This is a genomic window from Oceanobacillus sp. E9, from assembly GCF_001741975.1.
Classification (GTDB): Bacteria; Bacillota; Bacilli; order Bacillales; family Amphibacillaceae; genus Oceanobacillus; species Oceanobacillus kimchii.
This window is the reverse complement of the sequence record NZ_LSNA01000007.1, coordinates 749,729-807,399: the sequence shown is the minus strand read 5'-3', so window position 1 is coordinate 807,399 and position 57,671 is coordinate 749,729. Positions and strand designations below refer to the sequence as shown.

Sequence of the window (57,671 nt, the reverse complement as noted above, 5' to 3'; positions counted from 1 at the left end):
TGTAATGTACAATCTTGTTCTGCTTGTTCCATAAGTAACTCCATCATGATGACTATTTCTCCTCTACAAAACGATTCAAAGGATGGTTATATCGAACAAATCCTTGTACAACATATTGTTCCTTTTCCTCATTAAATTCTCTATGTGTTATCAGTGTCTCTGTTTTTAGTCGATAAAGTAAATCTCCTTCTTCCGGATGTACATGCGTAGTGTAAAAACCCCATTCTTCTTTTAAAATAGATTCTATCTGTAACATCATATGATAAAGATCATTTTCATCATAAGCGCTAATTAATACGTTCGGAAATTGATTAGCAATAAAATCTTCCCCATGTACTAAATCTTTTTTATTATAAACCGTAAGTATCGGAATATGATTTGCATTAAGTTCTTCTAATAATTTTTGCACTGTCTTTTGCTGCTGGTTCAAATCAGAGTCAGACGCATCAACCACATGCAATAAGAAGTCTGCCTCAGCAACTTCTTCTAATGTAGATTTAAATGCTGCAATTAACGCTGTGGGTAAATCTTGAATAAATCCAACCGTATCTGTTATTAAACAAATCATATCCGACGGTAACTTTACTCTTCTTGTTAACGGATCTAGTGTAGCGAATAATTGATCTTCTTCTAATGAACTACTTTTGGTTAATCGGTTGAAAAGTGTTGATTTTCCAGCATTGGTATATCCAACAACTGCGATTTGAAATACGTCATTTTCTTTCCTACGTTTCCTATATTGACTACGCTGTTTAACCACTAACTGAAGGCGACGTTTTATATCATAAATCCTTCGTTCAATGTGGCGTCGATCTGTCTCTAATTTGGTTTCACCAGGCCCCCTTGTACCAATACCTGCTCCAAGCCGAGATAATTGTGTGCCCTGTCCATGCAAGCGAGGAAGCAAATACTCCAACTGCGCTAGTTCTACTTGGAGTTTCCCTTCCTTGGTTTGCGCACGCATTGCAAATATATCAAGAATCAGCTGGCTACGATCAAGCACTCGAACACCAAAAACATCTGATAAGTTTCGAATTTGACCCGCAGATAATTCATTATTGGCAACAACGATATCTATCTCTTTAGTTTCTATAATTTCATGAATTTCATGTAGCTTCCCTTCCCCCATATATGTAGCAGGGTGAATACGGTCGCGCTTTTGAGTGATTATTTCTTCGACCGTACCACCAGCTGTTTTACATAACGAGACAAGTTCATGTAAAGAAGATTGAAATCGGTGATCTTCTTGTTTTGTTTGATTTACGGCAATTACTAATACTTTCTCTTGCGTCATGTATGAACCTCTTTCTTGTGTTTTTCACTATTATTAGTATACCCTTATTCTATATCTAACAACATATCTTCTCCAGTCAATAACATTAAGTCGTTTGAACTATAATTATCCTCGGATAATAAACGGACCGCATGAAGGCGTATCGCACGTTCAATCACATTTCGAACGTAACGAGCATTTGAAAAATTCGCACTACAGGCGCGAACTTTTCTCGCTAAATGATTTCTCAGCTTCCATTCTGCTTCTCTAGAAAATTTATATTCTCGTTCATCTACCATACGCTTTGCAATTTCCATTAATTCTTCCACACCATAATCATCAAATTCTAGTATAAATGGAAATCGTGATTCCAATCCAGGATTAAACGTTAAAAATCGTTCCATCTCATATGGATATCCAGCTAAAATAAGCACTAAATCTTGATGTTGATCCTCCATATGTTTGACAAGCGTATCAATTGCTTCTTTACCGAAATCTTTTTCTCCTCCACGGGAAAGCGAATACGCTTCATCAATAAATAAGACACCTCCCATAGCACGCTGAATAATCGCTCGTGTTTTTTGTGCTGTCTGCCCAATATATTCTCCTACTAAATCTGCACGTTCCGCTTCAATAAAATGACCTTTGGATAGAATGTTCATTTCATGATAAATCTTTGCAAGCTTACGAGCTACCGTTGTCTTTCCCGTGCCAGGATTTCCTTTAAACAACATATGAAGCACTTGCTTTGAATCCTTTAACCCTGATTCTTTTCGTTTCTCATTAATGAGTATACTCGCATATATTTCTTTAATCGATGTTTTTAAATCCTTTAACCCAACAAAAGAGGAAAATTCTCTGTCGACTAATTGTAAAGGACTATTCGTCCGTTTCGCTACTGCAGTACGTGATTCTGCTTTTGGCTGCTCCATCACCTTTTGGTCTTGCAAGATGATATTTATTCTTCCGTTTTTATATCCTTGAACTTGTGCCAATCAACCATCACCCCTTACTCCTTAACAGTATACGCAAACGCCCTAAAGGGGTGACAAATGCCTAGAAATTCTTATGTATTTTGTGTCTAAATGATAAATTTATTTATATTAGCATATCATTAATCCACTTTAGAAATTTATTTTCAAATATAACCAATCCCAGTTAACTATGAAGAAAACCTTCTGAAATTATTGCTCAGGGAGAATATCTAAATTGACATACGATTACAGCAGTATTTTCGTTTTTACTTATGCTCTTAATTAGATACATTGTATCTTTTCTATATAGGCATAATTTTAAAAAAAGATTCGTTAATTAAGCAAGAAATATCAAACTTATTTTTGTCCTTCTCCATATCATCAGTAACTTTTTAGAAATTGGCCTTATATTCAGTTATCGATTTTGTAAAGATTCATCTCCATTAAAATTCCGTTCTAACCTTTTATAACTATCATTAAGAAAGGATTACATATGATAAAAATAGTCCCTCTCAACTTTACAAACTCGAACGTTGTAATGTTTATACCACTCTTTTTCCCCTCTCTCTTGAGCTACTTTATGAGATGAATTTTCTTTCCAATTATCAATGACCAATGTCCTCTAGTGATTCCCAATATGAAATAGTAATACCTATCTTATTATCCCTAACACTTTCAATACCTAGAAATCCTTTTCGCTTCGAAGCTAACTGTTCCATTGCTTGTGCCATTTTTCCATATCCATTATCACTTCCTGTCCTTAGTGAAGTAAATATCACTGCATAATACGGTATTTGTTGTTTTATTTTCGCATTCATCAATTAAACCTCCAAATAGAAATTAAATTATAAATCATTATTTTCCCTTCCCTTCAAATGAACATGATAAAAATTTTATTGCTTAAATTACATTCTATATATAAAGATGCGTAAAATGATATTTTCAGTTTGTCATTCAGTAATGGTAGCAAGATTCTCTTGTATTAATGTTAAGTCCACAGTGTGATTCTCTGTAGATATAAAAATGCATGACAAATAGTAGGTGCTGATGCAAGAATAACGATTGAAGCTGAGTCTATTCTCTATTAACCGAACTATTCTTCATCATAAAACTCTTCTTTTCAACTATACATTGCTTAAATATTTTCTTTTATTACGGTTTACAGTTCACACTTTAAGCCTTTTTACTCCTTATCTAATTTCTATTAAAAATAATTGCTCCTTAATAAATAGTTACTATAGAATTATTCACTTAGACAAATAAAATTTTCTCGTTTCTTTATCAAATTTTTCTATGGCATATCTTAGTGTAATCCTAGACATAGTGGATACGTGTTTGTTCAAAAAACGTTTTAAAGCTTTTTCATTCTGTTTACCTGCTTCTCGAATCCAACTACCTATAGCTTTTTGAATGAGTTCCTCAGGGTCATCAAGCAGTATTTCAGCGATACGGAAAGTATGATCAATTTCACCTTTTTTTAAAAATGCATGTGTGCTAACGATTGCCGTTCTACGTTCCCACATATTGTTTGAACGAGCTAAATCATATAATATGTTTTTTGGTTTATCTATTAAATATATGCCAATTACAGAAGGTGCCGATCGGTCTACAAGATCCCAATTATTGATACGATCATGTCTACGAAGATAGAAATCGAACAAGCTTTTTCTTTGACTTTCAGTAATCTGCTTTTTTTTAGCCTGGTAATCCATGATACTAACAGCGCCCATTCTCACTTCATAATAGGAGCTATCTAGCAACTTTTCGACCTCAGTCAAAGGCGTTTCCATAAATCGCTTTGCAATCTGAAAAACTGTACGCATATGTAACCCCATACATAATGTGCTAGAATCAGAATTCTTTATGAATCGTTTCATTTTTTCTACATCTTCCTCATTTCGATGCTTTTCTAATTCTATTATAAATTCTTTAGCATTTGTATCCTTCAATGTTTTCACCTCTAATTAAATGTATTCCTTAAGATTATAATGCAAATATAAATCGAAAATTTCTTTCATATTGCTCTAGTTTTATTGGTAATTCAAACTTTATATGCTAATTAAAAAATACATAATTAACATCTAAAGTATTTCTTTCTAAATTTCCTCAGATACTTCGAACAATCTATCCTCATAGTTCGCTTTGTGAACATAACCCTTAAAATAAAAAGATTACACTTATAGAAAACCATTCATAACGAATATAATTTCTAAAAAAAGACATCACATCTAATTTATTGCAGTAAGTTACATGGATCGTTATTCATAATTAGACAAGTATTCTCCCTCTTCAAAGACTTCTTTGGCATCAATTCCCAACCACTCTTCAGGAGTTAAATCTGGGTGTTTTTCTAAAAAAGAACCTACCATCTTATATCCTTCTGAATACCCTAACTTGCAGGAAAAGGTTGGTATCCTTGCATCACTTGAAATATTCTATCTTCATCTGTTTTGAATAATTCATCTTCTATTGCTTCCCACATACTAAGATTAAAATTTGGATATATAGGAATGTCTGAATTTTCTGGATACAACATTTTTTCAAACATAACCGCTTTTCCTTCAAAAACCATATTATTTAATAAAGTCATTTCTTTTTGATCATCGTAATATCTCTCCGTCCACACACTATGATGGTATTCATGTGCGATTACATTTTTAATACTGTCTTTTCTGGACTCATCATATAATAATGTTAATTTGTTCGAACCTTGTGAGTATCCGGTGGTCATGTTGGGATCAACATTTGGGAAAATGCATATGGTGGTTTCTTTATCTGTTGGCAATATAGTACTAGATTCATTAAGTGACGTAGTTATTTGATCATGAATATCATCTTGATTGGTTTGTTGTACAAGATTGAGTAGAATCTTTTCATCAGATTCATTGGGAGGGTTATTGATTATAAATTCCGTACTAAACTCCACACTGTTAAAACAATCTTCATATATTGGATTAATTACTACCTCTTTATAAATATCCTTTTTTCTTGAGTCAGAATAACCTTCTTCTATCACTTTTTCTAAATAGAGTTCAAATAGATTAAATGCATTTATTAGTATAAAAGACTGATTAGTTTTTGGATTGGTTTCTTTTATAGAGTCTATATCTTGATTATTACTATCGCACCCCCATAGACCTAATAATAAAATAATACATATTACACGCATCCCTTTCATCACGCACCACTCCTTATAATTGCAGTACCGACTTATTACCTATAGTTTAACACAACAGGTAAGTCCTTTTTATTGTATCACTATACATATAAGAATTTTTTAAATATTGACTAAAATTAATGAGTTCAATTATAATTATTTCAAGTTACCTATTACAATAAAGTGGTGAGAAAATGAGGAATGGTTCTAAAAAAATACACTACACAGAAACTGCAAAAATAGAACTTTTGCATAAACAAAGAAGACAACGTTTACATTTTATGACCACAATAATCTTTCTTTGTTTATTTATATCTCTCCCATTGATCATTTCATTCCTAGATATAAATATTGTAGCTCTTTGGATATACCTTTTATGTTTCTTTCCACTTACTTGGTTAATTGGTTGGCTTTATTGGAGACGAATGAGCAGATAAATAGTAAAGCTAAAATCGATATCCAAAAGAGGAGCTTTTTAATGAATTTCACTTATTTCATTTTCTTCTTAGCTATTGTTGCAGGCACATTAATTATGACGCATTGGGCAGCGGAACGAAGTAAAACTACAGAGCAATTTTATATTGCTAGTGGTAGTTTAACAGGTTTTCAAAATGGACTTGCTATTGCAGGAGATTATATTAGTTCCGCTTCCTTTTTAGGGATAATTGGTTTAATCGCTTACTACGGCTTTGATGGATTTTTATATGCGACTGGATTCCTTGTTTCCTATATTATTCTACTACTATTAATTGCTGAACCCGTACATAGCTTGGGTACATATTCTGTTGGTGATGTAGTATCTTCAAGATTTTCAGGAAGAAATATGCGCTTGTTTGTGGCAGCTACAGGAATTATTATCTCCATCTTATATCTAATTCCACAATTAGTAGCTTCTGGATTATTAATCCGTTTGTTATTAGGAGTAGATTATATTTCATCGGTTTGGATTATAGGTATTCTCATGACCATTTACGTTGTTTTTGGGGGTATGGTTGCAACCTCATGGGTGCAAATTATAAAAACAGTGCTTCTCATGTCTGGAACATTGATGTTATTGTTTATTTTATTATCATGGATTAAATGGGATATTCCCTTTTTAATAAATCAAGCTCCCGTTAATAGTCCGCTTGGAGAGGATTTTTTCTCACCTGGTAATTTACTACATAATAACATTGAAATGTTTTCTCTTATGCTAACGTTAATTTTAGGCACTTCTGGTCTCCCTCATATTTTAATACGCTTTCTAACCGTAAGAAATACTAAGCATGCTCGTCTCTCAGCAATTTCAGCGACTTGGCTAATTGGCTGTTTTTACTTAATGACCTTGATTTTAGGACTAGGTGCAATTAGTCTTGTTAGCTGGGACGCATTAACACAATCGGATTCAACAGGCAATTTAACCGTATTTTTACTAGCTGATGTTTTAGGCGGAGATTTTCTTGTTGCATTTGTTATGGCAATTGCATTTGCAACAATTATTGCTGTTGTTACCGGACTTATATTTGCAGCTACTTCTTCTTTCGCATATGATATCTACGTCCATTATTTAAATAAGAAAGATACCAGTGAGAAGAAAAAATTACTCGTTGCTAGAACAACAGCGATTATCATCGGAGTTATTTCTATTGGACTTTCCATTGGTTTAGAAAATACAAATGTTGCTTATTTAGTATCTTTGACATTTTCACTTGCTGCCTCTACTATATTTCCTTTACTAATTTTCACTTTTTATTGGAAGCGCTTCACTAAAATTGGAGCTTATATTGGATTATTCTCCGGTTTGATTATATCCGCAGCTTTATTTCTCCTCGGTCCAGAGGGCATGAAATTAATTAGCCTCAATAACCCTGGAATAGTTGCAATACCAATCGGATTTTTAGGTTGTATTATTGGAACTTTTCTAGATCCAAATGGTGATCGTGGAAATTATCAAGATATGTTGATGAAGATTCACACGGGGATTGGAGTGAAGAATTCTTGATAGAACTAACGATTGTTTTATTTCAACGTATCGGTTTGTTATTATTGATGGCATTTATCTTAACGAGAATACCATTATTTCGTTCGTTGTTAGATAAAGATATTACTTTAAGAACTGTCATCCTTCATTCGCTTATATTCGGCTTAATTAGTATTATCGGTGCCCACGCTGGAGTCGTTATGATTGGTAATGAGTTAATCATGCAAGCTTGGATCATGAATGTTGCAGAAGATGAAGTGTTAATTGGATTTAGTGTCGTTGTAGTTATGATTGCAGGATTACTTGGAGGACCATTTGTCGGATTAGGCTCAGGAATGGTAGCTGGATTGTATATCATTTTCTTAGGTGGCGGAGGATGGATAGCAAATAGTTTGATTAACCCTTTAGCTGGTTTATTAACAGGATGGGCTGGTCAATTCTTTTCAGATGATCGAGTAATGTCGCCCAATAAAGCATTATTTATTGGAATATTTCCTCCTGTTTTGCATATGGGATTATTACTCATTATGTTGCCTGATCAGCAAATTGGAGTACAAATTGTAAATACGATCGGTATTCCACTAGTAGTTACGAATTCTATTGCATTGGCTATTTTTACAATGATGATACGATTAGCATTAAATGAAACAGAAAAAGAAGCAGCTTTAGAAACAAATCGTGCATTAACGATTGCAGAAAAAGCCCTCCCTTTGTTAAGTGAAGAACCTGGTACAATGAATGCTAATAAGATGGCTAAGTTATTATTTAATGAGTTAGATATTGCAGCTATATCGATTACAAACCGAACAACAGTATTAAGCCATGTCGGATTAGGAGATGACCACCATCGACCTGAAGAACCATTAAAGATGCGACTTTCTCGTAAAGCAGTAAAAGAAGGAAAAATTCAGATTGCTTATCATCAAAGTGATATCCAATGTGGTGTAGACAATTGTAAGTTGAAAACTGCCATTATGGTACCTATTTATCGATCAGGAGAAGTAATTGGTTTAATCAATCTATACTACCGACATTCTCAACAGATAACAGCAGTCGAAATAACATTAGCAAAAGGTTTAGGAACAATTATTTCCAATCAAATTAGCGGGCTTGAAGCAGAGAAAGTGAAGAAATTATTAAAAGAAGCTGAAATGCGTAATCTACAAGCTCAAATTAATCCACACTTCTTGTTCAATACGTTTCATTTAATTCACAGCCTATTACGTGTGGATACAGAAAAAGCAAGACATATTCTCGTACAGTTAAGTCAGTTTATGAGAGCAAATTTAAAAATTGCAAGCGTATCTCTTGTTCCACTTCATAAAGAGCTGGAACATCTACAAGCATATTTAGAAATTGTTCAAGCACGTTTTCCAGATCAAATTACTACCTCTATTCATGTCGATGAACATTTATTAAATATCGAAATTCCACCAGCAACACTACAACCTCTTGTTGAAAATAGCATTCAACATGGTTTGTCTCTGGCTACAACCAAAGGGATACTTACGATCAATATAAGTAAGATAGAAAATAATGTCTTGATAGAATTATTGGATAATGGGCAAGGATTTGAAGAAAGCTTACTTCCATTATTAGGTAAGGAACCTTTACATCAACAAAATAAAGGGAATGGAATTGCATTGTATAATATTAATCAACGTTTAATAAGTTTATTAGGTGACGAAAGTGAACTTCAAATACAAAATATAGATAATGGAAGCATGGTTCAATTTATAATACCAAATCGTGATTGTAAGAAGGTCGAACAATTTCATATGAACACGTATTAAAACCAAGGAGGTGTATATAGTTGAAGATTCATGTAATGATAGCAGAGGATGAAAGATTAGCAAGAGAAGAGCTTACATATCTCTTGCAACAAGAAAATGATATTATATTATGTCCTAGTGCAGAAAATGGAGATCAATTACTTAAATTGTATCGAGAATACAATCCGAATGTTATTTTTCTTGATATTCATATGCCTGGGATAAATGGCATAGAAATTGCAAAAAAATTACGTAATGATTATGAAAATCGAGATATAATTATTATTTTTACTACAGCATATGAATCCTATGGTGTACAAGCTTTTGAGATACAAGCAACTGATTATCTATTAAAACCATTTGATGAAGAAAGGTTAAAGATCGCTATGAATCGAATTAGAAAGGCACTCCCTAATAAAGAAGTACGAAAGCCGAAAATCGATAAATTAGTCGTAAATCTTGATGAAAAAATGATTGTTATTGACCCCAATCAAATTGGCTTTGCTGCTCGCGAAGGACGAACATTAAAAATACACTTTTTATCGAATGAAGTTATTGAAACAAAAATGAACCTGAAAGAGCTAGAAGAAAAGCTATCTGGCTTTCCTTTCTATCGCCCACATCGAAGTTATTTAGTAAATATGGACTGCATAAAAGAAATTACACCATGGTTTAATGGCGCTTATAATTTAGTAATCAAAGATCAAGACGAATCAACAATACCAGTTAGCAGAACTGCTGCTAAAGGTTTATTTGATGCACTACAAGGTGTAGATCAATAATACATTTTAAAACGCTATACTACAACTTAACCCTCATATCCTACATTTTAGGTTTAAATTTAAAATAAATAGAAGTATTTACAATATACTGAATTCATAGCTGAATGTTCAGTATATTTTTTATTGAAATTATGTAAGCGTTTTCTGTTTTGGGAGGAGGAGGTTTCTTAAGCTTACTTTTTCTTTCATTTTTTAAGGAGGGGTTAATATTGGAGAATAAACAAAATTACCAAACATTAGATGATAATCAACAAAAATACTGGAAGAAAAATTTAAAATTGATAACGATTCTGCTTGCTATTTGGGCTATTGTTGGCTTTGGTGGCGGAGTCTTATTCGCGGGTCCTTTAAGTAATGTACCTTTCTTTGGGGTATCACTCTCCTTTTGGATTTCTCAGCAAGGAGCCATTTTAGTTTTTATATTATTAATTTTGGTATATGCCATTCGAATGGATCGATTAGACAAAGAATACTTAGATTCAATAAAAAATGAGAGACAATCACACGAATAAATAAAGGGGGGTTTTTAATTTGAGTGTAGAAGCAATTACTATTGCGTTAGTACTGTTTACATTTCTTGTATATACTGCGATCGGATGGTGGTCCCGTGTACGTGATACGTCAAGCTTTTATGTAGCTGGTCAAAATGTTCCAACTGTAGCAAATGGTGCAGCCATTGCGGCGGACTGGATGTCAGCTGCATCATTTATATCAATGGCTGGACTAGTAGCATTTTTAGGATATGATGGAACGATTTATTTGATGGGATGGACTGGGGGCTACGTATTATTAGCGTTACTATTAGCCCCATATTTACGTAAGTTCGGTAAATTTACCGTTCCTGACTTTATTGGAGATCGTTTTTATTCTAACAGCGCACGTGCAGTTGCTGCGATTGCTACAATTTTTATATCTTTGACTTATATATCTGGTCAAATGCGCGGAGTTGGTATTGTATTTAGTCGTTATTTACAAGTCGACATTATTGTAGGTGTTCTAATTGGAATGGCAATCGTTGGGTTCTTCTCTTTATTAGGAGGAATGAAGGGGGTTACTTGGACACAAGCAGTACAATACTTTGTTATTATCATCGCTTTTCTTATTCCTGCTATCGCAATATCTTTCCAATTAACCGGGAATCCGATCCCACAAATCTCGTTAATCGGAAGTGACATTGTAGAAAGACTAGGTCAAATCCAGATTGATTTAGGTATGAATGAGTATATGGAGCCTTTTACCAACTTATCTTTACTCAATGTATTTATGATTACATTAGCTTTAATGGCTGGAACTGCTGGACTTCCTCACGTTATTGTACGATTCTATACAGTTAAAAGTGTACGATCTGCAAGATGGTCTGCGGTTTGGGCAATTGTATTCATTGCTTTACTTTATTTAACTGCTCCTGCTGTTGGTGCTTTTGCAAAGTATAACTTGATTAATACAATTGCTGATGAACCACTTGAAGAAGTCCAGGATATTGAATGGGTTAATAAATGGGAAACAACTGGATTACTGCAATTCAATGATTTAGATGGGGACGGTATGATTAATTTTACGAGCGGACCAGATAATGAAGTAGTCATTGATGGTGACATTATTGTATTATCTACTCCAGAGGTTGCAAATTTAGCACCTTTTGTCATTGCATTAGTTGCTGCAGGTGGACTGGCAGCTGCCCTATCAACGGCATCTGGACTACTAATAACAATGACAAGTGCTGTTTCACACGATATATACTACCGAATATTTAATCAAGAAGCATCTGAGAAACAGCGACTTAGAGTAGGTAGAATCACATTATTTGTCGCATTACTAATTGCTGCCTATGTAGGGATTCGACCACCAGGATTTGCGGGTGAAGTTGTGGCACTTGCCTTCGGACTAGGTGCAGCCAGCTTATTTCCAGTAATCCTTACAGGTATATTCGATAAACGTATGAATAAAGAGGGTGCAATTGCAGGTATTCTAACCGGTTTGACATTTACATTAATAACCATAGGTTTAATCTTATCCGAATCTATATTTGGAACAGATGGTCCAATCATTGAGAATTTCTTTGGAATTAACGCGCAAGGCGTGGGTGTAATCGGAATGTTGTTGAACTTTGTTGTCAGTTTTATTGTCTCTAGAAATACACAAGCACCACCTATTGAAATTCAACAATTGATTGAGAATGTTCGTGCGCCGGAAATAGATGAAGAAGAAATAGCTGCTACAAAAGATGATAAGTAATACTAGCTATCTTAAGGAAGGGCGGAAAAATGATGGAGTGGACAATATTATTAGGAGCTTTAGTGGTAGTTTTCTTTCTTCTACACCCTTGGTTGAATCTTATAGCATTTCGTAAAGTAATAGGGATCACTTTGTTTTTGGAGATATTTTACTTGCTTGGACATTATATTATGGGATGGCCATTTCCTGCGCCAATAATACTATTGCAACTATTCGTTGTTACCGGATTAGGGGTTGCGTTAGGAATATTTTATTCGCGGCTTTGGCCCCTTCCTCAGAATAAAGGATTTGAGAGGATCTTTCGAACGTTTTTAATCGTTGTACCTTCTCTAGGATTAGGAATGGGATTACAAGTATTTTTACAAGGTGCATTTGCCACGCAAGCTATCTACTTAATATTCGCGCTGTCTGCTTGGTTAGGATCTGGACACTTTGTGAAGAATGCTAATGAAACGAATCAGACTGTGAAACATAAACTGATAGAGACATAAACTAATCAAGGTTGGAACAAATATATTTAATCAAGAGATAAAGTAAACAAACTTAGAATGGTGGCTTCCGTTTAAGCGAACAGAATAGGACATGGTGAATCCCTCTCCTACGCTACCTATTTTTTTACCATTTTACTACCATTTGTCTTTTGATTATAACTTTTCATTTTAGAGCCATTTAAAAAGCCAGCAGTTTTTTCGCTGCTGGCTTTTACATCTTATTCTTTATCGAGTGAAACATTTTTAACCGGTGAGAACGTGGATATAGCATGCTTAAAGATAAGCTGCTGTTTTCCATCCGTTTCTAATAAAACTGTAAAGTTATCAAATGCCTTGACTAAACCTCGTAATTGAAAACCATTTGTTAAAAATACAGTAACGGAAATATGATTCTTTCTTAGCTGATTTAAGTACTGATCTTGAATATTGACGGATTGAGCCATGGGAAAGTTCCTCCTCTTTTCTATCTATAATAATTAATTCGATTTTTCTTCTAAAATTCCTGCTAAATCTTTTAAAATAAATTCAATTTTTTCCTCGATTAACGTCGGTTCCATCTTATACCATTGGACATTCATTTTATTTCGAAACCAAGTAAGTTGTCGTTTTGCATATTTTCTAGAATTTTGCTTTAAATCATCGATTGCGTATTCAATCGGTTGATTACCAGAAATATGCTGGATAATCTCTTTATAACCAATCGCATGCATAGATTGACAGTCTTCATATCCTCTGTCTATTAGATTCTTTACTTCCTCTATTAAACCAGTATCAATCATATGATTAACCCGTTGGTTTATTCGATCATATAATACATCTCTATCCATATCTAAGCCAATTATGATTGGATTATAAGGTGATTCAAGTTGTTGCTGTTGTTGGTACTCTGTCATTGTCATTCCAGTAGTTTCATAAACCTCTAGTGCACGAATTAGTCTACGATGATTATTTGGATGTACTTTTGCAGCTTGTACAGGATCGACTTCTTTTAATTTTTTATATAATTGGTCAGGCCCTTCTAGTTTAATCATTTCTTCCATTCGTTTTGTAAAGGATTCATCACGACGTTGCTCTGAAAAATTATAATTATATAACACAGCCTGAATATATAATCCACTACCACCAACCAATATAGGTAGTTTATCTCTTCGTAATACGTCATCAATGCATTTCTTCGCATGTAATTGAAAATCAGCAACTGAAAAAGATTCATCTGGAGAAATAATATCTATCATATGATGTATGATTCCATCCATTTCTTCTTTTGTAACTTTTGCAGTGCCAATATCCATGCCAGTATATACTTGTGTAGAGTCCCCACTAATGACTTCTCCATTAAATCGCTTGGCCATTTCAATACCTAGTAATGACTTCCCTACCGCAGTAGGTCCGACAATCGATATAACTGTTTCTTTCATATACATTCCCCTAAATGAACCCATCATTTTTGATAGGATTCTAACATCCATTTCTTTTTATCTAAATCGGCATGTAGACTTGTCAATAAATCTTCTGTAGGATGATCATGAAACTCTTCTGTAAGAGAATATCCTTCTTTTTGGATTTCACTGATTAATTGAGTTATATTCTTTACTAATTGTTGAATAATCTCCGCTTCTTCATCATCTGCAGCCGCTTCTTCTATTGTAGACTCTTTGATATATTTTGCCATTGTTGCTAAGGGTTTTCCACCAATCATTAAAATACGTTCTGCAATTTCATCAAGTTGAACAGCAATTTGTTCATACATCTCTTCAAATTTATCGTGCAATGTGAAAAAATGAACGCCTTTGACGAACCAATGATAACGATGTAATTTTACATATAACACAAAGTAATTTGAAAGTAATTGATTTAAAAAATTTATTAATCGTTGATTGTCCATGTCTCTCACTCCAAATGTTAACCTACGTACTAATATTTCTAGGTTTGACATAAAGGAGTAAGTTTATACTGCTACATTACACGTTTAAACATCTTCTCTAATTCATACGTCGAAAAATGAACGATGATCGGTCTTCCATGTGGACAAGTAAAAGGGTCAGTTGTATTTCTTAAATCTTCAAGAAGTTGGTACATCTCATCTGATGTTAAATAATGATTCGCTTTTATCGATCGTTTACAAGACATCAGAATAGCTGCTTCTTCTCGAATACCCTCTACACTTATTTTTGATTCATGCATCACCTGATCAACCATCTCACGGATAACTTCTTCCTCAAATCCTTTTGGAAACCAAGTGGGGTGAGAGCGAATTACATAAGTTTGATTACCAAAAGCCTCAAAAAATAGTCCAACTTGTTCGAGATCTTCTTTATGATTTTCAATAAACAATGATTCTTGCTTGGAGAAATCAAACGTCATTGGAATCAATAATTCCTGTGATTCGTTCATTGGTTTTCCTAATTTATCACGAAAAAATTCATATTTCACACGTTCTTGAGCTGCGTGCTGATCGACCATATATAAACCATTCTCATTCTGAGCCAAAATATAAGTACCTTGTAATTGTCCAATTGGATACATCATCGGGACACGTTTATCAAATGTTTTAGTTTGCTCTTCTTGTATTGGATTATCAACTTCTTCAAATGGAGATGTCGAAATATCCACCGATACTTCTTCAGTTACCTCTGGTTTATAGTTATCAGTCAGATTTGAATTTCGCTCGATTTCATGATTAATCGCTCCATCTTCAGTTTGAGGCTGATCAAATTTTTCTGTTTGATCACGTATGATAGAACGGGAATCTTGTGATGAAAAAGATTCAGAATGCATGGGTAATCCTTTACGGTTATTTGTATCAAATCGAAAAGAAGATTGCTCCGATTTTTGTCTCTGAGTGGGTTGTTTCTCTACTTTAGGAATTAATGTAATCTCTCTAAATCGATCACGAATCATATTTTCAACTGAAGTAAAAAGCTCTTTATCCTTACTAAATCGAACTTCTAATTTCGCAGGATGTACATTCACATCCACAAGTATCGGATCCATCTCAACATTGAGTACAACAATCGGCGAACGTCCAATAGGCAATAACGTATGGTAGCCTTGTAAAATCGCTTTATTTAATCCGATATTTCGTATAAATCGTCCATTAATAATTGTCGACATGTAATTTCGAGAAGCCCTTGTCACTTCAGGTTTAGCGATATAACCATGTACGCTATAATCTAGCGTTTTAAGTTCGACCGGTAACATTTGTTTTGCTACACTCATGCCATACACTTGAGAAATGACTTGGAGAATATCACCATTTCCAGATGTTCTAATAAGTCCTTTGTCATTATGCAGGGCTTCTATCCGAACCTCAGGATGTGCTAAAGCCATTCTATTTAATACATCCGAAATATGACCTAATTCTGTATGAAGGCTCTTCATATACTTTAATCGTGCAGGTGTATTATAGAATAATTCACTGACAGTGATATCTGTCCCCTGCCTTGCATCGCTTTTTCCTCGATGCTTGAGACTTCCTCCCTCTAACTGCAAGAGAGTACCTGCTTGATCTCCTTGGGAAGTTTGCACAGATAGTTTACTAACAGATGCAATACTTGCTAATGCTTCTCCGCGAAAACCAAGTGTTTTAACATGAAACAAATCTGATTCGTTTTTAATTTTACTAGTTGCATGACGCAGGAAAGCCCGTTCCACATCATCTTCTTCCATTCCAGCACCATTATCTGTGATACGAATTTCTTCCAGTCCTGCCTCTTTTATTTCCACTCTTATCCACGTTGCACCTGCATCAATACTGTTTTCTAAGAGCTCTTTGACAACCGATGCTGGTCTTTCTACTACTTCACCAGCTGCAATTTTATTTGCGAGTGCATCTGGCATTTGAATTATTGGCATGATATCCCCCTCTCTATTATTGCTTTAATCCTTTTTGTAGGCGATATAATTCATTCATTGCTTCTAATGGCGTTAAATCTAATACATTTACATTCTTTAACTCCTCAATTACAGACTGTTCTTGGTTGTTGTGAAGTTTATCCTGTTTCGGCATTTCGGCTTTTTTCTTATTCGATTCTTCTACAAAGAAAGATAGCTGCCCAGACTCTAATTTATCCTTTATCGGTGTAAGCTTCTTATTTGAATCATCTTCTAATTCTTCTAAAATTACCGAAGCCCGTTCAATAAGTTCACTAGGCAACTCCGCTAATTTAGCAACATGGATACCATAACTTTGATCAGCTGCACCTTCTTTAATTTGATGAAGGAATACGACATTCCCTTCATGCTCTTGTGCACGAACATGAATATTTTTTAAATGGTGAAGAGAATCTTCTAATGCTGTTAACTCATGATAATGTGTAGAGAATAACGTTTTTGCGGCAATGTTATTATGAATATATTCTACAATCGCTTGAGCTAATGCCATACCATCATACGTGCTAGTTCCTCTTCCGATTTCATCTAATAATATTAAACTTCGATCGGTAGCATTGGAAATTGCATGTCTAGCTTCTAACATCTCTACCATAAAGGTACTTTGACCAGATACTAAATCATCCGCAGCTCCGATTCTAGTAAATATTTGGTCGAATATACATAGCGTAGCTTGTTCTGCTGGAATAAAGCAACCAATTTGTCCCATAATTGCAGTTAACGCGACCTGGCGCATATACGTACTCTTACCAGACATATTCGGTCCTGTAATCAATAGCATATTTTGAAGCTTATCAAAGACAACATCATTCGGTACAAAGGTTCCATCTTTCATTACTTGTTCAACTACTGGGTGTCTCCCTTTAGTCACTTGTAACTGTTCGTCATTAAATTCTGGTCGAACGTAATTATTCGATTCACTAACAGAAGCAAAACTTTGTAAAACATCAATTTGGCTAATTATATGAGCTAATTGTTGGATCAGTGGAATTTCTTCTTTAATTTGATCTCTTATTTGAATAAATAAATCATATTCAAGCTCCACACTTTTTTCTTCTGCTTCTAAAATAAGTTTTTCTTTTTCTTTTAGTTCTTCGTTTACAAAGCGTTCAGCATTCGTTAAAGTTTGTTTTCGCTCATAACGTCCTTCAGGTAATAAATGAAGGTTCGGTTTTGTTATTTCGATATAATATCCAAATACACGATTATAACCGACCTTTAAGGAACGTATACCTGTCTCTTCACGTTCTCGATGTTCTAGTTGGGCAATCCACTTCTTCCCATTTCTAGAAGCATCTCTGTAGGTATCTAATTGGTCATGGTAACCTTCCTTGATTAATGACCCTTCTTTTATGGAAATGGGTGGCTCATCTACAATACTCATTTCAAGAGATTCAACCATCTGCTCTGGATAAATAAGCAACTCTGCTAATCTTGTAATTTCAGGTTGATCGAATTGTTTTAAAGTTTCTTGTAAAGCTGGAATCCGAGATAAAGATTGTTTTAATTGAATTAAGTCTCTGGCATTTACATTACCAAATGCAATACGTCCAGAAAGTCGTTCTAAATCATATACTGATTTTAATAAATCACGAAGACTCTCTCTTTCCATAAAACCATCATAAAAACCTTGCACCACTTCTAATCGCTCATTTATCTTTTGCTTACTTAACAATGGTCGTTCTAACCATTTTTTTAATGTTCTTGCTCCCATTGCTGTTACAGTTTTATCAAGTACCCACAAAAGACTACCGTGTTTTGATTTTTTCATGATTGTCTCTGTTAATTCTAGATTTCTTTTGGAGTACATATCCAGACTCATATACTGTTTTAATTCAATAACTTCTGCTTTTTGCAAATGATGTAATGATCTTTTTTGTGTCGTTTGAATATAGTTTAATAGCCTACTGAATGCTTTCATTAATCGCTCATCATTTAAGTTCTCACTTAATTCACGAAACTCTGCATTAAAGGTAACTTCATCTTGATAAGACAGTGTCACATTCAAACGTTCTTTTAATTGAAGTTGCATTTCTTCTGGGAGGTTGCTTGAGATAACAATTTCCTTGATTGGTTGATTATAAAATTCATGGATGACAGCATCCCATCCATCATTAATTAAAGCTAGACGATTCTCACCAGTAGATAAATCGTTATACACGATAACATAAGAACCATCTTGAAAATGAGATAAACTCCCAATATAGTTATTTTCTCCGTCGGTTAACATTGTGCTTTCCATAACAGTTCCAGGTGTTATCATTTGGACAACTTCTCTTTTAACAACACCTTTAGCTGTTTTAGGGTCTTCTACCTGTTCACAAATCGCTACCTTATATCCTCTATCGATTAATGTTTTTATATAATTCTCAGCAGAATGATAAGGTACTCCACACATTGGAATAGGGTCCCCTTTGCCACCCGCTCTTTTTGTTAAGGTTATCTCTAACTCTTGTGCTGCACGTGTAGCATCTTCATAAAATAATTCGTAGAAATCACCTAGTCGATAAAAAAGGAATGCATCTTTGTATTCATTCTTTATTTGTATGTATTGTTCCATCATCGGCGTGAGCTTTGCCATGTTAAATCCTCCAACTTACCGTATCTTTTTCCATCCATTATAGCATAATTTGACCCTATACTTGTCCAATTCTGTCGAAAAAAGAAAACGAGAGTAATTATACCCTCGTCTTCTGATTAATCCTTATGAATATGATTAAAAAAGTCTGGTTTTACTTTTTCTGCTTCATCATCCGTCATCTTATGATCCCAAACACTTTCTTCATCGTCATCATCATGATCTAATTTCGGATTAACCTTTACAAAAACCCTTGTATCCCCAATAACTTGAACAACAAATTCACGTTCAATCTCAACAGAAATATTACTTCCTTTTCCACTGATTTTGCATTCAAGGCAATTTGGTTGTTGCAATACTTTTGCAATCACATCATACTCATCATTAATACAATTATCATCCTTCACCGAAAGTGGAATTGTATCCTTATATTCTACTCTCTCTGTAACTACTTCGGTTTTCGTATTGTCGTTATACGAATACCATACATTAATATCATAGCTTCCAGTGACAACTACAGTATCCTCGGATTTTTTCGTAGCATGATATAAATGATTAATGACCCAGCATCCTAATATACTAGTTGGTCGATGTGATGGGGAGATCGTATGGTTTTCTTTGGTAAACTTTCTACCTTTACCACAGACTGCTTTTGTTATGATTTCTCTATATTCTTTATCAAGAAAAGTCATGATTACTTTTACCTCCTCTTTTTTCATAGTCATTTTATGCAAGACAAATACCTAAAGTGCATAGCATTTCGTGATAATGAAAAAAAGAAGGAGTTTTAATGATTAGATTATCTTATCCAATGAAAATTATTATGAACATAATCGCTGTATATTAGTTATACACACACACATAAAAAGCTTGGGTAAAAGAAATTATTCAAAAGAAAAATCAGTGTAAAAGAACTATGAAAATGTACGTCATGCATTTACGCTTTGTTAAGTTTTCCTTTAGCACTTTTAGGCATTCTCTTACAGAGAGCCTATGTACAATTCCAATTTAATGTTCTTATTATTACATTTCTTTTGATTTAGTTTTCTCCCAAGCTCTTCCGTTGGAATAAATCCACTATAACGGTTTCCTCGATCAATATAGTGTCATCATTATTTTAGAGTACAGACGTTGCTTAATGTGAGCATCCTGACTTGTTTTTTGTTTTAGAACCTGTCTCTCCCGCTAGTACGTCTCCACCTGTTGATTCAATCACTTCATTTGTTACTTCACGAGCGATTGTTTTAGACACTAACTGTAATACGTCATTAACAACAATTTGTGTTTCTTTAAATTCTTGAACAATCGGTATATCATCAATTTCAGCTTGTAAACGATCGATTTCTTCTTCTACACGTTTTAAAGCCTCTCTCTTCTCATATGCTTGAAAATTTACTGCTTGTTTTTGTAATGTTTTAATTTTTTGGATGAGCGATTGAACTTTTTTATTTTCATTAAGCTTTGCTTCCACTTGTTTAAAACGGTCAATTTCTTCTGTACTTGCTAACATATTAGCTAACTTCTTTGCTTCATCCAATACTTCTTTGCGAGTATATTCTGTCATACTAGTTCACCTCAACTGTATTTTCAACCATCACGCCATTTAAAGACCATGTTTTGGTTTCTGTAATTTCTACTTCTACAATCTTTCCAATAGATGATTTGGGACCTTTGAAATTAACGAGTTTATTTTTTTCTGTATAACCAGCTAACACGTCTGGATCTTTCTTACTTTCACCTTCAACTAGAACTTTCACTTTTTTACCAGCATAGTTTTTCATAGATGCTGCAGATTGTTTGTTTACTAGTTCATTTAAACGGTATAAACGTTGCTTTTTCACTTCTTCAGGTACATCATCTTTTTTACGAGCAGCAGGTGTACCTTCACGTGGTGAGTAAATAAACGTATATGCTGCTTCAAAGCCAACCTCTTCCACTAAGGTAATCGTTTCTTCAAATTGTTCTTCTGTTTCATTCGGGAATCCTACAATAATATCCGTTGTTAACGTTGCATTTGGCATTGCAATACGTATTTTCCGAACCAATTCTAAATAATCTTCTCTTGTATATTTACGATTCATCTTCTTCAAGATTTCACTACTTCCTGACTGAACAGGCAAGTGGATATGATCTAATAAGTTACCACCTTGAGCTAATACTTCAATTAATCGGTCATCAAAGTCTCTTGGATGTGATGTCGTAAATCGAACACGAGGAATATCAATTTTATGAATATCATTCATTAAGTCTCCAAGGCCATATTCGATATCTTCAAAATCTTTCCCGTAGGCATTTACATTTTGGCCGAGAAGTGTCACTTCTTGATAACCTTGAGCTACTAAATGACGGACCTCTTGAATAATGTCTTGCGGTCGGCGACTTCTTTCTTTTCCGCGCGTCATTGGAACTATACAGTAAGTACAGAATTTATCACATCCATACATAATGTTTACCCAAGCCTTAATTTTGCCTTTGCGAGCTTTCGGTAAATTCTCAATAATATCACCTTCTTTAGACCATACCTCTACAATCATTTCTTTTCCAAATAATGCTTCTTTAACAAGGTGTGGTAGACGATGAATGTTATGTGTTCCAAAAATTAAATCGATATGTTGGTGTTTCTTTAGAATTCGATCTACTACAGACTCTTCCTGTGACATACAACCACAAACCCCAATAATGAGATCTGGATTTTCTAATTTTAATGGTTTTAAATGACCAATCTCACCAAATACTTTATTTTCTGCATTTTCACGGATTGCACAAGTATTTAACAGGATTATATCAGCCTCTTCTGTAACGGTTGTCGATTCATATCCCATTTCCGATAGAATTCCAGCCATTACTTCTGTATCATGTTCGTTCATCTGACAACCGTAAGTTCGAATTAAAAATTTCTTCCCGCGTCCTATCTTCTCCATATCTTCTGGAATCGAAAAGTCATAATGAAATTGAACATCTTCTCTTTTACGTTTTCTAGCTTTTTTTATATCAGGTGACTGCGGCTCGTACTCTTGTTGGAAATACTTAGCAATCATATCTTCACTGGACGTATTTTTAATTCTTTCTACATTTGCTTGCTCTGTACGAATCTGGGACTGCTGTTTGCGTTGCTGTTCGTTCATCAGGTATCCCCTTTCTTCATTCGAATCATTGTTACATATGTACAATACTATAGTATAAAGCTTCTTTCCAAATAGTACAATATTGAAAGCCTATACACAAACAAAAACCTTCCTTAAAAGGAAGGTTTTTCCGCTGTTATCGAGGTTCAACGATTAATTTAATCGCTGTCCGTTCTTCGTTGTCAATTAAGATGTCCGTAAATGCGGGAATACAAATTAAATCGACACCACTCGGAGCAACAAAACCACGTGCAATTGCTACTGCTTTAACAGATTGATTTAGTGCCCCGGCACCTATAGCTTGTATCTCTGCTGTACCACGTTCTCTTAGTACATTTGCCAAGGCTCCTGCTACTGAATTTGGGTTCGATTTAGCTGAAACTTTTAAAACTTCCATTACTAGTACCTCCTCATGCACTATTGTAATTATACTGCTACTATATTCTTGGAGATGTTAGCATATTCCCTTTAGGAGCAACAAATCATTATTACGAGAAGAATGGATGGTCCTCGTTAATCATAATCCGCTCGATGTTTTTCGCTTGGCCCGTTGTATCATCGATGGTAATAATTACTCCATTTAACTGTGTTCTTCCCGTTTTATCAATTTCAAAACGTACCGGAAGAGATGTTAAGAATCTTTTCAATATCGTCTCTCTTTCTACACCTAAAATACCATCATACGGGCCTGTCATCCCCACATCAGATATATATGCGGTACCGCCTGGCAATATTCGTTCATCAGCAGTTTGTGTATGGGTATGTGTCCCAACAACCGCCGATACCCTGCCATTTAGATACCAACCCATTGCTTGTTTTTCACTCGTTGCTTCTCCATGAAAATCAACGAATATAACATCTGTTCTCTTCTTTGCTTCTTCAATAAGTTCGTCTGCTTTTTTAAAAGGATCATCTACAGGCGGTAGAAAGGCTCTTCCTTGTAAATTAATTATCGCAATCTCTTTACCGTTAAAATTTGAGTAGACAATTCCTTTACCAGGATTACTATCTGGAAAATTTGCTGGACGAATCATATTATGAGCATCATCAATAAACTCAAAGATTTCTTTCTTATCCCACGTATGATTTCCCATTGTTATAACTTGAGCACCAGCTTCAAGAAATTGTTTATAAATTTTTTCTGTAATTCCCTTACCAGCGGCAGCATTCTCCCCATTTATAATTGTCATGTGGGGTTTATATTTATCCTTTAGTTTAGGTAGATACTCAAATACCATATCTCTACCAGGTGATCCAACAACATCACCTATAAATAAAATTTTCATTCTAACAATCATCCTATCTACAATATATATATTTAGTTTTTCACACCTAATAGCGATTGTCAAAAACAATTCGGTAATTAGATGTACAAGAATAATCAAATACAAGTAAAGCTATGCTTACTCCATTAAACTTATGTAGTATATGAAATAATAACCATTTTGTACTAATCAGATATGATTAAAAAATTCCGGTTATCTAATGGATAACCGGAATTCTTCTTACAGTGGCAGAATATATTCCAGCCGCTGCTTTTATTTCGCGTATTCAACTGCTCTTGTTTCCCTTATTACAGTAACTTTTATATGTCCAGGATAGTCAAGTTCGCCTTCAATTCGCTTACGAATATCACGTGCGATGCGCACAGATTCAATATCGTCAATTTCATCAGGTCTAACCATGATACGAATTTCTCTACCCGCTTGAATAGCAAATGATTTTTCAACGCCATCAAAGGATTCTGAGATTTCTTCGAGTTTTTCTAGTCGTTTAATGTAATTTTCCAGCGTTTCACTTCTAGCACCAGGTCTCGCTGCAGATAATGCGTCTGCAGCAGCAACCAATACTGCAATAATTGATGTCGCTTCTTCATCTCCATGGTGGGAAGCAATTGAATTAATCACGACTTCGTGTTCATTATACTTCATTGCTAGCTCTTTACCGATTTCAACATGACTTCCTTCTACTTCATGGTCGATAGCTTTACCTATATCATGTAGTAGACCAGCTCTTCTAGCTAATGTCACATCTTCTCCTAGCTCAGCCGCTAACAATCCTGACAAGTAAGCAACTTCCGCTGAGTGCTTCAGTCCGTTCTGACCATAGCTTGTACGATATTTTAGACGACCTAAGATTTTCACTAAATCCGGATGCAAGCCGTGAACTCCTACTTCAAAAGTAGTTTCCTCACCTACTTCTCGAATATATTCGTCCACTTCGCGTCTAGATTTCTCAACCATTTCTTCGATACGTGCTGGGTGTATTCTACCATCTTGCACGAGCTTCTCTAATGCCATACGAGCAATTTCACGTCGAATTGGATCGAAACCGGAGAGTATAACTGCTTCTGGAGTATCATCTATAATTAAATCAATTCCAGTTAAGGTTTCTAGAGTTCGTATGTTTCTACCTTCACGACCAATGATACGACCTTTCATTTCATCATTCGGCAAATTAACAACAGAAACCGTTGTCTCAGCAACATGGTCTGCAGCACATCGCTGTAAGGCAAGAGATAAAATGTTTTTGGCTTTTTTATCAGCTTCCTCTTTTGCACGTGTTTCAGACTCTTTAATCATTACTGCTGATTCGTGCTGTACCTCTTTTTCGATACGCTCTAAAATAATCTGTTTCGCCTGTTCAGAAGTATATCCTGAAATGCGCTCAAGCTCAGTTTGCTGCTCGTCTTTCATAGCTTCCACTTTGCTTTTCATTTCTTCAATTTGTTGTTGTTGTTCGGTTAGAGATTGTTCTTTACTCTCTAAACTCGACTCACGTTTGTCTAAGGTTTCACCTTTTCGGTCCAGATTCTCTTCTTTTTGCATCAGACGATTTTCTTGCTTCTGAGCTTCCATACGGCGCTCTCTTATTTCATCCTCCGCTTGTTGACGGAATTTATGATTTTCATCTTTTGCTTCAAGAAGCGCTTCTTTCTTGGCGGCATCTGCATTTCTGTGTGCTTCTTCGACAATTTGCTTTGCAAGTCTCTCCGCACTAGAGATCTTTGCTTCTGCAATAGATCTGCGTACCAGATAACCAACAACAATACCGACGATCAGAGCAAGCAAAATGGAGATGACGACGATAACGATGTCCATGATTTCACCTCCTATTGCCTATAAAATTGTACATTTCATATGTGTCGGCATGTAACATTTTCTAAATGCATCAAATATTAATTTCATAATGGATATTATAAAATTATACACTTCTAATATTAATTCTCAATTGGTTGAATGTCAAGGAATCGCCGGAAATAATATCCATGTTGCCAAGCTCTTCTGAATATTGAAATCAAAGAAATCACAAATATAGAACAAAGACGCAAACGCCCGTTATCCACAGCACACAAATTTTATAAAAAAACCCTAAGACCATTTGTTTATGATCTTAGAGTTTTATACAAGCCGGACTATGTTTATTTTAAATCAAGACTCTCTTGAGAAGGTTCTTCTTCCGTCTTATCTTCATCCACTTTATCTAGCTCATAATGCTGACGAATAGACTGATGGATTTCAGTTAATACTTCTTCATTTTCTTTTAGATATTGTTTTGCATTTTCACGGCCTTGTCCTAGACGATCATTATTATAGGAATACCAAGCACCGCTTTTCACAACGATATCTAGATCAGAACCAATATCTAACACTTCTCCCTCTTTAGAAATCCCTTTTCCGTACATAATATCCACTTCAGCTTGTTTAAACGGTGGGGCAACTTTATTTTTCACAACTTTAATTCGTGCTTTATTTCCTACCGCATCATTACCAAGCTTCAATGTTTCTGCTCTTCTTACTTCTAAACGTACTGAAGAATAGAATTTTAATGCTCTACCACCAGGTGTTGTTTCTGGATTTCCGAACATAACACCGACTTTTTCCCGGATTTGGTTAATAAATATTGCCGTTGTTTTTGACTTATTTATCGCTCCAGATAATTTACGTAAAGCTTGTGACATTAAACGTGCTTGTAAACCGACATGAGAATCTCCCATTTCACCTTCAATTTCAGCTTTTGGTACAAGCGCAGCTACAGAGTCAACTACGATAATATCTACAGCTCCACTTCGAACAAGTGCCTCTGCAATTTCTAGAGCTTGTTCTCCTGTATCTGGTTGAGATAATAGTAATTCATCAATATTTACACCCAAAGCTTTCGCATATACTGGATCAAGAGCATGCTCTGCATCTATAAATGCCGCTTGTCCACCTTGTTTTTGTGCTTCAGCAATAGCGTGAAGTGCAACGGTTGTTTTACCTGAGGACTCCGGACCATATATTTCGACTACACGACCACGAGGATAACCACCGATACCTAAGGCAACATCTAATGCTAATGATCCACTCGGGATAGTAGCGATTTTTGGAATTTCATTTTCCCCCATTTTCATAATGGAACCTTTACCAAATTGCTTCTCTATTTGTCTTAAAGCCATATCTAACGCTTGTTTTCTATCACTCAAAGAAACTACCTCCTTCACATATCTGTATCTATCATACAATGTTTTTATGTATTTAACAAGAAAAAAACGAATGGATGTTCTTATTTTTTAATAATCTATTTATAATCAAATATAGAAAAAAGCTATAAAAATAGTTTAGTAAATATAGATTTCTACTATTAACTCTTAATACTTTTATTTTTTAAATATTGATATATAATTTCAAATCCTTTTAAACAAGCTCTATCCCGTATATGATTTCTATTTCCAGTAAAGTTAAATTTTTTAGAAACAACCACTTCATCATCATCTACTAGTGAGATATAGACTGTACCGACTGGTTTCCCTTCTTGTTCATTCGGTCCTGCTATTCCAGTAAATGAAATCCCTAAATTTGTTTGCATTTTTCGAGAAACATTTGATGCCATTATATCTGAACATGCATGGCTAACCACACCATGAGAATCTATAGTTTCACTAGGAATTTCTAACACTTCTTTTTTGATACGGGTCTGGTAAGTTATATAACTACCTGCAAACACATTCGAAGCTCCAGACACAGATACAATTTTTTGAGAAAACATTCCGCCGGTAATACTTTCTGCTGCACTAATTGAATAACCTAAATGTTTTAGTTGTTGAACAACTACCTCTTCTATTGACTCATCATCCTCACCAAAACAAAACTCTCCAATTCTTGCTAAAATTAGTGTTTTTGTTTGTTCTAACATTTCTACTGCTTCTTGTTTTGTTTCTCCACTTGCAGTTAGACGAATGACAACGGCTTGATCTTGTGCAAGTGGAGCAATGGTTGGATTAGTTTGCTTTTCAATTAAGTCTGATAATGCATGCTCTAATGCTGATTCACCGATACCACTAAATTTTAGGGCAACGGATTGTATAATTCGTTGTTTACCAGTTAATGTCTCTAAAAATGGAAATAGTTCCTCTTGCGAAATATGTTTCATCTCACGAGGCACTCCCGGTAAAAAGAACCAATGGCAAGATTGATAATGAACGTACATTCCAGGTGCCATTCCTGCGTTATTTGTTAATACTGTAGACCCTTCAAATACACGAGCCTGTTTTCGGTTATTTGGTGTCATCGTTTGTCCGCGTTTTTGAAAGAATGTCTCTATTTTTTCCATGCTTTTTTGATCTTCAACTAATGCTAATCCTGTCATCTGTTGGAATCCTTCACGAGTAAGGTCATCCGCAGTCGGTCCAAGCCCACCTGTAACAATGACAATATCAGAACGCGATTGAGCAAGCTCGAAAGCCTGCTCAACTCGTCCTAGATTATCTCCTACTACTGTGTGATTGTATATATTAATACCATAAGAAGCTAATTTTTCGGATAACCATTGTGCATTTGTATTCGCTATTTGACCTAATAACAGTTCTGTTCCAACCGCGACTATTTCAGCTTGATAATTTTTCATTATTTTGAATCCCTCATCACATGCCAGTTTTTAACAAAATAGTCAACTCCCGAGATAATAGTGAAAATTAATGCAAGATAAAGCATGATTATTCCAAAAGGAAAATCAATATAAGAAAATGGGAAATTATGTAGTAATAATACTGCGATCGCAATCATTTGTGTTGCAGTTTTTAATTTACCCATACTTCCTGCTGCAAGGACGATTCCTTCACCAGCAGCCACTAGTCTTAAACCAGTTACAGCTAATTCTCTACTTATTATAATGATGACTATCCATGCCGGAGCAATTTCCATTTCCACTAATAGTATCAGTGCTGCAGATACTAATAACTTATCTGCAAGTGGATCCATAAATTTTCCTAAGTTCGTAACTAATTGATGTTTTCTAGCGTAGTAACCATCAACCCAATCCGTAGCAGCTGCAATAATAAAAATCAGTGCTGCTAGAAAATGGGTAACTGGTAATTCAGTACTTCCAATATCCCAAGCCCCCCAAGGAAAAGGAATAGATAATAATAATATAAAAATTGGAATCATTAATATTCTGGAAAACGTTAACTTATTTGGTAAATTCATTCTGTCTACCTCCATCTTTTAATTACTAAATACAGAGGCTGGGACAAAAGAATTAATCAAAAGATAAATCGAAATAAAGTATTTTGAAAAGCTTCTTCAGAAATATGCTTCGCTAGTACAATCGGTGATTCTCCGTTTGCTTAAGCAATCCCGCGGTCCTCACAAGAGTCTGCGTATATTTCTTAAAATTTCTCAAAATAACATTCGTCTTTTGACCAAATCTTTTAGCTATGTCCCAGCCTCTTTCTACGATTAATTAAACTGAATTTCTAATTTTTGGTGTACGGTAGACATGTCTACTGGATATTCTATTTCTGTTCCGTTAATAGAGATGGTTACGGCTGGCGCATATCCAACATTTAATGAAATAGAATCAAAATCAGAAGCGTCCCATTCTTGAGGAGCTGCTTCAGCGTTGAAGACACTACTAAATAAAGATTCACCACTTCCACTTGTAACCTCTAACCACGATTCCTCGCCATCGCCAGTTACATCTACAGAAACAGTAACTTCATCACCGTAATTGCTTACACCAATAACTGAATTTGGTGAACTTCCGGTTCCTTCCTCGATTACTTCAACAGATAGTTCTTCAGATGGACTGTCTTCAGATTCGTTATTATCTTCAGCAGCATCACCATTTTCTTCATTATTCTCTTCTTCACCCTCATTAGATGTTCCTTCACCTGTATCAGTATTAGAATCATTGGTTCCATCTTCAATAATAACATTGTTTTCCTGAGGTTCTTCAGATGGATCTGTAGCATCAGAAGAATTAGCACGGATAAATAACCAAGCAACAATAATAATACCAATTACTAATAGAACGACAATAATTGAAGGAATACTTGAAGAAATGCGTGAACCTTTATCATTACTATTATTTTCTCTTCTTGTTCGTTGAATACGTGTATATTGAACATTTTCCTCTTCCGTACTAGGCAATTCTTCTCTATGTTCTTCGAGAAGTTCATTTGGATCCAATCCTACAGCAGTTGCATACTCTTTTATAAAAGCTCTTGCATAAAACTTACCAGGTAAAATATGAAGATTACCCTCTTCAATTGCCACTAAATATCTTTTTTGAATTTTTGTCGTTTCCTGTAAACTATCTAGTGAAACCCCACTAGATAAACGTGCCTCTTTTAATTTCGCACCAACATCCATATAAAACACCTTCCATAATCAAAAAATATTAAAACATAGAAAACCCGTCCTGCTGATGAAAATCTTGCTTTTCTACTGTTTCATATGTAATCTCTTCATTTTCATCCGTGCGTAATTCGATGATATAATCAAAATCATCCAAACTATATTCCGTAGATTGAACAAATATGTCAGGATGCTCAACTACTTTAATAGTAGGAAGTTGCATTATTTCACGAATTAATTGCCAATGTTGTTCGTTCGCCTTTCTTTTTGAGACTACCCCATCTATAATATAAATATTATCTGGATTATATTCACCTTCGATTAAACTTTTACGAACAGTTTGTTTTATCATCGTACTTGAAACAAATAACCATCGTTTATTGGCACTAACACTAGCTGCAACAATTGATTCTGTCTTTCCCACCCGTGGCATACCACGAATTCCAATTAGTTTATGACCTTCAACTTTATATAATTCAGCCATAAAATCAACAAGTAAACCTAACTCGTCTCTTACAAATCGAATGGTTTTTCGATCATCACTATCCGTATGAATGTACTTACCGTGACGAACTGCCATCTTATCACGGAGCTTAGGTTTTCTAATTTTATGCACTTTTATTGCATCCATAGTACTTAGTATAGACTTTAATCTCATAATATTTTCATCATATTTCGACAACAATAGCATTCCTCTTCGTGAATTTTCTACACCATTGATTGTAATTATATTAATGGAAAGCATTCCAAGCAAAGAAGCTATTTCTCCAAGTAAGCCTGGTCGGTTTTTTAGGTTCTCATATTCTAAATACCACTCTACTCTTTCCATAATGTACCCCTTTATATAATAGGTTATATTCAGTACTATGTATTATCATAACGAATTTATGTAAAATTTTCTATTAGAATATAACATTTTTTACTATTTTTCAAAATAACTTTAAATGATTTTCTAAAAAAACTGTCGAATCGATAAAAAAGAAAAAGTTGTACAGTTACAACTATACAACTTTTCCTCTAATTATTCATCATAATTATTTTTTCTGAACAAGTTTGATCATTGTATTAGCAAGAGCTTGTTGTTCTTCTTCAGAAGCTGCATTCCACAATTCCTTTAGAACTTCTTCTTCCGGATTTTGAGCATTTACACTTTGTGCAAGATAGTCTCCCACTTCAGCTGCTAACCCAGAAATTGTTTTCTGATCTGCTCCATTAGCCTGAGCTTGCTCGAGTCGATCAGCTAAAAAACCTTTCCATGAGTCAAAATTATCTAAAATAGACATTTCGATTTCCTCCTCATATTCATAGAGTCAAACTTATTATTTGAGGATTCGATCGAAAATATTCATGAAAAAGTATATTTTTACCATGCTCCATTAACTTCAATAATTTCACCACGAATATAACTCGATTGATCACTTATCAAAAAGTGAACCGCATTTGCTACTTCCTCAGGTAAGCCAGCACGATTAAGAGGGATTTCTTCGATAATGGAGTGAACTTCTTCTGCTGATAAATGTGCATTCATTTTTGTCTGAATAAAACCAGGGCTTACTCCATTAACCGAGATACCACTTAAAGACACCTCTTTCGCTAAGGCTCTTACAAAACTGTTTTGAGCACCTTTTACAGAAGAATACATCACCTCATTGCTTGCACCACGGTCACCCCAAATAGAAGTGATAAATACAATATGACCTTTATTTTTTCGTATCATATTAGGTAATAAGTGTTTAGTAATCATCCAAGGAGCTTTAACATGCAAATGTAACATTTCATCCATTTCTGTCTCTAAACTTTCTTGAAACATATTAAAATGTGCATTACCACCAGCAAACACAATACCATCAATCTCAAGGTCCAATTGATTAATTAAATGATGTATTCCATCATTGGTACTTAAATCAGCTTGATAAAATCCTAAGATAGCATCTTCATTTAATTCAAGTTGTAATTGTAATATCGGTTCAACATTTTGATGGTAATGTAATAACAATGAATATCCTTCTCGAGCGAGTTTAAGAGCAATAGCAATACCGATTTCTCCACTCGCACCAATAACAAGTACATTTCCCCTCATATTTTCACCTTATTCTGCAGAAATTGTACATGTAGCTAATCGTTCTTCAACAATCCACTCATGTAAAAATTGATTTGCATCATCCACAGTTAATTGTTGTATAAATGGAACGATTTCAAACAAATTCACACCTAAATGTAAATAAGAAGTAAATTTATTTGCGGTAAACTCCAGTGAGTTCATCGAACGTAATAACTGTCCTATTTTCTTCTTCTTCATTCTTGTAAATGTTTCTTCATCTAATCTGATATCTTTTGTTGATAGCAATAAATCTTTTACCCGATCACTAAATCGGTTTGGTTGATCTGTATTTGTTCCTATCAAAGAATAACCAAATGTTGCATCTAAATTTGTCTCAAAATAGAAGGAATCATCAATTAATCCATCTTCATATAATTCTTGGTAAAATGGTCCTCCTGTTGAGAAAAAGTGGCTTAAAAACATTCCAACTAACATATCTCTTCGGAGAAAATCGTTTCCTTTTAAATTATTTATTGGTTCTTTAATCCCCACTGTACACTTAGGTATGGACACAGGCATTGTAATTTTTTTATTTTTTTCTGCTACCTGATCAGATTCATTTGGTAAAAATCGTTGAATCTTCTCCAACTTTTGGAAATCTTTCTTGGATTGGTTATCTGTAATTAAATCCATCATTGACTGAGGATTAAAATTACCAGCAACAAATAAACTCATGTTTTCAGGATGATAAAACGTTTGATAACAAGTATATAAATCATCTTTAGTTATAGAAGATATAGACTCTACGGTCCCAGCAATATCTATGTTCACTGGATGCTCGTGAAACATTGCTTTAATCGTCCCCATGAAGGATTGCCAATCCGGTTGATCATCGTACATTTTAATTTCTTGTGCGATAATTCCTTTTTCTTTCTCAACGGACGCTTCAGAAAAATATGGGTCCTGAACAAAATTAATTAACGTGAGCACATTTTTTTCAATTTGACTTGTCGCAGAAAATAAATATGCTGTTTGTGTAAATGAAGTAAACGCATTTGGTGAAGCGCCTTGTTTACTAAAATCAGCGAAAACATCTCTATCCTCTTTTTCGAATAACTTATGCTCTAAAAAGTGAGCAACTCCTTCAGGAACTGTTATTTTTTTATTTTCACCGAGTGGTATAAACGTTTGATCAACGGAACCATAGTTTGTAGAGAAAATTCCATATGTTTTCGACATCTCTGACTTTGGTAATAAATATACGTTTAATCCATTAGGTAATTGTTTTGTATAAAGGGTCTCACCTAATTCTTGAAATACTTCTTTATTCATTTTTTTCACCACCCTTACTCGTTAACAAATAAACTGTATCTTCTTCAATTTCCTTAGCAACTTCTATCACTTGTTGTTTCGTTACGGATTTAATATCTTTAATTAATTGTTCTGGTGGAAGGATTTTCCCGCCAACTTCCTGTTGATACAAAAGCTCTACTAAACCTTGCGGATGATCCATTGTCTCTAAAAGTTGATTAATAATTAATTGTTTTGTTTCTTCAAATTCTTCATCGGTAAAGGAACCTTTTTTCATTTCCTCTACTTGTTCTCGGATTATGTCTCGAGCTTTTACATAATCTTCAGGAGCAATACCACTCATTACGACCATAAGACCTTTATGGCTTTCTAATCGTGAAGATGCATAGTACGCTAAGCTATTCTTTTCACGTACATTAATAAATAACTTAGAACTTGGAAATGCTCCAAATAAACCATTAAACACTTGTAAAGCTGCGTATTTTGGGTCCTCAAACAAAATATTTGTTCGGTAACCAATATGCAACTTTGCTTGTTGTACAGTATCTTCTTCAACAATTTCTTTTGGAGAAGAGCTAGACGATGATTCTGATTTACTTGGAGCCACTGGCTTATTCGATTGATTTGTTTTTCCAGACAATAGCTCTTCCATTAATTCCATCATTTCTTTTATTTGAAAATCACCTGTCACATAAACATCCATCGTGTCTTCTTTGATAATAGACTTTGCATATGCAAATAAATCTTCATTTTGCAAGGAAATCAGATCATCTTCATACCCTTGTACATGTAAGGAATAAGGTTCAACTTCACACATTTCATCCATTAATCGTGTATTTGCATAATTCATTTTGTCGTCTTTTAGAGCATGTATCTTCTGTAACAATGTCTTTTTTTCACGTTCAAAAATTTCTTCTTTAAATGCATCTTCCCCATTCAATTGAAAAAGTACTTCTTCAAATAACATTGCAGCACGACGCATTACTGTAGATGCATCTGGAATAAATTTTTCATTTGCTACTTCTAGTCGAATCGTCAGGATATGATTTTCTCCTTTTTTCCCGCCAGTTATAGCTAAAGTTGCACCATATAATTCATCCAATTCTTTTTGTAAATCCATTCGAGTAGGGAAAGACGCCGTACCTTGTTTTAGTACATATGGAAGTAACGCGCGTTTTGTTACTGTATCACGCTGTAATGGAGCACGTAATTTTGCAATAAGAGAAATTGTTTTATGTTTTTTATTTGGAACTAAATGAAACTTCATCCCATCAATGGTCTGTTGTTTAACTTGTACTTTCATGGGCACCCTCCAATAAAATATTCATCTTTCCTATTCTGCACTATTTTTCCAACTGTCATCCATTATACAGGAAAATAATAATGTTGTCGTGAGAGCGAAATCACCTATTAATAATTACTAAAAAAGCAAATTACCCTCCGTAAAAAAACGAAGTTTATTTACAATTTAATGTTATAAGATTAATTGAAGAATATATTCTTTCATATCCACTAGACGGAAATATTTTGGTTTTATGCTTGTACCTGCAATTATTAATGGAACATGGGATTCTTGTCTATGCAAAGAACCATGAGCTGCACCACTTATATGAAAAGGTGTTAACTGTGCCTTAAAATCATAGCCAGGTTTCGCATTTACAACAATAAAACGACCAGAGTGAGAGTTCAAAGCACTATTAAGCCTAGCTAATGCATCTGGGTATTGCCCGTAGAACACCTCATTGTCATTTGTAAGTAGTAAATCTAGAATTTCATGATTTCCCTTTAACTTCCATGTTTGATTATATTCATCTTTATATTGTCCTGATGGAGAAAAGTGCAACTCACCGTCTTTTACGCCTGAAGAAACATGAACTGAATTTTTATCTTTCCAAGCAATTATATCAATTCGAGGATCATTTTTAAGTACATCACTAACCTTATACAAGGGAAGCGCTTTGTCCAATACATAAATATATGCCATTCGCTGATTTACACATAAGACAAGTTGATCTTTATTATTGACTGGGCGTTCAATTCTAGATATTTGAAATTTTTTCAATAATTTCCGTAAGTCTATGACATATTTGCGATAATTTCCACCTGTTGGAGAATGTCCGTTATCCCCCATTACCATCCAAATATTTTGTTTAACTGCTTCTTCCCAGGTCGGATACAAATTCAATATTTTTTGAATTTCCCTATCTATTTTTGCAATGCCTTTGATATCCATGGGACCTCGAAAATGCATTCGAGCATCCAAATCCTGAAAAATACAAAATGTAAAGCTTGGTAATTTATTTTTTTTAATTAAATAACGTAATTCTTTAGCTGTAAATTTATGATTACCCGCTGCGATTTGTTTTGTAAATCCCCTCTTGCGTAGTTTAGAAAAAAGACCTAATGAGAAAATCGGAGAAGTATTAGTTGTCCATTTTCCATCTTCAAATCGCGTAAATGTAGATAGTAATCGAGGAACCTGAAGTCGTTTTGGACTATTCCCACGGTAAACAAATGAATTAATCGACGCTGAAGGAATTCCCTTATTAGCTAAGTCTTCATATATTGTCGAAACAGTATTACTTAAATGTTCATTATTCAGACGATAAAGCATATTATGAATAGATTTACGCATCCCCAGCCGAAACGTCTCACGTAAGCCTGTCCCATAATTAACGATTTGCTTATTAGTATCATCAAACCAATTTAATCCTGGAATGTGATGCTTATCAGCATATGTTCCTGTTATAAGTGTACTGTCAATTGTTACCGACATTGTTGGAAATGAACTGACCAAATTGGGGATATATGAACCTTTTTCCATTAAAAATTGTAAGGCAGGTGCATGTCCTGTTTGAGCCGCTGTTTCTAATGGCATGGACATTAAAGAGTCGATATTTAATAAGATAATTGGCTTATGATTTTTTGAATAGTTTTCCATTATTTATTTTCATCCTATCTATGAGTCAATAATTACAAAAGTGAACCAACTGATATTTATTTATCTACAATGAAATACAGATTATTTTTTTATGATCAAATCTAATATTTCTATCATTGATTTATTTTCTAAGCTGCTATGATATCTTTCCATATTAGCTTGATATTGTCTTCTTCTTGATTTGCTAGAAAAAAAACTTACAATCTGATTTTCCACTGTTTGGTTATGTAGATTGATCGGAATAACTAATCCTAAATATTTTAATTGATCTAAATTGATTCTCTCTTGACCAGGTAAGGTATTACTAATAAATATGACTTTCTTCTTTTTCAAGCATTCACTTACAGTAACACCGCCGGGCTTTGTTAGTACAGCATCTACTTTATCGTAAATCCTATTCATTTCCTGTTTATTATTAATATAAGGGATAGGGGTAATCCTTATATTTCTCCTATTCTTTAATGTTTCATACAAACGTTTATTTTTTCCGCATAATACATAATAATGAAGATTTTTAAGTGAAGATTTATGTGGCAGTAATTCATCTATATCTCCTATTCCGAGACTTCCACCAGTTACCAATATGTTTATCTTATTGGTTTGAAACGCAATAGGTTTTGGATAAAATGCTCCATGTACTGGTATACCGGTTACAAATATATTTTGTTCCTTCACTCCTTTACGTATTAAATGAAACTTTACCTCTACAGAAGGAACAATATGATAATCTATACCATCTATTCCCCATATATTATTAACAAAATAATCCGTATAGACATTTACGATAATAGCACTAAGGTTATGCGTACTTTTTAAGCGACCTGCAAGATAAGAAGGTAGCGCATGCGTACAAAAAAGTATTTCAGGTTTGGTTTCTTTTATTAGTCGTTTAAAAAAAGATAGAAACAAAAACTCAAACAAGATTTTTCTATTACTTGTTAGTTCACTATTAGCCACTTGATCATACATCCAATTATATGTATGTGGAATAAACCTAATCCACAATAGATAGGTACTTGAAACTATTCTTTCTAACTTTCCATAGCTATATGCGAGGATATCTACTTTTTCTGATTGAATAGAATGATTACTCTTATTAAGTTCATCCATTAAAGCCTCCGCTACATGATGATGACCTGTAGGAATTTGCATAAAAGGTAGAAATAATGCCTTTCCATTATTACTTTTCATTGGCTCAACTCCATATGACCTCTTTAATTTCCAATAAAATATAAATTAATACATATTATTTGGACAAGGCTAGCTAACCTGCCCAAAAATCAGTATTAAACTCAGTTTGCTTATTCCATATTTGCTTTAGAAGTTGTTATCATAATTCTTCAAATCCTAGAAAAATGGTAAGTATTAATTAATTTGTTTTTAGACATCAATAAATAAACGGGAGCTTTGATACTTGTATTTGCGATAAAATTCATTGGAGAGATTGCGTATTTTTTATACGTACGATAGTAAGTATTCTTAATGTCAAATACTTCAAATCCTAACTTATTCGCACCCTGGGACAATGAGGTAATTCCTATGATCCCCTTAATTTCATTACTTTTTTCATGAAGACTTATATAATTTGCCAACATAGGTAGCCCACGTTTTATTTCATGGTAAATATATAAAGCTTTTTTAAACTGATTATCGGTTTTACGCAATTCATTTAGTATCTTTACATTATGAAGATGTATTTTCAACAATAGATCATGTTTATGAATAATAGTGCCGTCTTGCAGAACTACGTCATTTCCTAGATAATTAGTCAACCGAACTCGAAACAACGTATTATTACTATTCTTCTGATCATTTTCAGATACGCTATGTAATCGTGAACATGTGTAATATATTGGATCAATTATATTCCAGACATCTAATAAATAATTTCTCATTAGATTCTCCCTACATTAAGTTAATTATATATAACTTGTTCCCCAAAACCTTTTATCAGTGATAATCGATTTTAATTTATATGCTGTTATTTTTTACTAATTATAAGTATTTTAATCATATGTATCTTAATAAATTTAATTTGAACAAGGATTATGATTAAAGAATTATTATCCGTTGGGGAATTTAAATGTTCTAATTAAAGTAAGATTTCCATTGCTACGGATCGGTATGATTCTATTCAAAACCTTGATTTGTTAATTCTTATTGAGACATTTTCTAACCTTCTTAAAGTCTTAATATAAGAAGTGCCTACAGATAATTACATTAAAGGAGGTGATTTTCGTAAGAAACGAAAATCACCTCCTTTATTAAACACGTTTTCGTAATACATAAAAGCTAAATGTATCTGCTCGAAAATAATTAGATGAATATAGAACTGGTTCATCATCACTCGTATAATGCACTTGCTTTAATAATAGTAACGGTTGATCAGATGCATAATTTAAAATACTATAAATTCGGTCATGATAGCTTACCGGTTCAATATATGTAACCGCATATGCAACACGTTTCTTCGTATAGGATTCAAACACATTAAAAATGGACGCTTCATCTCGTAATACTTCAATCGGAATCAACTTAGTTGGAATCTTATCAATACAAAACACTACAGGATCATTATCAGCCGTACGAACACGTTCAATTTTAGATAATGATGTTAATGACTGATTGTTAAATTTGGAGCGATCTTCATCGGTTGCTTGGACAACTTCAGCAGATAAATATTGTGTACCTGCTACTTTTCCAGATTGTTCAATCATCTGTGTAACGCTCGTTAGCTCTTCAATCCCAGATGAAAAAATCGGCTTTGGATTTACAAAAGTTCCTACACCATGTCTCCTAGTTACTACATTATCCTCCTCTAAAATACGAAGTGCTTCTCTTAAGGTAGCTCTTGAAACACCTAAATGCTTTGACAATTCATATTCCGATGGGAGTTTTTCATTTTCAAGGTAAACGCCTCTATCAATTTCTTTTCGAATTTCATCAATAACTTGTAAATATAAATGTCTTGCATCCGCACGAATAGACATATAATTCACCTCCACTAATGCCAACTACGAAATCGTTTTCTTGCATACTAGAATTTATATTACCACTCTTCTTAAAAGAAATAAATCCCTAATACCATGGTAAATTTCATCAAAAATGTGATCCTTATTCATGATAACACTAGAATAAGGATCACATTAAGGTCATTACGAGGAAGTCGTTTGTTCTTCTGTAGGTTTAGGAACCAAGACTGCCCTTGGTTTACTCCCTTCATAAGGACCTACTATTCCTCTATCCTCCATAGCATCAATCAGTCTTGCAGCTCTAGTATAACCAATCCGGAATCGACGCTGTAACATTGATACACTAGCACTTTGCATTTCTGAAATGAGTTGAACTGCATCCTCATAAAGATCATCATCAACCTCTTCAACTACTTCATTTGTTTCTTCTGGAATCATTTCTTCTTGATAAGATGCTTTTTGTTGTTCAATACAATGGTCTACAATACGTTCTACCTCTTCATCAGATAAGAATGCACCTTGAACACGTGTTGGTTTTGAAGAACCTACGGGCATAAATAACATATCGCCTCTTCCTAATAATTTCTCAGCTCCTCCTGAATCAAGGATGGTACGTGAATCTGTCGCAGAGGATACACTAAATGCAATACGTGATGGAATATTTGCCTTAATAACACCTGTAATAACGTCTACCGAAGGACGTTGTGTAGCAATAATTAAATGAATTCCTGCTGCACGAGCCATTTGTGCCAATCTCGTAATGGAATCTTCCACATCATTTGAGGCTACCATCATTAAATCTGCCAACTCATCTACAAGAACAACAATGTAAGGTAAGTGTGGCTGCTGTTCTTCAGATGCTAGATTTTGCTTTCGAATATATTCATTGTATCCTTCAATATTTCTTGTTCCTGTTTCAGAAAATAAATCATAACGTCTTTCCATTTCAGCTACAACCTTTTTCAGTGCTCTTGATGCTTTCTTTGGATCAGTTACAACTGGTGCTAGCAAGTGGGGAATACCATTATAGACGTTAAGTTCTACCTTTTTAGGATCAATCATCATCATTTTAACTTCGTGAGGTTTTGCACGCATTAAAATACTCGTAATTATGCCATTGACACAAACACTTTTCCCGCTTCCGGTCGCACCTGCAATTAATAGATGGGGCATTTTATTCAATTCACCAACAACAGCTTCACCCGATATATCTCTACCAAGAGCATAAAGAAGTTTAGATGTCTTATTAGACCAGGTTTTATCTAACACCTCTCGTAAAGAAACCATTGCAATTTCTTTATTTGGAACTTCTATTCCAACAGCAGATTTCCCTGGAATTGGTGCTTCAATACGAATATCTTTTGCTGCTAAAGCAAGTGCAATATCATCATGAAGGTTGACGATCTTACTAACTTTTACCCCGGCTTCAGGATATACTTCATATTTCGTAACAGCTGGCCCAACATGTACCTTCGTAATTTTTGCTTTCACACCAAAGCTTGTAAATGTTTTTTCCAACTTACGTACTGTAGCTTGAATTTGTGACTTTTCTTGCTGTTGCGAGTTATAAGATGGATCTGCTAATAAATCTGGCATAGGAAGTTCATAATCGTGATTCTCCCTAGCTGTCATTGGCATTGCTTCGTCTTTACTATCATCAGCTAAACTTTGATCAATTTTCGTACTTTGGGCTTGTTTTTGTTTAGCTGGTGCTTTATTCTCTGTGGCTTGCGGAACATTATCTTGATATGCTACATCTGTAAAATCATTGATAAATGGTTCTTCCCTTTCTGAAACATCAATCTCTGTCACCAGATTATCTTCTATTTCATTCTCAGCTTGTCTGCTTTCATCATCAATATATGCCTGATGCTTTCTTTCTTTTCTTTCAGATTGATACTGCGTCCATTTTTCCTTAGTTAAATTTATAAGCGCTTTTACCTTAGTGAATATCTTAGAAGTCACCTCTCCAATTGATAAATTCGTAAGGAAAATAGCACCAATTAACAAACAAAAGACAACAACAATTTTTGATCCAGTAATGGAAAACATATAATGTGAAAACGTGAAAAGAATTGCCCCGAACATTCCTCCACCAGTTTGAACCAACGTACCTGTTCCGTTTACATAATCAAAAAATAATGTCCAACTCATTCCAATAATAGAGGTGTTTTCTGTTGTTACTAGTAAACTTTCCAATACTTGAATATGCGTTAACATCAGTACACCAGCTAAAAGAATATAAAATCCAATCATTCTACGATGTAGAAAATCTGGTAATTTTCGTTTTATCAATAAGTAAAATCCTGCTACAAGTAGAAATACAGATGCAATAAAGTACCAAATACCAAAGAAGAATTGAAATAAATTCTCCAGCCATCCTGGTATAGCACCATCACTTAGCGCAGCTGCTCCGCTACCAAATATTGCAAGAAATATAAGAAGTAGGCCAACTAACTCTATCTTTAATCGCTTTACTTGCTTAGAATTTTTTCTTTTTTTCTTTCTTTTTTTCGCGGCCATTTTCTCACCCCAACATCTATTACTTTTACGAATAGCAAACCCTTGCCCACAAAAAACGGCAAGGGTTATTCTACTTCCATTATAGCATAGATTTGGGAAAAATCGGTATCAGCTAATAATTCTTCCAGGTAAAAAATCATCATTTAAGTAATCATTTGGATCTGTTGATAATAATTGATTAATTTGATAGTTGCCATTTTCTTGGCGTGTAGCATAAACGGTTTTTCCTTGATACACTACCGGTTCCACATTCTGATAGGAACTTGGATCAGCCGGGAATACATCATGATAACTTAGTGGCGTGTATAAAATCATGATTTATCTTCTCCTGCCTTTTGTTTTGGTCCAATTAACTCATTTAATTTTTCCATTGCTTCTTTAACGCCACCAACATCATTAATTAAACCAAACTCAACTGCATCTTTGCCAACTACATTTGTTCCAATGTCTCGTGTCAAATTTCCCTTCGCAAACATTAATTCCTTGAATTTGTCTTCTTTAATGTTCGAATGATTTACGACAAAGTCAATAACTCTTTCTTGCATTTTATCTAAGTATTCAAATGTCTGTGGTACACCAATTACTAGACCGGTTAAACGTATTGGGTGTATGGTCATTGTTGCTGTCGGTACGATAAAGGAGTGATCAGTAGCAACCGCTATAGGAACCCCAATAGAGTGCCCGCCACCAAGTACAATAGACACTGTTGGTTTAGATAAGGAAGAAATCATTTCAGCAAGTGCTAAACCGGCCTCTACATCCCCACCAACTGTATTTAACAATATAACAAGTCCCTCTATTTTAGGATTTTGTTCAATCGCAATTAATTGTGGTAACAGATGTTCATATTTTGTTGTTTTATTTTGAGGAGGAAGCTGCACATGTCCTTCTACCTGACCAATAATAGAAAGCACATGAATATTCGAATCCGGTGCTTGTGGAACATTTGATTGTCCAAGCTGTTGGATTTTTTCAACCAACGAAGACGAATTATTACCTTTTTCCTTTTCTGGTTTGTTATCATCATCATTCATTTGAAAACTCATACTAAAAATCCCCTTTCCTACTACTTATTCCTAGTATGAGCACAAACAAGTAAAACATACTTCATCTATTTCTAATTATTGATATTACGGTATTACATTCGATCAAAGTAGTGTTTAGGATGATTCAATTTTTTTCAAAGTTAAATTCGGTATATATCAATTCTTTCTTTTACATCATAGTTATTACTTTAAAATCGTCAATATTAAAAAAAGCTGAACGATCCAGATTATTTCTGCTTCTCGTCCAGCTGTTTTTTGCTTCGATTTATTCACTTAGCTTTCTTGTAGTTCTTCGGTAACACTAAGGTCAAATACATCATGCAATGCATTTACTGCAGTGACTAAATCATCATTATGCACTAATACCCAAATCGTGGTATGACTATCTGCAGACTGCAGAATTTGCACACCAGAATCGGTTAATGCCTGCACGATTTTAGATGCAACACCAGGAACGCCACTCATTCCTGCTCCTACTGCAGATACTTTGGCACACCCTTCCGTTACCTCTGGATGGAAACCTAACATTTCTAGTATCTCAATTGCTTTGGTTGTTAAATTTTCTGGAACTGTATAGACGACACCAGTCGGTGATATGTTAATAAAATCAACCGATATACCTGCTTCGGCCATCGCTTTAAATACTTCTGATTGGACACGATAAGCTGATTCTTTCGTCTGAACTTTAATTTGCGTTACTGGTGAAATATGTGCAATACCAGTAATCATCCGATCAGGTATATCCATTCCAAGCTCATGAACTCGAGATGAAGTAACTAATGTACCTAACTGTTCGGAATAGGTTGACCGGATTCGCATCGGAATTTTCCCTTGCATTGCAATTTCTACTGCACGTGGATGAATTACTTTTGCTCCTTGATAGGCCAAGTTACATATTTCTGTATACGTTACAACATCGAGTGGCCTGGCATTTTTTACAACACGTGGATCAGCAGTCATTATACCTTCCACATCCGTAAAAATTTCAATTCTTTCTGCAGCTAAAGCAACACCTAGAGCTGCAGCAGAAGTGTCACTACCTCCACGTCCGATAGTAGTTATTTCACCAGACTCACTTTGTCCCTGAAATCCAGCTACAACTACAACATCGTGTGTTTCCAATTCTTTTAAGATTCTAGAAGGATTCACTTCTTTTATTTTTGCTCGATTGAAATCTTCATTCGTAACAAAGCCTGCCTGCGCTCCAGTTAAAGCAACCGTAGAAATATGGTTTTTTTGAAGTTCATTCGATAAAACTACAGAAGAAATTACCTCTCCACAAGACATAAGTAAGTCAAGTTCACGTGGTGAATTTGTATTGGTTGGGAAGTCTACAAGTCCAAGTAAACTATCAGTCGCATAAGGATCTGGTTTTCTACCTAAAGCAGATACTACAACTACGAGTTTATATTCTTGCACTAATGCCTCACGAATATGACGAATGACATGCTCTCTATTTTCTGCGGATTGTACCGAAGTTCCTCCAAATTTTTGGACCATCACTTGCACTTTAAAACACCTCTATAAGTTATCCAAGTTTGATTATTGGATGATTGTATTTTTGTATTCGATTATTTTTTTAACCATTGATTCTTAATTAATGTTTGTGCAATTTGGACTGTATTCCAAGCTGCCCCTTTTAATAGATTATCAGATACTACCCAGAGATGGAATCCTTTATCTTCATCTAAATCTTTACGCACACGACCAACAAACACTTCTTCTTTTCCTTCAGCTGATAACGGAGTAGGATATATCTGACTGGTTGGATTATCCTCTAGGATAATTCCATCTGCGGATTCTAATAAATTCCAAATATCTTTTACTTGTACTCCGGCTTCATCTATTTCCACATACACACTCTCTGCATGAGAAGTAACAAAAGGAAGACGTACACATGTTGCTGCTACATGTAATGCATCATCATGTAAGATTTTCTTTGTTTCATTAATCATTTTCATTTCTTCAAATGTATATCCATTTTCTTGGAATACATCAATTTGTGGTAAAGCATTAAAAGCGATAGGGAAATGTTTTTCATCACCTTTTACAGGAAGTAAATTTGCTTCCAATGCTTCGCCATTAAGTTGTTGCTGTGATTGTGTCTTTAATTCATCAATTGCTTCATTTCCCGCACCAGAAACTGCCTGATAGGTAGAAACAATAATTTTATTTAAACCGTACTTTTCTTTGATAGGTTGTAATGCAGCTACCATTTGTATAGTAGAGCAGTTAGGATTTGCAATAATTCCTTGATGTTTTTTTAAGTCTTCCGGATTTACTTCTGGAACAACCAAAGGTACATCCTGATCCATACGGTAAGCACTAGTATTATCTACTACTACTGCACCTCTTTTTACTGCTTCTGGAGCAAGTCGCTTGGATACAGAACCACCAGCAGAAAATAGAGCAATATCTACCCCTTCAAAAGATTCGGGTGTAGCCTCTTCTACAATAATTTCTTTGCCATTTACGGTAACAGTAGAACCAGCTGAACGTTTTGACGAGAGTAATTTTAAATTGTTAATTGGGAATGATTTGTCTTGTAATAGTTCGATGATTTTTTGTCCTACCGCGCCTGTCGCGCCAACTACTGCCACGTTATACTTTGTTTCCTGTGTCATTAAAATGACTCCCTTCCACATTCTAATTCTGTTCTCTAGTAAACTATTCTAACATACTTTACTCTTGATAAGGTACAATTATCGGCTGAAGTTGTTTCCCTTGTAACGCTTCTTCTACTGTAGGGATTAGAAAATCTAATTTTGCAGATAGTGAGTTTGGTTTTTTAAAAGGATGATCTTGCCCAAACGGAATGAAATAGATATATTTGCTATTTAATAAAGTAGCTAGATTTACAGCATTTAGTCCTAATGCATCATTTGTTGTCATACCTAATACGACAGGTTGATTATTTCGTAATGTTGATTTCGCTGCCATTAATACACTGTTATCCGTATGAGCATGTGCAAATTTACTCATTGAGTTACCTGTTAGTGGAGCGACAACCATAACATCTAACGGACGATCAGGACCAAAAGGTTCTGCTTCTGGAATGGTACGAATGACGGGATGTCCTGTAATTTCCTCTAAACGCTCTATATGATCAGCTGCTTTTCCATGCTTCGTATCTGTATATTGAACGGTTTCTGTAGCAAAAGCAATCACTTCAGCATCCAGTGAGATAAGTTCCTCAATTTTAGGAAATATGTGTTCAAACGTATGATGAGAACCAGTTAACCCAAATCCAATTCGTTTACCATTAAGAGTCATGATTCGCTCCTCTCCTCATCTAATATCTGATTAACGACATCTGCCAAGATTTTCCCAGCTGTTCTTGGAGCAACAATTCCCGGAAGACTTCTCGCTAATATAGCATTAATACCTCTTTTTTTTGCATACGTAAAATCTGTACCTCCTGGTTTTGATGCTAAATCTATAATCACTGCATTGGTTGGTAAATGTTGTATAGATTCCTTCGTAACAACGAGTGCAGGGATTGTGTTAATCAAAATATCACACTCAGACGTATATTCTGCCATCTTGCTCAACGGAATTGCTTGTAAGCCCATTTCCGTAATACGCGCCAGATCCTTTATACTTCTAGCACATACAGACACGTGTGCACCTAAAGCAGAAAACTTATTTGCTACTGTATTTCCTACTCTTCCAAAACCAACCACCATCACCCGTGATGAATGAATCGTTTGATCTGTTTGTTCAAATGCCATCATAATTGCACCTTCTGCTGTTGGAATGGAATTATAAATGGCCACATCATCCCGTTCTAATAATGGAATTAGTTTTACTCCTGCATTTTTCGTTTGTTCTGTTAAATAGTCATTCGTTATTCCTGTGAACACAACACACGTTTTCTTCAACTGTTGAAACCAATTAGGTTCTAAATGAATCTCTTTATCAGTAAAGACCGTTTCGACTTTTCCATTCTGATCTATACCTGTAATCGGTAATATAACCACGTCTAAAGTCGAGGGATCTAGCTCATCTAATTCTAATTCATTTAAACCTGTAAAACCTTGTTCTAATTTATCAAATCCACATAAAAGAAGCTTATTATTTGGCACATTTTTTAATTGCTTAATAAGCTCTAAATATCTTGCATCTCCACCAATTACTGCTATTAATCGATTCATAAGGATTATAAACCTCCAAACTCCCAATTCCTTTATTCATTTTTCTTTATAGCTTATGTGTTTAGCGGCAGGGAGTGAATATTTCCAACGATTAATGCAAAGAAAAAGGCTATTGTCACTCTAATCGTGACAAATAGCCATATTTAAGAATCCATCAATTCCGTATCGATCATAATCATATCTTCACCAATTTTTCGTATGGATTTCCAGTTAATCTTTGTCTCTTCTCCTTCTTTAACAAGTCCAAACCATTTATAACTTGGGATAATAAAAGCCTCAATCTGTCCATTTTCTTCATTTATCTCTAGATCTGTTTGTCCTAAAACACCAAGACGTTTCCCTTCGCTTACATTAATTATTTCCTTATCGCTCATATCTCGAAATCGCACCAAAATATCACTCCTTTAATACTTACTATTAAATCAATTCTATGCAATATAAGAAGTAATCATGATAGCAGAAATTCTAAAACAAAGAACAAGTGGTTGGTAGAAAAGTGTTAACACAAAAGTTAAATACAAAACATTTATATTTAAACAAAAAAAGAACCCGCTCCTCAAAAAACGGAACGGATTTACTTTTGATTATTTATCTTGTCTAGTTGGCTTTAGGTGCGATTAAGGCACGAGCAGCTTTTTCTTTAAATACCTCATTAATTACTTGTTGAATCGTATCATGACTCACTGCATCAATTTCTTGTATCATTTCATCTAGAGTACGATGTCTTTTTAATAACAATTCATTTCTACCATTTCGAGACATGCGGCTATTAGTGCTTTCAAGACTTAGCATTAAGCCACCTTTTAATTGCTCTTTACTATTCCTTAGTTCTTTATCTGTTAAGCCATTTTGAATTAATGTATTCACCGTCAATTGAATCGTATCTTCAAGGACCGATAATTGTTCTTTACCTGTTCCACCGTAAATCGTTAGTAATCCACTATCAATAAATGTGGAATGATAAGAAAATACTGCATAAGCGAGACCTTGTTTTTCACGTACATCTTGAAATAATCTCGAGCTCATACTACCACCTAATACATTATTCATAATTGTTAAACTATACAATAACGGATGACCTTGCTCTAATCCTTGATAACCAAGACATAGATGCGCCTGTTCTGTATCTTTATGACGATCAATCGACTCAGCTAAAAATGTAGGTTTAATTATTTCAACTAAATTTGATTTACCGGTGTAGCTACCAAATGAAGAATCAATCGTCTTCATAAATGAAGCGTCTACATTTCCAGCTACTGAAATAACTACACGTTCCGGAGAATATGCATGTTCAATATAGTCTTTCAATTGAGCTGAATCAAAAGAAAGTAATTGATCCTCTGTACCTAATATTGGGTAACCTAATGGATGTGTCCCATATGATGCTTTTGCTAATAAGTCATGTACAATATCATCTGGTGTATCTTCATACATTTTTATTTCTTCTAATACTACTTTTTTCTCTCTTTCCATCTCTTCTGGATCAAAAGTAGAGTTAAAGAACATATCAGCTAATATTTCCAAGGCATATTCTTTATGTGTGTCTAACACTTTCGCGTAAAAGCATGTATACTCTTTGGAAGTAAATGCATTTATTTGACCACCAATAGAATCAAACTCTTCTGCAATATCTTGTGCGGATCTTGTAGCAGTCCCTTTAAAAAACATATGCTCTAAAAAATGAGAGATTCCATTGTTTTGATTGGATTCATTTCTAGATCCTGTTAATATCCAAATACCAATGGTTACTGAACGCACTGCTGGAATTTGTTCATGTACAATTCGTAAACCGTTATTGCATGTATGTCTTTCTATCACAAAATTTCCTCCTAAAATCCTCAGGTTATCTATCTTCACTTAATAATGCTTCAATCGTACCAATTTTATATCCTTTTTCTTTAATGATCGTTATCATCTCTTCTAAACCTCGTGTACTAGAAGCTGTAGGATGCATCAATACGGTTGCCCCAGGATGAATTTTTTCTCTTATTCTATTGACCATCACAGATACAGACGGATTCTTCCAATCAATAGTATCTACCGTCCAAAGGATGGTTTCCATATTTAAATCTGCAGCAGTCTGTACAACAGTATCACTAAAGCTACCACTTGGTGGAGCAAACCATTTAGGAGTCTCACCAGTGATCGCATTTAAAATTTGATTCGTTTGATTAATTTGATTATAAGCTTCCTCCTCGGAAAGTGTTGCCATATCGGGATGATTGTATGCATGATTGCCAATTAAATGTCCCTGCTCATCAATCATTTGTACAATCTCCGAATTTTCTTTTGCCCATTTACCTTCAATAAAAAAAGTGGCCTTTACTTCATGTTTCTTTAGCACTTGTAGTATTTCAGGAATATACTCTTCTCCCCAAGAAACATTAATTAAAAAAGCAGTCATTTGTTTTTCAGGATGACCTCGATAAATAGGAGAAGCAGGCAAATCATCCAAAGACACTTCAGGTGGAATTTCATCAAATACAAATAAATCATCGTTAAAACGATTTTCATCATCTTTCATTTTCTCATAGGATGCGTTCACATCCACTTGTCTACCATTTCTACCCGGTGTTTTCTTCCACACATTATCTATATAGGCATTCTGCGGCTCTTCCTTATATTCTTTACTTTTTTGTTCTATTTCCATATAAAGTTCATCAGTGGAAGAAGTCGGTACTTCCATCGATACCTCTAAAGGATTTAACTGAAATGGATTATAGTTAAGATCGATTACAGTAAAGACTAAAATAATAAAAACAAATAAATTTACAAATTTTTGATAGCGCCTCATACAAACCCCTCCCCTTACATGTCTATGCAAAAGGAGGACAAGTATGTACTACCTATGATATGTATTTTTTTGCCTTTCATATGTAAAAACAAGACGCATGCAAAAAAGAAACTGAAAATAAATTGGTTCAGCTTCTTTTTATCGCCTTTTAATGATTAATTACGCCTGTTCTTTTGCTTTCTTCTCATCTTGAATAACTGCTTTTCTAGATAAATTCACACGACCTTGACGATCAATTTCTTTTACTTTAACCATAATTTGATCACCTATGGAAACAACATCTTCCACTTTGTTCGTGCGTTCTTCTGCAAGCTCTGAAATGTGAACGAGACCATCTTTCCCTTTAAACAATTCTACGAAAGCTCCAAACTTCTCGATTCGTTTTACTTTACCAAGATAGATCTGTCCTACTTCCACTTCACGTATAAGATCTTCAATAATTTGTTTCGCTTTTTTGTTCATTTCGTTGTCTGTTGAGGAAATAAAGATACTTCCATCTTGTTCAATGTCAATTTTCACACCAGTTTCATCAATAATTTGATTGATTTGTTTTCCACTTGGTCCAATAACATCACGAATCTTATCTGGATCAATTGCCATTGTTAAGATTTTCGGTGCAAACTCAGATAGTTCTTCTTTCGGTTTTTTAATTGTCGCTAACATCGATTCTAGTATTTGCATACGACCTTTTTTAGCTTGAGAAAGTGCTTCTTCTAGAATATCTCGAGATAGCCCGTCAATCTTAATATCCATTTGTAAAGCAGTTACCCCTTTAGCGGTTCCAGCTACTTTAAAGTCCATATCTCCTAGTGCATCTTCCATACCTTGTATATCTGTAAGAATCGTATAATCATCACCTGATTTAACAAGTCCCATAGCAATACCTGCAACCGGCGCTTTAATTGGCACTCCAGCATCCATCATTGCTAATGTACTAGCACAAATACTTGCTTGTGATGTAGAACCATTAGATTCTAAAACTTCTGATACAAGTCGAATTGTGTATGGGAACTCCTTGTCATCCGGAATTACTTTTTCTAAAGCACGTTCCCCAAGTGCTCCATGACCAATCTCACGACGACCTGGCCCACGGATTGGACCTGTTTCGCCTACACTATACTGCGGGAAATTGTAATGATGCATAAATCTTTTTGACTCTTCTAAGTCTAAACCGTCTAAAATTTGCACATCACCAAGTGCGCCTAGTGTACACACACTAAGTGCCTGTGTTTGTCCACGAGTAAATAGTCCAGAACCATGTGTACGTGGCAATACGTGGATTCTGGAAGATAACGGTCGAATTTCATCCACTTTTCGTCCATCAGGTCTAATTTTTTCTTTCGTGATTAACCGACGAACTTCTTCTTTTACCATACTATCTAGAATTGATTTTACTTGTTTGATTACATCTTCTTCGACTTCTTGTTCTTCATAATGAGCAACAATTTCTTCTTTTGCCTGTTTAATCGCTTCATCACGCGCATGTTTTTCCTGTACCTGTATTGCAGTTACAATCTTATCTTTTGCTTCTGAATGAACATTTTTAACTAGCTCTTCTTCAGACTCAGATAATATAACTTTAAATTTTTCTTTTCCACATGCCTTGACAACTTCTTCTTGGAAAGCAACTAAGCGCTTAATTTCTTCGTGGCCAAACATAATTGCTTCTAACATAATATCTTCTGGAACTTCATTTGCTCCTGCTTCTACCATGTTAATCGCATCTTTTGTACCAGCGACAGTTAATTCAATATCACTTTTTGCTTCTTGCTCAATTGTTGGGTTTATAATAAATTCCCCGTCTACTCGTCCAACATTCACACCAGCGATTGGTTGTTCAAATGGAATATCAGACACGCCAAGCGCAATTGAAGAGCCAATCATAGCGGCAATTTCTGATGGGCAGTCTTGATCTACACTCATTACCGTACTAATTACTTGCACTTCATTTCGAAAACCGTCTGGGAACAATGGACGGATAGGTCGGTCTATTAAACGAGATGAAAGGATCGCTTTTTCACTTGGACGTCCTTCTCGCTTTATAAATCCTCCTGGTATTTTACCAACTGCATATAGTCGTTCTTCGTAGTTTACTGTTAGTGGGAAGAAAGGAAGGTCCTTTGGTTCACTGGAAGCAGTTGCTACGGATAAGACAGATGTATCGCCATAATGAATCATACAAGCACCATTTGCTTGCTTTGCTAATTCTCCAACTTCCACGGTAAATTTCTTCCCGGAAATTTCTGTGGAGAATAGTTGTTTTTCTTCTGCCATTATTTCTATTTCTCCTTTCATGCTACGACAATATATCTGTAGCAGTTCTATATTCAAATGCATTTCGGTGTTACATCAAAAACATTCTCTTTTTATAGCATAAACTATCCATAAATAGGAATCAATCCAGAATCATATGTAACAACAATTATAGGTAATAGAAAAAGCAGGATTGCTCCTGCTTTTTTTAACATTATCGACGTAAGCCAAGTTTTTTTATTAATTCACGGTAACGAGTAACGTCTTTGTTACGTAGGTACGTTAATAGATTACGACGTTTACCAACCATCTTTAAAAGACCGCGACGAGAATGATGATCTTTTTTATGAACTCGTAAATGTTCATTTAAAGAAGTGATTTCTTCCGTTAGTACAGCGATTTGTACTTCTGGAGAACCAGTATCGGTTTCGTGAACCTTGTACTCGCTAATAATTTCATTCTTACGTTCCTGTGTAATTGCCATATGGCACACCTCCTAAAAATTCTTGATCCCCAGTCCCCTAGCATACGTCGGAGTTACGTGATGCCAAGCGACGGTTGTACGAATATAAGCATACAGCTTATGACGAAAAAAATCAAGTAAGATAATTATTCTTTTGTTAAATAGGATCGAATTTCCTGTTCATCCTGTTTCATTCGATCGATTAATGCTTCAACTGTATCAAATTTTTCTTCGGGGCGAACATAATCCAGCCATTCAATGATTAATTCTTCTCCATATAAATCATTAGAGTAATCAAAAATATATACCTCGACAGATACGTCCTGCCTGTCCTCAGTAAAAGTTGGGTTAGTACCAATATTCGCCATGCCTTCATAACGTTGGTTTTTTATCCACGCATATACAGCATAAATACCCTGGCGTGGTAAAAGTGAATCATTTGGAACATCAATGTTTGCTGTAGGATAACCAAGTTCCCTTCCACGTTGTGCCCCTTTAATTACCATGCCAGTTGATTGATACGGTCTATTTAATAATTGGTGTACTTTTTCTACATTACCCTCTTTTAATTCTTGCCGGATCCGTGTTGAACTTACTTTCTCTTCATCTAGAGATACCTGGTCTACCTTCTGCCAAGTAAATTTTTCGTTGGAGTAATCTGAAATATTATTCATATTTCCTTTCCCTTTATAACCAAATGAATAGTCAAAACCCGCAACTAGATGTTTTATATGTAATCCAACGATAAAGTGATCAATAAATTCTTGTGGACTTAGTTTGGACAACTGTTCATTGAAAGTAATAATATAAAGACGATCTACACCAAGCTCCTGTAAAACTTCCTGTTTTTCTTTCAACGTAGTTATATATTGAACCTGTTTCGTATCTTTCTTTAATACTACGGAAGGATGTGGATGGAATGTAATCACTGCACTATCCATCGCTTTTTTTTCGGCTTCTCGTACTGCGGTTGTAATTACTTTTTGATGACCTTGATGAATACCATCAAAAAATCCAATTGCACTTACGGTTTCTGGTAATTCTTCTATATGCAAGCTATGTGGATATGTTAATTCTATTGTCCTCAACTTCTTCACCTACACTTTTTTATCTTCAATTGCAAATACACGTACTGGTTTTATCTGATCTTCATTTGTTGGATGCGATTGATAAATAGCCAGTACATTTCCTCTATGGACAAATACAAACGGATCTGTGTGCTCGTGATGATTTCTCTGTAATGAAAGTTTCTGGCCATTTAAAATTCTTTTTTTCATATCTTCATTTACTTCAATCTGATCCAAATGTTGCAAACCGTTTATAATTGGAACTAATAATCTTTCTTCGGATTGATTGGAAACAGCCTCTTCTATCATATCAAAAGTTATCGTATTTTTCTCAGAAAATGTCCCAGTATTTGTGCGAACAAGTAAAGACATATGTGCTGGATACCCCAACGCTTTTCCTATATCTACACATAACGTACGTATATAAGTACCTTTAGAGCAAACGATACGAATGTCAAACGAATGATTTTTCTCATTAACACTGGTAAGCGTTAATTCAAATATTTCAATTTCTCTCACAGGCCTTTCCACTGTTTCATTTGCTCTTGCATATTCATATAATTTTTTTCCGTTTACCTTTACAGCGGAGTAAATTGGCGGGATTTGCTTCGTTCTTCCTAGAAAAGTTTGAAGTACTTCGTGTAATTTCTCTATAGTAGGAAAATCAGATACTTCCTTTGTTTCTACTATTTTTCCTGTCGCATCCTCTGTCTCGGTTGAACTTCCAAGTTGTACCGTAGCTTCATATACCTTTTTCGTATCTGTCAAAAACGGAACAATTTTTGTAGCTTGTCCAATACATATAGGTAATACCCCCTCAACTTCTGGATCCAATGTTCCAGTATGTCCAACCTTTTTAGTCTTAAAATATCGACGACAACGTATCACACAATCATGTGACGTTAGTCCTTTTGGTTTCCATAACGGAAGAATACCATTCATCTTAAAGTCTCCCTTCTTCTTCATTACTAATATGGATTTTTCCACGTATAAAAAATCTGACCCAACGCTGATGGCTGGATCAGATTCTGATTTACTTATTTAAGTCTCTAAGAATTGTTTCAATGCGATTCCCTTGTTCTAATGCTTCATCAAATTCAAATGTTAATTCTGGTGTCTTTCTTAAACGAATTCGATTACCAATCTCAGAACGAATAAATCCTTTTGCTTTTGAAAGACCTAATAGTGTATCTTGTTTCTTCTTCTCATCTCCAAGAACAGAAATATACACTTTTGCCTGTTGAAGGTCACCAGTAACCTCCACATCAGTTACGGTTACAAATCCAACACGTGGATCTTTTATCTTTCTAGAGAGAATTTCACCAAGTTCTTTTTTCATTTGCTCTGCGACCCGATGAGCTCTTAATTCTGCCATATCTATCACCTCTGTACGTCTGTGGTTTATAATCTTTCCACATTTGTAATTGTTCTCTCTAACTCTGAAAACGAATCAATTTGACCAATCGCATGTTGAATGATTTTCTCGGCATGCACATAGTCAGTAGAAATCGATACGATACCAAACTTGGTACGCTGCCATAAATCATGAAAATCTAATTCTGTAACAGATACATTGGACGTCTGACGAAGTTTAGATATTACCTTCTTAATAATAGAACGTTTATCTTTTAAGGAATGACCATCATATAGCATACATTCTATTTCTGCATAGACAATCATTTACGTTCAATTTCTTCCATAACGAATGCTTCGATAATATCTCCTTCTTTAATATCATTGAAATTAGAGATTGTAATACCACATTCGTAGTTTGTTTGAACTTCTTTCACATCGTCTTTAAATCGTTTAAGAGCTTGAAGTTCTCCTTCATATAATACAACTCCGTCACGAATTAATCGAACGCCAGCATCTCTTGTAATTTTCCCATCTGTTACATAACTTCCAGCAATCGTACCGATTCGTGAAACTTTAAAAGTTTCACGTACTTCTGCTTGACCGATTACTTTTTCTTCATACTCAGGATCAAGTAATCCTTTCATTGCAGATTCAATTTCTTCTATCGCATTGTAGATAACACGATGAAGGCGCAGATCTACTTTTTCTGATTCCGCTGCGTTTTTCGCGTTTACATCCGGACGAACATTAAATCCAATAACAATCGCTTTAGATGCCGAAGCAAGAATAATATCTGATTCTGTAATAGCACCTACACCTGTATGAATGATCTTAACGTTTACGCCTTCTACTTCAATTTTTTGTAAAGATGCAGCAAGTGCTTCAACAGATCCTTGAACATCTGCTTTTACAATAATATTTAATTCTTTCATTTCACCTTGCTTAATTTGTTCAAATAAATCATCTAAGCTAACGGTAGATTGGGAGCCACGATTCGCGTCAATTTGTTTTTGTTCACGTGCTTCACCGATTTGACGAGCTTTCTTCTCATCTTTAAAGACAAGGAACTGATCTCCTGCTTGTGGTACACCATGTAGACCAGTGATTTCTACTGGTGTAGATGGTCCAACTTCTGTTACACGATTTCCAATGTCATTCACCATTGCACGTACTTTACCATAAGTATTCCCTACGACTAATGGATCTCCAACACGCAGGGTACCATTTTGAACAAGTAACGTCGCAACAGAACCTCTACCTTTATCGAGTTGAGCATCAATAACACTTCCAAACGCTTTTGCATTCGGATTTGCTTTTAATTCTTCTACTTCTGAAACAAGAAGAATCATTTCCAATAAGTCATCGATACCTTCATTTTTAATCGCAGAAAGATTAACAAAAATTGTGTTACCGCCCCAATCTTCAGGAATTAGTTCATGCTCTGTTAGTTCCTGCATAACACGGTCAGGATTTGCTCCTTCTTTATCCATTTTATTAACTGCAACAATAATTGGAACTTCAGCCGCTTTAGCATGGTTAATTGCTTCTACAGTCTGAGGCATCACACCATCATCTGCAGCAACAACTAAGATAGCAATATCAGTAATTTGTGCGCCACGAGATCGCATACTAGTAAACGCAGCGTGTCCAGGTGTATCTAAGAAAGTAATCTTCTTACCATCATTTTCCACTTGATACGCACCAATGTGCTGGGTGATTCCACCTGCTTCACCTGCTGTAACTTTTGTATGACGAATGGAATCTAACAATGTCGTTTTCCCATGGTCTACGTGCCCCATTATTGTTACAACAGCGGGACGTTCTTGCTTATCTTCTTCAGCATCTTCTTCAATATATTTGTCTAAATCTGTATCTTCTAGTATGATTTCTTTTTCAACTTCTACACCATACTCACCACAAATTAATTCAATAGCATCATCATCGATGTCTTGATTTTTTGTAGCCATTACACCAAGGAACATTAGCTTTTTAATAAGCTCAGCAGATTCTTTGTTAAGCTTATCAGCTAAATCTTGTACAGTTAGTGTACCATGATAAGTTATTTTCCCTGGAGTTTCTGCTGGTTTAGCAGCTGGTCTCTCTTGCTGTTGATTTTTCTTTGGTCCTTTTTGTTTCTTGTTTTTATTCAGTTTGGATTGATTCTTTTGTTTGTGCTGATTTGGTTTCTGCTTATTCTGTTGTTGTTTTTTAGGTTGATGTTGTTCTTTGTCAGCTTTCTCTGGTTTTGCCTTAAATTTATTATCTAGCTTTTTGACAACTTCATCAGAAATTGCTGACATATGATTCGTAACTTCAACATCTTCTGTTTTTAAGAAGTTAATTACTTCTTTACTTGCTATATTATTTTGTTTTGCATATTCATATATACGTATTTTACTCATACGTTCACCCCCGAATTTATTCCCCAATTAGAGATATGAGCTTTTTTGCAAAGCCTGCATCTAAAATAGCGACAGCTACTCTATGGGTCTTTCCGATTGAATGTGAAATAGTATCACGATCATCAACAAATCGAAACGGAATTTTATAATAATTACATTTATCCGTTATCTTTTTTTTCGTTTGTGGTCCAATATCACTTGCTAACAAGACCAATTTTGCACGGTTAGAACGAACTTCTTTTAAGATTGTCTCTTCACCAAAAGCACATTTACGTGCACGTACTGCAAGCCCAAGAATATTTAGGTAATTAGGATTCATGATACGTGCCTTCTATTACTTGTAACAAATCTTCGTAAAGAGATTCATCAATCTCTGTATTAAAAGTTCGATTCAATACATTTGTTTGTTTTGCCTGGTCAATTACTTCTTTATCTTTGGAAAGATACGCTCCTCTACCATTTTTCTTACCTGATGGATCGACGAATACTTCCCC

The 57,671-nt window shown here is 34.8% G+C and carries 54 protein-coding genes and 1 pseudogene (2 of these 55 running past the window's edge); 6 read left to right on the top strand and 49 right to left on the bottom strand.

The window, feature by feature from the left end; genetic code table 11:
• From AQ616_RS13580 to AQ616_RS13555, 6 genes and pseudogenes are all read right to left on the bottom strand, one after another.
• Positions 1-47 carry the beginning of a methionine gamma-lyase family protein gene (locus tag AQ616_RS13580; protein WP_084822481.1) on the bottom strand. The gene continues 1,192 nt to the left of window position 1, outside the view, so the window shows 47 of its 1,239 coding nt (coding positions 1-47); its start codon is at positions 45-47; the stop codon falls past the left edge of the window.
• A 5-nt stretch (positions 48-52) separates the two neighbouring features.
• Positions 53-1,294, bottom strand: coding sequence for a GTPase HflX (gene hflX, locus AQ616_RS13575; RefSeq protein WP_069685991.1), 1,242 nt, complete (start codon positions 1,292-1,294; stop codon positions 53-55).
• A gap of 44 nt (positions 1,295-1,338) precedes the next feature.
• Positions 1,339-2,205 carry a stage V sporulation protein K gene (gene spoVK / locus AQ616_RS13570; RefSeq protein WP_375544843.1) on the bottom strand — a complete coding sequence of 289 codons (867 nt, stop codon included), beginning with the start codon at positions 2,203-2,205 and terminating at the stop codon, positions 1,339-1,341.
• Positions 2,206-2,734: 529 nt separating this feature from the next.
• A pseudogene (locus AQ616_RS13565) lies at positions 2,735-3,065 on the bottom strand (antibiotic biosynthesis monooxygenase family protein).
• Positions 3,066-3,494: 429 nt separating this feature from the next.
• Entirely contained in the window at positions 3,495-4,205 is a 711-nt protein-coding gene (locus tag AQ616_RS13560) for a DNA alkylation repair protein (RefSeq protein WP_240490506.1), read from the bottom strand.
• A gap of 431 nt (positions 4,206-4,636) precedes the next feature.
• Positions 4,637-5,425 (bottom strand): DUF2268 domain-containing putative Zn-dependent protease, encoded by a 789-nt coding sequence (locus AQ616_RS13555; protein ID WP_069685989.1) that lies wholly within the window; start codon positions 5,423-5,425, stop codon positions 4,637-4,639.
• 457 nt (positions 5,426-5,882) lie between these two features.
• Between AQ616_RS13555 and AQ616_RS13550 the strand changes: the two genes are divergently transcribed.
• The 6 genes from AQ616_RS13550 (at position 5,883) to AQ616_RS13525 (ending at position 12,644) form a co-directional block, all read left to right on the top strand.
• Positions 5,883-7,385 (top strand): solute symporter family protein, encoded by a 1,503-nt coding sequence (locus tag AQ616_RS13550; protein WP_069685988.1) that lies wholly within the window; start codon positions 5,883-5,885, stop codon positions 7,383-7,385.
• The gene (locus AQ616_RS13545; RefSeq protein WP_069685987.1) at positions 7,382-9,157 is read left to right on the top strand and encodes a LytS/YhcK type 5TM receptor domain-containing protein; all 1,776 of its coding nucleotides are present in this window, start codon (positions 7,382-7,384) and stop codon (positions 9,155-9,157) included. The genes AQ616_RS13550 and AQ616_RS13545 overlap by 4 nt, the downstream gene beginning before the upstream one ends.
• Positions 9,158-9,177: 20 nt before the next feature.
• Positions 9,178-9,918: a LytR/AlgR family response regulator transcription factor gene (locus AQ616_RS13540; RefSeq protein WP_069685986.1), complete on the top strand. Its 741-nt coding sequence runs from the start codon at positions 9,178-9,180 to the stop codon at positions 9,916-9,918.
• A gap of 209 nt (positions 9,919-10,127) precedes the next feature.
• Positions 10,128-10,430 carry a DUF4212 domain-containing protein gene (locus tag AQ616_RS13535; protein WP_017796751.1) on the top strand — a complete coding sequence of 101 codons (303 nt, stop codon included), beginning with the start codon at positions 10,128-10,130 and terminating at the stop codon, positions 10,428-10,430.
• A gap of 19 nt (positions 10,431-10,449) precedes the next feature.
• The gene (locus AQ616_RS13530; protein ID WP_017796750.1) at positions 10,450-12,153 is read left to right on the top strand and encodes a sodium:solute symporter family protein; all 1,704 of its coding nucleotides are present in this window, start codon (positions 10,450-10,452) and stop codon (positions 12,151-12,153) included.
• A gap of 29 nt (positions 12,154-12,182) precedes the next feature.
• Positions 12,183-12,644, top strand: coding sequence for a hypothetical protein (locus AQ616_RS13525; protein WP_240490505.1), 462 nt, complete (start codon positions 12,183-12,185; stop codon positions 12,642-12,644).
• 218 nt (positions 12,645-12,862) lie between these two features.
• Here the strand turns inward: AQ616_RS13525 and hfq are convergent, their stop codons facing one another.
• The 43 genes from hfq to rnpM all read right to left on the bottom strand — a co-directional run.
• Positions 12,863-13,087, bottom strand: a complete 225-nt coding sequence (gene hfq, locus AQ616_RS13520; protein ID WP_011066035.1) for an RNA chaperone Hfq — start codon at positions 13,085-13,087, stop codon at positions 12,863-12,865.
• A gap of 33 nt (positions 13,088-13,120) precedes the next feature.
• Positions 13,121-14,062: a tRNA (adenosine(37)-N6)-dimethylallyltransferase MiaA gene (gene miaA / locus AQ616_RS13515; RefSeq protein ID WP_069685985.1), complete on the bottom strand. Its 942-nt coding sequence runs from the start codon at positions 14,060-14,062 to the stop codon at positions 13,121-13,123.
• A 23-nt stretch (positions 14,063-14,085) separates the two neighbouring features.
• Complete coding sequence (locus AQ616_RS13510; RefSeq protein ID WP_017796747.1) at positions 14,086-14,529, bottom strand: Dps family protein; 444 nt, start codon at positions 14,527-14,529, stop codon at positions 14,086-14,088.
• Positions 14,530-14,600: 71 nt separating this feature from the next.
• The gene (gene mutL, locus AQ616_RS13505; RefSeq protein WP_069685984.1) at positions 14,601-16,499 is read right to left on the bottom strand and encodes a DNA mismatch repair endonuclease MutL; all 1,899 of its coding nucleotides are present in this window, start codon (positions 16,497-16,499) and stop codon (positions 14,601-14,603) included.
• 16 nt (positions 16,500-16,515) lie between these two features.
• A complete protein-coding gene (gene mutS / locus AQ616_RS13500; protein ID WP_069685983.1) occupies positions 16,516-19,116 on the bottom strand; it encodes a DNA mismatch repair protein MutS in 2,601 nt (866 codons plus the stop codon).
• Positions 19,117-19,232: 116 nt separating this feature from the next.
• On the bottom strand, positions 19,233-19,805 hold the full coding sequence (locus tag AQ616_RS13495; protein WP_017796744.1) for an outer spore coat protein CotE: 573 nt from the start codon (positions 19,803-19,805) through the stop codon (positions 19,233-19,235).
• Positions 19,806-20,248: 443 nt separating this feature from the next.
• The gene (locus tag AQ616_RS13490; RefSeq protein WP_017796743.1) at positions 20,249-20,677 is read right to left on the bottom strand and encodes a YlbF/YmcA family competence regulator; all 429 of its coding nucleotides are present in this window, start codon (positions 20,675-20,677) and stop codon (positions 20,249-20,251) included.
• Between the two features lies 1 nt (position 20,678).
• On the bottom strand, positions 20,679-22,238 hold the full coding sequence (gene miaB, locus AQ616_RS13485) for a tRNA (N6-isopentenyl adenosine(37)-C2)-methylthiotransferase MiaB (protein ID WP_017796742.1): 1,560 nt from the start codon (positions 22,236-22,238) through the stop codon (positions 20,679-20,681).
• Between the two features lie 136 nt (positions 22,239-22,374).
• Entirely contained in the window at positions 22,375-22,635 is a 261-nt protein-coding gene (locus AQ616_RS13480) for a stage V sporulation protein S (protein ID WP_011066027.1), read from the bottom strand.
• Positions 22,636-22,726: 91 nt separating this feature from the next.
• Complete coding sequence (locus AQ616_RS13475; RefSeq protein WP_069685982.1) at positions 22,727-23,524, bottom strand: TIGR00282 family metallophosphoesterase; 798 nt, start codon at positions 23,522-23,524, stop codon at positions 22,727-22,729.
• A 252-nt stretch (positions 23,525-23,776) separates the two neighbouring features.
• Positions 23,777-25,339 carry a ribonuclease Y gene (rny, locus tag AQ616_RS13470; RefSeq protein WP_017796740.1) on the bottom strand — a complete coding sequence of 521 codons (1,563 nt, stop codon included), beginning with the start codon at positions 25,337-25,339 and terminating at the stop codon, positions 23,777-23,779.
• 320 nt (positions 25,340-25,659) lie between these two features.
• Positions 25,660-26,703 (bottom strand): recombinase RecA, encoded by a 1,044-nt coding sequence (recA, locus tag AQ616_RS13465; protein WP_017796739.1) that lies wholly within the window; start codon positions 26,701-26,703, stop codon positions 25,660-25,662.
• A gap of 158 nt (positions 26,704-26,861) precedes the next feature.
• Positions 26,862-28,124, bottom strand: coding sequence for a competence/damage-inducible protein A (locus tag AQ616_RS13460; RefSeq protein WP_069685981.1), 1,263 nt, complete (start codon positions 28,122-28,124; stop codon positions 26,862-26,864).
• Positions 28,124-28,702, bottom strand: coding sequence for a CDP-diacylglycerol--glycerol-3-phosphate 3-phosphatidyltransferase (gene pgsA / locus AQ616_RS13455; protein WP_017796737.1), 579 nt, complete (start codon positions 28,700-28,702; stop codon positions 28,124-28,126). The genes AQ616_RS13460 and pgsA overlap by 1 nt, the downstream gene beginning before the upstream one ends.
• Before the next feature lie 252 nt (positions 28,703-28,954).
• Positions 28,955-29,869 carry a helix-turn-helix domain-containing protein gene (locus tag AQ616_RS13450; protein ID WP_069685980.1) on the bottom strand — a complete coding sequence of 305 codons (915 nt, stop codon included), beginning with the start codon at positions 29,867-29,869 and terminating at the stop codon, positions 28,955-28,957.
• A gap of 28 nt (positions 29,870-29,897) precedes the next feature.
• Positions 29,898-30,683, bottom strand: a complete 786-nt coding sequence (locus tag AQ616_RS13445) for a DUF3388 domain-containing protein (protein ID WP_069685979.1) — start codon at positions 30,681-30,683, stop codon at positions 29,898-29,900.
• 205 nt (positions 30,684-30,888) lie between these two features.
• Positions 30,889-31,137 (bottom strand): DUF3243 domain-containing protein, encoded by a 249-nt coding sequence (locus AQ616_RS13440; protein ID WP_017796734.1) that lies wholly within the window; start codon positions 31,135-31,137, stop codon positions 30,889-30,891.
• Between the two features lie 80 nt (positions 31,138-31,217).
• A complete protein-coding gene (ymfI, locus tag AQ616_RS13435) occupies positions 31,218-31,934 on the bottom strand; it encodes an elongation factor P 5-aminopentanone reductase (RefSeq protein ID WP_017796733.1) in 717 nt (238 codons plus the stop codon).
• Between the two features lie 9 nt (positions 31,935-31,943).
• On the bottom strand, positions 31,944-33,227 hold the full coding sequence (gene yfmH / locus AQ616_RS13430) for an EF-P 5-aminopentanol modification-associated protein YfmH (RefSeq protein WP_069685978.1): 1,284 nt from the start codon (positions 33,225-33,227) through the stop codon (positions 31,944-31,946).
• A complete protein-coding gene (gene yfmF / locus AQ616_RS13425) occupies positions 33,220-34,509 on the bottom strand; it encodes an EF-P 5-aminopentanol modification-associated protein YfmF (RefSeq protein WP_017796731.1) in 1,290 nt (429 codons plus the stop codon). Before yfmF ends, yfmH begins: the two co-directional genes overlap by 8 nt.
• 171 nt (positions 34,510-34,680) lie before the next feature.
• Positions 34,681-36,147: an alkaline phosphatase family protein gene (locus AQ616_RS13420; protein WP_069685977.1), complete on the bottom strand. Its 1,467-nt coding sequence runs from the start codon at positions 36,145-36,147 to the stop codon at positions 34,681-34,683.
• Positions 36,148-36,228: 81 nt separating this feature from the next.
• Positions 36,229-37,338 carry an MGDG synthase family glycosyltransferase gene (locus tag AQ616_RS13415; RefSeq protein WP_069685976.1) on the bottom strand — a complete coding sequence of 370 codons (1,110 nt, stop codon included), beginning with the start codon at positions 37,336-37,338 and terminating at the stop codon, positions 36,229-36,231.
• Between the two features lie 149 nt (positions 37,339-37,487).
• Entirely contained in the window at positions 37,488-38,042 is a 555-nt protein-coding gene (locus AQ616_RS13410) for a YkoP family protein (protein WP_017796728.1), read from the bottom strand.
• A gap of 369 nt (positions 38,043-38,411) precedes the next feature.
• Positions 38,412-39,137 (bottom strand): GntR family transcriptional regulator, encoded by a 726-nt coding sequence (locus AQ616_RS13405; RefSeq protein WP_017796727.1) that lies wholly within the window; start codon positions 39,135-39,137, stop codon positions 38,412-38,414.
• A 165-nt stretch (positions 39,138-39,302) separates the two neighbouring features.
• A complete protein-coding gene (locus AQ616_RS13400; RefSeq protein ID WP_017796726.1) occupies positions 39,303-41,642 on the bottom strand; it encodes an FtsK/SpoIIIE family DNA translocase in 2,340 nt (779 codons plus the stop codon).
• Between the two features lie 108 nt (positions 41,643-41,750).
• Entirely contained in the window at positions 41,751-41,957 is a 207-nt protein-coding gene (locus tag AQ616_RS13395) for a YlzJ-like family protein (RefSeq protein ID WP_017796725.1), read from the bottom strand.
• Positions 41,954-42,688 carry a ClpP family protease gene (locus AQ616_RS13390; RefSeq protein ID WP_017796724.1) on the bottom strand — a complete coding sequence of 245 codons (735 nt, stop codon included), beginning with the start codon at positions 42,686-42,688 and terminating at the stop codon, positions 41,954-41,956. Before AQ616_RS13390 ends, AQ616_RS13395 begins: the two co-directional genes overlap by 4 nt.
• A 273-nt stretch (positions 42,689-42,961) precedes the next feature.
• Positions 42,962-44,197 (bottom strand): aspartate kinase, encoded by a 1,236-nt coding sequence (gene dapG, locus AQ616_RS13385; protein WP_017796723.1) that lies wholly within the window; start codon positions 44,195-44,197, stop codon positions 42,962-42,964.
• Between the two features lie 62 nt (positions 44,198-44,259).
• The gene (gene asd / locus AQ616_RS13380) at positions 44,260-45,312 is read right to left on the bottom strand and encodes an aspartate-semialdehyde dehydrogenase (protein WP_069685975.1); all 1,053 of its coding nucleotides are present in this window, start codon (positions 45,310-45,312) and stop codon (positions 44,260-44,262) included.
• Between the two features lie 58 nt (positions 45,313-45,370).
• Positions 45,371-45,961: a dipicolinate synthase subunit B gene (dpaB, locus tag AQ616_RS13375; RefSeq protein ID WP_069685974.1), complete on the bottom strand. Its 591-nt coding sequence runs from the start codon at positions 45,959-45,961 to the stop codon at positions 45,371-45,373.
• Complete coding sequence (dpaA, locus tag AQ616_RS13370; protein ID WP_069685973.1) at positions 45,958-46,842, bottom strand: dipicolinic acid synthetase subunit A; 885 nt, start codon at positions 46,840-46,842, stop codon at positions 45,958-45,960. Before dpaA ends, dpaB begins: the two co-directional genes overlap by 4 nt.
• Positions 46,843-46,985: 143 nt before the next feature.
• On the bottom strand, positions 46,986-47,231 hold the full coding sequence (locus AQ616_RS13365) for a YlmC/YmxH family sporulation protein (RefSeq protein ID WP_026133767.1): 246 nt from the start codon (positions 47,229-47,231) through the stop codon (positions 46,986-46,988).
• Positions 47,232-47,439: 208 nt separating this feature from the next.
• Positions 47,440-48,660, bottom strand: coding sequence for a M16 family metallopeptidase (locus AQ616_RS13360; RefSeq protein WP_017796718.1), 1,221 nt, complete (start codon positions 48,658-48,660; stop codon positions 47,440-47,442).
• Positions 48,661-48,685: 25 nt separating this feature from the next.
• Complete coding sequence (locus tag AQ616_RS13355) at positions 48,686-49,636, bottom strand: polysaccharide deacetylase family protein (RefSeq protein ID WP_069685972.1); 951 nt, start codon at positions 49,634-49,636, stop codon at positions 48,686-48,688.
• A 159-nt stretch (positions 49,637-49,795) separates the two neighbouring features.
• Positions 49,796-51,910, bottom strand: coding sequence for a polyribonucleotide nucleotidyltransferase (gene pnp, locus AQ616_RS13350; protein ID WP_017796716.1), 2,115 nt, complete (start codon positions 51,908-51,910; stop codon positions 49,796-49,798).
• 193 nt (positions 51,911-52,103) lie between these two features.
• Positions 52,104-52,373 carry a 30S ribosomal protein S15 gene (rpsO, locus tag AQ616_RS13345; RefSeq protein WP_011066003.1) on the bottom strand — a complete coding sequence of 90 codons (270 nt, stop codon included), beginning with the start codon at positions 52,371-52,373 and terminating at the stop codon, positions 52,104-52,106.
• Between the two features lie 125 nt (positions 52,374-52,498).
• On the bottom strand, positions 52,499-53,440 hold the full coding sequence (locus tag AQ616_RS13340; protein ID WP_017796715.1) for a bifunctional riboflavin kinase/FAD synthetase: 942 nt from the start codon (positions 53,438-53,440) through the stop codon (positions 52,499-52,501).
• A gap of 9 nt (positions 53,441-53,449) precedes the next feature.
• Positions 53,450-54,361, bottom strand: a complete 912-nt coding sequence (gene truB, locus AQ616_RS13335) for a tRNA pseudouridine(55) synthase TruB (protein ID WP_017796714.1) — start codon at positions 54,359-54,361, stop codon at positions 53,450-53,452.
• Positions 54,362-54,452: 91 nt separating this feature from the next.
• A complete protein-coding gene (rbfA, locus tag AQ616_RS13330; RefSeq protein ID WP_017796713.1) occupies positions 54,453-54,794 on the bottom strand; it encodes a 30S ribosome-binding factor RbfA in 342 nt (113 codons plus the stop codon).
• Positions 54,795-54,820: 26 nt separating this feature from the next.
• Positions 54,821-55,099 (bottom strand): DUF503 domain-containing protein, encoded by a 279-nt coding sequence (locus AQ616_RS13325; RefSeq protein ID WP_017796712.1) that lies wholly within the window; start codon positions 55,097-55,099, stop codon positions 54,821-54,823.
• Positions 55,096-57,177 carry a translation initiation factor IF-2 gene (infB, locus tag AQ616_RS13320; RefSeq protein ID WP_017796711.1) on the bottom strand — a complete coding sequence of 694 codons (2,082 nt, stop codon included), beginning with the start codon at positions 57,175-57,177 and terminating at the stop codon, positions 55,096-55,098. Before infB ends, AQ616_RS13325 begins: the two co-directional genes overlap by 4 nt.
• A 16-nt stretch (positions 57,178-57,193) precedes the next feature.
• Positions 57,194-57,496: a YlxQ family RNA-binding protein gene (locus AQ616_RS13315; RefSeq protein ID WP_017796710.1), complete on the bottom strand. Its 303-nt coding sequence runs from the start codon at positions 57,494-57,496 to the stop codon at positions 57,194-57,196.
• Positions 57,486-57,671 carry the 3' portion of an RNase P modulator RnpM gene (rnpM, locus tag AQ616_RS13310; protein ID WP_017796709.1) on the bottom strand. Its footprint extends 96 nt past the window's final position, so 186 of the gene's 282 nt are visible here — the last part of the coding sequence; the start codon falls outside the window, past its right edge; it ends in the stop codon at positions 57,486-57,488. The genes AQ616_RS13315 and rnpM overlap by 11 nt, the downstream gene beginning before the upstream one ends.

Coding starts and splice junctions, on each gene's coding strand:
- dpaB (WP_069685974.1), bottom strand. CDS start 45,961: ATGACTCTTAATGGTAAACGAATTGGATTTGGGTTAACTGGTTCTCAT.
- AQ616_RS13555 (WP_069685989.1), bottom strand. CDS start 5,425: ATGAAAGGGATGCGTGTAATATGTATTATTTTATTATTAGGTCTATGG.
- AQ616_RS13445 (WP_069685979.1), bottom strand. CDS start 30,683: ATGGAAAGAGTAGAGTGGTATTTAGAATATGAGAACCTAAAAAACCGA.
- AQ616_RS13440 (WP_017796734.1), bottom strand. CDS start 31,137: ATGTCTATTTTAGATAATTTTGACTCATGGAAAGGTTTTTTAGCTGAT.
- mutL (WP_069685984.1), bottom strand. CDS start 16,499: ATGCCAATAATTCAAATGCCAGATGCACTCGCAAATAAAATTGCAGCT.
- hfq (WP_011066035.1), bottom strand. CDS start 13,087: ATGGCTCAATCCGTCAATATTCAAGATCAGTACTTAAATCAGCTAAGA.
- infB (WP_017796711.1), bottom strand. CDS start 57,177: ATGAGTAAAATACGTATATATGAATATGCAAAACAAAATAATATAGCA.
- AQ616_RS13315 (WP_017796710.1), bottom strand. CDS start 57,496: ATGAATCCTAATTACCTAAATATTCTTGGGCTTGCAGTACGTGCACGT.
- AQ616_RS13450 (WP_069685980.1), bottom strand. CDS start 29,869: ATGGATGTTGGTGCGAAATTAAAAGAGGCACGTTTATCTAGTGGGGTT.
- AQ616_RS13395 (WP_017796725.1), bottom strand. CDS start 41,957: ATGATTTTATACACGCCACTAAGTTATCATGATGTATTCCCGGCTGAT.
- rpsO (WP_011066003.1), bottom strand. CDS start 52,373: ATGGCAATTACACAGGAACGTAAGAATGAAATTATTAGCGAGTACAAG.
- AQ616_RS13415 (WP_069685976.1), bottom strand. CDS start 37,338: ATGAAAAGTAATAATGGAAAGGCATTATTTCTACCTTTTATGCAAATT.
- AQ616_RS13400 (WP_017796726.1), bottom strand. CDS start 41,642: ATGGCCGCGAAAAAAAGAAAGAAAAAAAGAAAAAATTCTAAGCAAGTA.
- asd (WP_069685975.1), bottom strand. CDS start 45,312: ATGACACAGGAAACAAAGTATAACGTGGCAGTAGTTGGCGCGACAGGC.
- hflX (WP_069685991.1), bottom strand. CDS start 1,294: ATGACGCAAGAGAAAGTATTAGTAATTGCCGTAAATCAAACAAAACAA.
- rbfA (WP_017796713.1), bottom strand. CDS start 54,794: ATGGCAGAATTAAGAGCTCATCGGGTCGCAGAGCAAATGAAAAAAGAA.
- AQ616_RS13390 (WP_017796724.1), bottom strand. CDS start 42,688: ATGAGTTTTCAAATGAATGATGATGATAACAAACCAGAAAAGGAAAAA.
- miaA (WP_069685985.1), bottom strand. CDS start 14,062: ATGAAAGAAACAGTTATATCGATTGTCGGACCTACTGCGGTAGGGAAG.
- AQ616_RS13410 (WP_017796728.1), bottom strand. CDS start 38,042: ATGAGAAATTATTTATTAGATGTCTGGAATATAATTGATCCAATATAT.
- pnp (WP_017796716.1), bottom strand. CDS start 51,910: ATGGCAGAAGAAAAACAACTATTCTCCACAGAAATTTCCGGGAAGAAA.
- AQ616_RS13495 (WP_017796744.1), bottom strand. CDS start 19,805: ATGACTTTTCTTGATAAAGAATATAGAGAAATCATAACAAAAGCAGTC.
- miaB (WP_017796742.1), bottom strand. CDS start 22,238: ATGAACGAACAGCAACGCAAACAGCAGTCCCAGATTCGTACAGAGCAA.
- AQ616_RS13460 (WP_069685981.1), bottom strand. CDS start 28,124: ATGAAAAATTATCAAGCTGAAATAGTCGCGGTTGGAACAGAACTGTTA.
- AQ616_RS13550 (WP_069685988.1), top strand. CDS start 5,883: ATGAATTTCACTTATTTCATTTTCTTCTTAGCTATTGTTGCAGGCACA.
- AQ616_RS13490 (WP_017796743.1), bottom strand. CDS start 20,677: ATGACAGAATATACTCGCAAAGAAGTATTGGATGAAGCAAAGAAGTTA.
- AQ616_RS13325 (WP_017796712.1), bottom strand. CDS start 55,099: ATGATTGTCTATGCAGAAATAGAATGTATGCTATATGATGGTCATTCC.
- mutS (WP_069685983.1), bottom strand. CDS start 19,116: ATGGCAAAGCTCACGCCGATGATGGAACAATACATACAAATAAAGAAT.
- rny (WP_017796740.1), bottom strand. CDS start 25,339: ATGGACATCGTTATCGTCGTCATCTCCATTTTGCTTGCTCTGATCGTC.
- AQ616_RS13355 (WP_069685972.1), bottom strand. CDS start 49,636: ATGAGGCGCTATCAAAAATTTGTAAATTTATTTGTTTTTATTATTTTA.
- AQ616_RS13475 (WP_069685982.1), bottom strand. CDS start 23,524: ATGAAAATTTTATTTATAGGTGATGTTGTTGGATCACCTGGTAGAGAT.
- pgsA (WP_017796737.1), bottom strand. CDS start 28,702: ATGAATTTACCAAATAAGTTAACGTTTTCCAGAATATTAATGATTCCA.
- AQ616_RS13420 (WP_069685977.1), bottom strand. CDS start 36,147: ATGGAAAACTATTCAAAAAATCATAAGCCAATTATCTTATTAAATATC.
- ymfI (WP_017796733.1), bottom strand. CDS start 31,934: ATGAGGGGAAATGTACTTGTTATTGGTGCGAGTGGAGAAATCGGTATT.
- AQ616_RS13405 (WP_017796727.1), bottom strand. CDS start 39,137: ATGTCTATTCGTGCGGATGCAAGACATTTATATTTACAAGTTATTGAT.
- spoVK (WP_375544843.1), bottom strand. CDS start 2,205: ATGGAGCAGCCAAAAGCAGAATCACGTACTGCAGTAGCGAAACGGACG.
- yfmH (WP_069685978.1), bottom strand. CDS start 33,227: ATGAATAAAGAAGTATTTCAAGAATTAGGTGAGACCCTTTATACAAAA.
- truB (WP_017796714.1), bottom strand. CDS start 54,361: ATGAATGGTATTCTTCCGTTATGGAAACCAAAAGGACTAACGTCACAT.
- AQ616_RS13480 (WP_011066027.1), bottom strand. CDS start 22,635: ATGGAAGTTTTAAAAGTTTCAGCTAAATCGAACCCAAATTCAGTAGCA.
- dpaA (WP_069685973.1), bottom strand. CDS start 46,842: ATGAATCGATTAATAGCAGTAATTGGTGGAGATGCAAGATATTTAGAG.
- AQ616_RS13525 (WP_240490505.1), top strand. CDS start 12,183: ATGATGGAGTGGACAATATTATTAGGAGCTTTAGTGGTAGTTTTCTTT.
- AQ616_RS13510 (WP_017796747.1), bottom strand. CDS start 14,529: ATGGACAATCAACGATTAATAAATTTTTTAAATCAATTACTTTCAAAT.
- yfmF (WP_017796731.1), bottom strand. CDS start 34,509: ATGAAAGTACAAGTTAAACAACAGACCATTGATGGGATGAAGTTTCAT.